Below are 57,671 nucleotides of genomic sequence, written 5' to 3' on the forward strand. Positions count from 1 at the left end.
TAAATGGCTCCAGAAAGAACATCCATTATGTTAGACACTTTCCCTTTATGTCATTTTAAATAAAAATATTTTTCGTAAAAATCAAAAGCATTAAGTGGCTCAAAAGTATTTTCAGACCAAGCTATTGGATTCTTTGATTTTACCATATCACCCTGAATGCACAGCATAGTCAGCAGTACAGATTTGATTTTTAATAAAATCTATTTTATGTAGCCTTCCACCATCACAGATTTATTATTCTTAATAGATAAAGTTGGCTAACTCGTAAATTATCATCAGAGATCCCTTCAAGTTTTTTATGCAAAGTAATATCGAATGAGTTTATGTTATAATGTGTTATTTATAGAAAAATAATTACAAGCACATAAGTAGTAGCATTTGATGGATAGAACATCACATATGAAAAGCATAAAACATTCTTGGATAAACTGAATGATCCTGAAAAAAAACACAGCTTATCCTCAAAATGAACGAGAAAAGCTTCCCTTTCTTTCTCATATTACATGGGATAAAGCCAATCAAGAAAATGTTAAAGAGCAATTCAAAGCTACCAAGCTCATACAAGAGTTTGTCAAACATCTTCCGCATAAGCCGGGGGTTTATCGTATGGTTGATGAAAATGGTGATATTCTCTATGTTGGAAAAGCACGTAATCTTAAAAAACGCGTTGCAAACTATGCTCGTGAACAAGGGCACAACAACCGTATTGCCCGTATGATTCGTGCTACATACCATATGGAATTTGTTGTTACTCGCACAGAAACAGAAGCACTGCTTTTAGAAGCTAATCTCATCAAAAGATTGCATCCACGTTTTAATGTATTACTGCGTGATGATAAAAGCTTCCCTTATATCATTATTACTGATGATCATCGAGCACCTGCACTTTACAAACATCGTGGTGCCCGAACACGAAAAGCCGATTATTTTGGACCTTTCGCTTCTTCAGGTGCAGTTACACAAACAATTAACGTTTTACAACGTGCTTTTTTATTACGCACCTGTACCGATTCAGTTTTTGAAAACCGTACACGCCCCTGTTTACTTTACCAAATTAAACGCTGTTCTGCTCCCTGTACACATGAAATCAATGACAATGACTATAAAGAGCTCGTTAGAGGAGCAAAAGCTTTTCTTTCTGGAAAAAGCCAATACGTTAAAAATTATATGGTTCAAGCTATGCATAAAGCCGCAGAAAACCTCGATTTTGAACAAGCAGCAACCTATCGTGACCGCTTATCGGCTCTCTCTCACATACAAAGCCATCAAGGCATTAATCCTCAAACGATAAAAGAAGCAGATGTATTTGCGATTGCACAACGGGGAGGAGTAACCTGCATTCAAGTGTTCTTTTTTCGCATGGGACAAAATTGGGGAAACAGAGCCTATTTCCCTAAAGCAGATCCATCCTTTTCTAGTGGTGAAATTTTAGCGAGTTTCCTCTCCCAATTTTATGATGATAATCCTCTTCCAAAACTCATTCTTTTATCTGAATCAATTGAAGAAAAGGCGCTTTTTGCGGAGGCGTTTAGTCTAAAAGCAAATCGCAAAATATTTCTCTCTTTGCCCAAACAAGGTGAACGCAAAACCCTTGTTAACCATGCCTATATCAATGCTCATGAAGCACTTGGACACAAGCTTGCCGAAACAGCCACACATAAAAAATTACTTCAAGGGCTTGCTGAAATATTTCAACTACCTCATACTCCATGCCGTGTAGAAGTCTATGATAATTCTCATATTATGGGAACAAATGCAGTAGGTGCGATGATTGTTGCGGGACAAATGGGATTTGTTAAAAATCAATATCGTAAGTTCAACATCCGTTCGACAGATATCACACCTGGTGACGATTTTGCTATGATGAAAGAAGTCATTAAACGAAGATTTTCACGTCTTATCAAGGAACATGATCTTCCTAATAAAAGCAATAACATAAAAAATCAAAACGATGAGCCTTTTCCTCTTTGGCCTGATCTTATATTAATCGATGGCGGAGAAGGACAAATAAACAGTGTGCATACAATATTATCTGAATTAAAATTAGATAATTTTATCACGGTTATTGGGATAGCTAAAGGCGCTGACCGTAATGCGGGGCGTGAACGGTTTTTTATAAAGGGAAAAATGCCCTTTACACTTCCTCCACGTGATCCTATCCTTTATTTTTTGCAACGTCTACGCGATGAAGCGCACCGCTTTGCAATTGGAACGCATAGAGCAAAACGAAAAAAATCAGTGTTTAAAAATCCTCTTGATGAAATAGAAAATATCGGTCCAACTAGAAAGCGCGCATTGCTTCATCATTTTGGAAGTGCAAAAGCTGTCGCCAGTGCTTCACTCGAAGATTTAATAAAAGTCACAGGCATTTCTATTATGATTGCACAAAAAATTCATAATCATTTTAATAAAAAATAAGCTTGTTTCATAATCTTTGCCTTGTTACGTTTATCAAATAAATCATATTTTACAAAGAATTGAAAATGGCTCTATGAAAAATCATACTTTTTCTTTTCCAAATATTCTCACTTATGCACGGATTATCGCGGTGCCAATGGTTGTTGCATGCTTTTTTTTAGAAGGACGACTACAATCAAGCGATATTGCACGTTGGATTGCCGTTTCTATTTTTATTGTTGCATCTATTACTGACTTTCTTGATGGTTACCTTGCTCGTATTTGGGAACAAACCTCTAATATTGGTCGCATGTTGGATCCAATTGCAGATAAGCTTCTCGTATCTGCCTGTTTGCTCTTGCTTGCTGCAGACAGTACCATTGCTGGCTGGACATTATGGGCAGCTATTATCATTCTTTGTCGAGAAATTCTTGTATCAGGATTACGTGAATACTTAGCTGAATTAAAAGTCAGTGTTCCTGTCTCTCGCCTTGCAAAATGGAAAACTTTTGTACAAATGATAGCCATCGTTTTTCTCTTATCGGGACCGGCTGGTAATAAAGTTTTCCCTTACACAGTGGAATTTGGCATCACTATGCTGTGGATTGCTGCTCTCCTTACGTTGTGGACAGGATGGGATTATTTCCGTGCAGGCTTAAAACATGTCATTACATGAAAAATGCTGAACTCCACGAGTGCTTTCAAAGAAAGCCATAATCTCATAGGAAGAATCCCGAAACAAAATGTTTTGGGGTTCTCTTTTTTATACGTGCTTCTATTAACCAACAATTTCCATTTCAGAAAACCAAAAAGAAATTTCTATTTTTGCAGTTTCAGCGCTATCTGAACCATGAACAGAATTTTCGCCAATCGACAAAGCATGGACTTTACGAATTGTCCCTTCCTGTGCATCCATAGGATTTGTAGCCCCCATCACTTCACGGTTTTTAGCTATTGCATTTTCTCCTTCTAAAACCTGTACAACTGTTGGACCAGAAGACATAAAATCAACCAATTCGCTAAAAAATGGGCGTTCCCTATGGACTGCATAAAACCTTTCAGCTTCACGCCGACTCATCCACACACGTTTAGAAGCAACAATACGCAGCCCCGCTTCTTCAAGCATTTTTGTAATTTCCCCTGTCAAATTACGACGCGTTGCATCGGGTTTAATCATCGAAAAAGTACGTTCTACAGCCATTTAAACACCTTTATTGTATTCATAATATTATCTAGCCGTTCTATAGCGATCCAGAAGCCTTTTGCCAAGTGACTATAGAAAAATCCGCACCAATTTTCAAAAATGCGTAATTAATCATAAAACAAACTTCAATAAAAAAATAGAAATACCGATGGTAGCCGATACTTTCAAAACAATACCATTTCACAAAAGCTAGATCTATTTTTATAGACAGAAGCACCGCTTTCATAAAGATTTATCATTAAAGGGAAAGAGAAAAATATAGCAGGCAGCAAAGCATATAAACTCTATAAAAAGCGGTTTTCTCTCAAAGAACGTTGCCTAGATATCCAGTGGATACGTGCAAAACGACTCTACATTTAAAGACGATCCGAGAACAAAGATACGCTCAAAAACTATATCGTACCCCCAAAATACCTTGGAGTAACTGCTTCGTCTTACTTCCTTTAACATAATGTGCTTCCGCATAAAGCTTTAATTTGTTACTGACTAAACTGCTCAAACCAACTCCTAACTTACCCGCATTCCCTGATAAGTCTGTAGTAAATTTATGTAGTTTATTAATCATCGTTTGATTGTTATCCTTATTCTCACGCAACCATGCTGCCGTAATATAGATTAGAGATGAAGTATCTATGCCTAATCCAAATTCATACCCTAAAGATAATCCAACCTCACTGCGCAATGAAGCCGATGGGCTCATATCGCCTATCATGTTGTTGGAAAGCTTGATTCCTTTACCTTCAGCTTGCAGCCAAGTTAAGTTTGCATAGGGCTGCAGCCAACCGCTCTGTGCTGTCTTAATACGATAACCGGCTTCAAATGACGCCCCTACTGCCCATTGAGTATAATTTCCTTCAATATCTAAACCGTTCGTCGAAACAGCCTTCAGACCATTTTGATAATGATTGTATTTCAAGATACTATCTAGATACCATCCACTATGATCAAAATAAGAGGCATAGGCACCAACGCTATAAGTGTTTATGTTACTTATACCACCTCGTGCATGCGCTACACGTGCTTGATCATAACTTCCAAAACCACCAATATAAAGCTCTCCATTCATCAGCTCGCTTAAACCAGTTATCCCTAAAACTATACCCGTCTGCTCAAGCTTAAAATCTGTATGATCTTTTGCAATATTTTCTTTACTCTTAATTGCATATGTCCATAGCGCCGCATTTTTCTTATTTCTGTCTAGAATCCCTCTCCCCACACGTACAGCTTGTAACTCATTGTGAAAGACAAGCTGAGGAGCCACAGACATAGACAACACAGCATCCGTAGAGGGAGTAGTCAAAAAGTTAGAAACTGAAGGTTCCTGCCCTAATTGTGTAAAAGATTGATCCTGATTACTCGAACGCAAAATCATCTGATTGCCTAAAGATGAAGCATCTACAAAAACAACAGACTGCTGCTCGTGATTTTCTGAAGGAACAGAAAGCTGTGCTTCTCTCAAATGCCGTGGAGGTCTTAGTTTTGGTGCTTTGTTGCGCTTTCTTGTAGCATTAGTATTTCTACGAGACTGCGTACTTTTTTCCACATTCGTAGATGAAGAAACTGAAAAAGTAGTAACTTTGGGTTTCCTGCTTATGCGCAGAGAGGGAAACTCCGAAGAACTTGATCTACCATCTGCCATGCCTAAATACCAAGTTGTAGTACCACCACTAGACTCTGCGTCTCTTTCTCTTTTATACAAACCATACACAAAAGTCCCACCATCAACAGCTTCAATTGCCCTGCCAGCACTATTTGCCAGCGTAAAATTAGCTCCTCCGTTGGGACTCCTATCGGTAATTAACGGGATCTCAGTAACCAAACTATTGTTTTGTGAAAGAGGACCTGTAATTTCGTGACCAGAATCAGAAACGCTTATTTTGTGATTACCTGTACCATTCTCAATGAATAAGTAATCGCTACTATCACCCGTAGCACTAATATTAAAATTAAAGTGTAAACTGCCTGAAAGAATCATAACATGAAGTGAAATATGACGCGGTTCATACGTAATAGAAGTAAAATTAACAGTACCTCCCTTCCCACTTAAACTCTCAATATCGATCTGAGATTTTTTTGTGTTATCCCGCTCACCAACCCCAAATAGCCACTCATTAGCCCTTCCACCCACAGAAATTTTTTCTTTTTTGATATGATTTGTCCTATCACCGGCAAATAAATAAAGACATCCGCTATCATTGACCTCTATTTCTCCGATCAATTCCGCACCAACATGTACCCACGAGCTGGCAGAATTATTAATTTTTAGAGTATCGACAATACCACCAGGATACACTACTTGAACGGCATTATCACCTAAGGTAGTACTAGTAGCCATCGCTTCTGCTAAAATGTGCTGCCTACCGTTCTTAGAAACCGTAGTATTTTCTGCAAAACCACCAGCATTTTTTTTGCTCCCCATATAAAGATTTTGTTCTCCCCCTTGCATAACCTTTGTATTCCAAGCCTTTCCTCCATCATATATATTCTGCTGCCCTACTACTTCATCCGTACCAGAAACTGTGGCATCATATGCACTACTTTGCTTCTCTACGCTTTCAAAATTTATAATGCTTTTTTCTTCGAAAACTAACTGCTTGCCACCGAGTATTTTAGTATTCATAGCAGTCCCTGCGCGCGTAACTATTTGCATCCCGCCTTTTTGAACAGTCGCTCCCACTGAAGTCCCACTATTATCAACAATCTCTACACCACCATCGCCAATTATAATATTATTACTGAGCGGAAATGTAATCAGTGCTGAACCTTTTGGTACAGTTGTTCCATTCGTTATATATTCCATACTTGTTAATTCTCTATTTTTTCTCTCAATCGCGCTTGCCATTTGCACAAGACAACTACTGATTATTAATACTGAGAAACCTAATTTGCATTTATGCCGCATATACACACTCCATTCTCAATCATCAGACAAATATCCCTCAACTACATAGACAGTCTATCTTAGATTGTGTCATAATGTGTTTTATTTATGGCTAAATGCACTTTTAGTGTGTAATTTATTTTTCGCAATCATAAATTGCAAAGCTGTAAAGCACTAGGAACTATTCCAGTCTAAAGCTGTATAACTTCACAAAATTCAAATTGTGCCCTTATGTTCAGGGCACAATTTACAAGACTTGCAATAATAAATGAAGAAACGATGGCACCTTTAACAGAGCACAAGATCATTCTCAATGTTTATATGCTCTCAAGAATGCATAGACAACATTCAATGTTTAGTTCACGAAGACAATAAGATTTCTAAGATTAATTAGTGCGCAAAACACATATTTAGAAACTATAACGTAACCCTAAAATACCTTGAAGTGACTGCTTAATCTTATGCCCTTTTAGATAATGCGCTTCCACATAAAGTTTTAATTTTTCATTGACGAAACCGTTCAAACCAATTCCTAATTTACCCGCATTTCCAGACAAGTCTGTGATAAATTTATACTGGTTATTAATTGTCGTATGATTATTATTTACATTCTCACGTAACAAAGCTGCAGTAATGTAAGCCGTTAATGAAGTTTCTACACCAAAAATAAATTCATGCCCTGCTGTTAATCCAACTTCACTACGGAATGAAGTTAATGGACTTATATCACCTACCATTCCATTAGAAAGCTTAATTTTTTTACCTTCAGTTTGCAAACCTGTTAGCTTGACATAAGGCTGCATCCAAGTGCTTTGTGCTGGCTCAAAACGACAGCCAATCTCAAATGCCCCACCTATCGCCCACTGATTATAATTGCCTTGGATGGCTAAACCATTTGTTGAAATAGCTTTTAGATTATCTCGGTAATAGTTATATTTCAAAACCCCGTCCATATACCACCCGCGATTATCAAAGTAAGTCGCATAAGCTCCAACGCTATAACTGCTTATGTCGCTATCACCGCCTCGTACATGAGCAATGCGGACTTGATCATAACTACCAAAACCACCAATATACAAATCTCCATGCGTTAGCTCGTTCAACTGATCAGCACCAAATACTATACCTGTCTGTTCAAGCTTAAAATGTGTATGGTTTGTAGCAACACGTTCTCTGCTCTTAATCGCATAAGCCCATAGATCTGTATCTTTTCTGTGTTGGTCCAGAATTCCTCTTCCAGTACGCACAATTTCTAACTCATTATTAAAAATAAATCCAGAGGACACTGCTGTAGAGAGCATAGCATCAACTGAAGGAGTTGTTGATGCCCCACCACTAGGTGGATCTATCAGATCGGGAGGTACAGGATCATCAATGCGGTCAGCTGACAAAAACCAAATTTTTCCATTTTTGTCCTTTCTCTGTTTCAAACCATACATATAGGTTCCACCATCTATGGCATTAATTTCTTCACCAGAAAGACCTGTCAAAGTAAAATGAGCTCCACCGCTTTGATCCGTAATTAAATCACGCTTATTTGAAGAAGGATCGGTGATTTCAACACCAGAATCAGCAACGCTTATTGTGTGATTACCTTTACTCTTCTCAATGAAGAGATAATCACCACGGTTATGTGCAATAGTGGTATTGAACTCGAAGTGTAAACTTCCTGAAAGATCATTAACATAAAGCTGAGAGTAATACGGATCAGAGCCAGTAAAAGCAAAAATAACACTCCCCTGCCCACTTAATTTCTGAATGAGAGAGCTTTTTCCATCAAACTCATCAGTGATAGAGTATAGTCTTGTATCTTGTCCATTTAAAATAACATTTTCTGCTGTAGTACGATGTTGATCATTTCCAGCATAGAGATGAAGTTGTCCAGAATGGTTTACCAGTGTCTTACCTTCTAATGCTGCACCAGCATGCACAAATGATTTTGCTTTATCATTCATTGTTAGATTTTTTACTAACCCATCAGCATATATTTCCTGAATAGCAGTTTCGTTTAAAGAGACACCAATAGCCTTCCCTCCTTTTAAGATACGCTGTTTACCGCCATCAAAAATTTCTGTATCAAACGCAGATCCACCATTTTTTGCGCTTTGAGACTTTTTAGCAATCTCTTGTATCCCCCCTTGCATAACTTTCGTATTCCAAGTTATTCCTCCATCGTATATCTTTTGTTGCCCCAGTGTTTCATTTTGTCCATAAATTACAGTATTAGAAGCACTACTTCCTTTAATCTGCTCTCTAACCTCACCTTCCCCGAAAACAAGCTGTTCACCACCATAAATTTTAGTTCCTTCTACTTTTCCTCCATTCTCAATCCTTTGCTGTCCCCCTTCCTTAACGACAGCATTTTTTGAAAAGCCTTGTTTTTTCTCCGAAGCCCGAACAATTTCAGTTCCACCATATTCAATTTTGCTATTTTCACTACGGCCTCCCGCATAAATATGGATTTCTCCACCATTTTTAACCGTGTTATTGATAGACAACCCTGGCTCATCCATATCACCATCGTTTAAAAAGTGTCCTTGTCCATCATTATCGAATAAATGATTTTCCAATTTAGTTCCACTATTAATGAAAATGAGCTCTGAACTTTTAAGTATCGTAATATTCTTTTCTTGCGTATATGGTTCGACATTGCCAGCATTATTGCTTCCAAGCCCTTGCACTTTGCTGACCAATATTCCAGAGCTCTTATTCATGGAAACATCACTCAGATTTTCAAAAAAAACGGTTTCACCGCGCGTTTTTAAAATAACATCACGTTTAGACGCTCTAATCTTTCTGTATTTCTCTGTTATCAAGCCCTCCTTATACTGACTATAGAATGTTTTCTCATTTATACCATAGTCTGAAGGCTGATAAAAAAGTTGTACTCCTCTCTCACCTGCAGCTGCGGCTTGCACAAAACAGCTGCTGATCATGAGTGTACAACAGCTTAATTTCCATTTATATTGCATAACTATATCCTCCCCCCCTTCACGTCTGGGTAGACATTAAAGGTAATTAGATCTGCCTAATTTATTTTCAATCTAAAATTTTAAAAACTATCCTTAACAGTTTATTAATATTATAAAAAATCACCATTCTAGTTCCCTTGAACTTTTTGTTTCGTCTAGAGTATAAAGCAGTGCCTAAATTACTTTTCTAACAGTCGCCAAAAAATTTTTTATCTAAGAAAAAAGTAAGATATGAAAAAAGCACGCACTATAAAAATGTGCTTGTTATGAAAAATGCCTTTATATTTTTTCAAAAATTGTGTTCTGATCATCAAATATCTAGTTTACAAAAACGACTCTACATTTAAAGACGATCCGAGAACAAAGATACGCTCAAAAACTATATCGTACCCCCAAAATACCTTGGAGTAACTGCTTCGTCTTACTTCCTTTAACATAATGTGCTTCCGCATAAAGCTTTAATTTGTTACTGACTAAACTGCTCAAACCAACTCCTAACTTACCCGCATTCCCTGATAAGTCTGTAGTAAATTTATGTAGTTTATTAATCATCGTTTGATTGTTATCCTTATTCTCACGCAACCATGCTGCCGTAATATAGATTAGAGATGAAGTATCTATGCCTAATCCAAATTCATACCCTAAAGATAATCCAACCTCACTGCGCAATGAAGCCGATGGGCTCATATCGCCTATCATGTTGTTGGAAAGCTTGATTCCTTTACCTTCAGCTTGCAGCCAAGTTAAGTTTGCATAGGGCTGCAGCCAACCGCTCTGTGCTGTCTTAATACGATAACCGGCTTCAAATGACGCCCCTACTGCCCATTGAGTATAATTTCCTTCAATATCTAAACCGTTCGTCGAAACAGCCTTCAGACCATTTTGATAATGATTGTATTTCAAGATACTATCTAGATACCATCCACTATGATCAAAATAAGAGGCATAGGCACCAACGCTATAAGTGTTTATGTTACTTATACCACCTCGTGCATGCGCTACACGTGCTTGATCATAACTTCCAAAACCACCAATATAAAGCTCTCCATTCATCAGCTCGCTTAAACCAGTTATCCCTAAAACTATACCCGTCTGCTCAAGCTTAAAATCTGTATGATCTTTTGCAATATTTTCTTTACTCTTAATTGCATATGTCCATAGCGCCGCATTTTTCTTATTTCTGTCTAGAATCCCTCTCCCCACACGTACAGCTTGTAACTCATTGTGAAAGACAAGCTGAGGAGCCACAGACATAGACAACACAGCATCCGTAGAGGGAGTAGTCAAAAAGTTAGAAACTGAAGGTTCCTGCCCCAATTGTGTAAAAGATTGATCCTGATTACTCGAACGCAAAATCATCTGATTGCCTAAAGATGAAGCATCTACAAAAACAACAGACTGCTGTTTCTCCTCAAAAAGATGATGGCTTCCACCTAAACGTGACACCCCAATAGCTTGATTGCTTGGAGATGAGACAGTCAAAAGAACAGGAGAGGAACGTCTATGACGGAAACGCAGACAGCTACTATTCGAACATAATGACTTATTAACCGAATCTTCCTGAGTTGGGATAGTTGAAAGAAAAGAAACCTGTTGATTTTGGTCTAAATTTCGGCGATATCTACCCCTACGTGGCAAACTGTCAATGTATACGCAGACAAATACTAATTTTTTTTGCTTCCATCCTCACCTCTTTTTTCAAACCATACACATAAATTCCGCCATCCGCAGTTTTAGCTTTTCACCGAGATGATTCTTTAAAAAAATGAGCTTTTCCACTTTTATCAGTAATTAAATTAAATGGATGGAAAAAATAATTTGAAATTTCAGCACTAGAATCCATAATTCTTACTTATATGCTTGCTCTCCCCCTTCTTAATTCAAAGATAATCACCATAGCGCTCTGCAAAATTAGCATTCAAATTGAAATGTATACTGCCCGAAAGATCACTTAATATAAAGCAGAGTATAATATGGGCTAGACTCTGCTGAATTAGAAAAAACAAAAGTGAAAATAATACTCCCTTCATCAGTTAACTTTTAAATCAGAGAACTTTATCCATCAACTTCAGGGGCAATAGAGTATAATTTTGCTTCTTTTTCCTTTAAAATAATTTCTTCTGCTTTAGTTCGATGCTCGCCACTTCTGGCGTAAAAATGAAGCCGTCCCAAACCATCAATCTTTACTTGTCCTTGCAATACAGTACCGGAGTAAGTAAACGAATTGGCTCCACTATTAATCGTTAAAGTTTCCACGCGTCCACCAGTACAGACTTGTTGTAGAACTCCATTTTCTAAAATAACGGTGTTTGCCTTACCTCCGACGAAAACGCTCTGTAGCCCCTAGCAAAAAACCTCGTATCTACGGACAATCCCCTTGAATCTTTTAACTTTGTACTAAGATTTTGTTCTCCTCCACTCATAACATCTGTGAAAAACGCCGCTCCATCATCATACACATTCTGTTGCCCCGATGTTTCACATTCACCATGAATTTCAGAGTTATAAGCATGGCTTCCCTCTCCTAAAACACTCTGCACACCACCATAAACTTTAGCCTCCTCTGTTTGTCCTCCATACTCAACGCTTTGCAACCCATATTTACCAATAGAGTGCCTTTTGAAACATTTCCGTTCCCAACAGTTTCAACTGTACCGTTCTTAATTGTAAGATTCTCACTTACGAGCTTCTTGCCCATTTTTCCTAACTGCTCACTTACACTTATTGATGCTAATGATTGCTCTCCTAGTGCAGTTACTTCCTTTGCAATCTTTACAAAAAAACTACCAGTCATTAATGCACAAAAACTTATCCTCAATTTGCGGTGCATTCTCAACACTCCATAACTACAAATGAAAAATTTTTTATATTTGGAAAGAGTGCATATATAAAAACAACACATCACACCTGCTCAATCTTATTTTTTCAAAATGATAAATCGTTGTATATAAAGCATCCAGTGCACTGAACCCTGATTCATTAAACACCACCGTGTGTGTTAAAACTTATACACAATCAAATAATGAAAGTAATTATTAATACACTTAAAAAGTGTTATAATTATATTCATAAGAAATTTTCTGAATATTCTTGAGATACTAAATGCTGATCTAAAAAATCAGCTACTTTTTAAATAAACTAAAATAGTATCATGTTTTAAAGGACACAATAATACGAGATTAATGAGATGACATTGTTTATAGAAAATATAAATATGTTTTCATCTTCTATGGCATTTAAAATGGTGTCTTTAATTGTATTCAATTGGGATCATCTTACAGTGCAAACATCGTTTTAAAACATTTGAGGCATACTAATATCGACTCGACACTGATTTGAAATTTCTATAACTATAAATAATTAGTTTCATAATTTGGTTTGTCATATACTGAAAGGGACATTTATGTCTATAAGCTTAGAAAAACAAGGCTTAAACCCAAAAAACTCGCCTCGTCGAATTTTGTTTGCAAGCCTTATTGGTACAACAATTGAATTCTTTGATTTTTATGTTTTTGGAACTGCTGCAGCTCTCATATTTCCTCATTTATTTTTTCCAACACAAAACGATCAACTTGCTATTCTGCAATCTTTCCTCGTTTTTGGTGCTGCCTTTTTTGCGCGACCTTTTGGATCGGTCATTTTTGGACATCTTGGCGATAAAATTGGACGGAAAATAACACTGATCGCTTCTCTCCTCATGATGGGTATTTCAACAGTTGTCATTGGTATCCTTCCCACCTATGAAACAGCCGGTTTATTGGCGCCACTCCTTTTAACCATGTGCCGTATTGGCCAAGGAATTGGATTAGGAGGAGAATGGGGAGGAGCTGTTTTGCTCGCAACAGAAAATGCTCCACCAGAAAAACGTGGTTGGTATGCAATGTTTCCACAATTAGGCGTTCCACTGGGTTTATTTCTATCTATTGCAGCTTATTTAGGAATGTGGGCTGTATTTGATCATGACGAACTTTTTTCATGGGGATGGCGTGTTCCATTCATCGGCTCAGCTTTCCTCACAATTATAGGATTATGGGTGCGTATTTCGATCAGTGAAACCGCCGAATTCAAAAAAACGCTTGAGCGTGAAGAGCGCGTCAAAGTGCCTATCATGGATGTGGTATTCAAACACTCACGAATCTTATTTTTAGGTACCTTTTCCGGCATAGCAACATTTGTCTTATTTTATTTGGTTTCTGCCTATTTGCTAAGTTATGCAACAAACCATATGGGATTGCCATTTAATCAAGCTCTTGAAGTAGAATTGATCGGTGCAGTTTTCTGCGGCATTTTTACTATCCTAACCGGAAAGATCGCTGATCGCATTCGGCGCAGAACTTTGATGATTTGGGTAACGATAATCATTGGTATCTATTCTTTTGCAATTCCTTATCTCCTAAATTTTGGAATTGTAGGGCTCTTTGTCACGTCTATTATTGGTTTATCGATCATGGGAATGATATATAGTCCTCTTGGTGCCGTTCTTGCTTCACCATTTCCGACAGAAGTTCGATATACTGGCGCATCTGTGTCCTTTAATTTAGCCAGTATCATAGGTGCAGCTCTTGCACCGTATACTGCAGAATATTTGGTGCAAAACTTCGGTATTGCTTATGTTGGCTATTATCTTCTTCTTTCCTCTTTTATTTCACTGACTTGCTTCATTGGATTTACGGATGATGAAATATCAAACTAAAACACAATAAAAAATAACAAGACGAGTGCTGGCGGGAAAAATGCCGCCAGTTTCATTTTTAAAGACATTGTTTTAGGTACGCTCCACCATAGTATTCCAGCAAACAGCGCACTCAAAAAAAAGAACAAAATATCTGCTATAGTGCCAATATACGTGACTGAAAACATTCGTGATAAGATATGCGTTGTACCTAGCCATGAAATACAAAAAAAAGCTAACATCACAGCCCATAAAACAAGCAAAATCTGGTCAATGATCATCATCATGCTATTTAATTTTCTCAATTGTAGGACACATCTTTCGTGCTCCCGCAATAAAAATCACAATAAAAACCCAACGACCTTCTCCTGATCCTTGTGCAATAAAGAATGCTGGATTTATCAATTCTATACCAATCAAAATAGCAAACGCTACACGCATCAAACCTGTTTTTCCCAACAGCGATCCTCAGTTTGCTGCCAATAAGATAAATCATGATTTTCCATTTTATATTTTTTCCACTGTGCACGAACAAGATTCAACTGTTCATCATTTCGACCATCAAATATCACCACAAGCCGTTGATAAACATTAATATCAAAGCACACTGCTCCCTCTATGAGAAATCGTATTTTTGAATCATTCGGATTTTCCTGCCCTGTAGTAAGAAATACAGGCTGTAAATTTGGATGCTGATCATACTCAGTTCCATGTCCAATAAATGCTTCATCGGCATAAACCCATAAACGCGTATCTATAGCATCACATTGTTCTTTACTCACACATTGTATTGTTACCCTACCAAAACGATCCAGCGCGCGCTCCACAAGGGTTGGCAAAATATCTTCTAGCGTTGACTGCGTCAAATGATAAAAAAGAATATCCATCTCCTTAACCCTCATCACTTTATTATAAAAAAGCCAATACCCTTTTGGAGAAAGTTCTATATCTTAAGCACAAAAGGAAATAGTTGAGAATATAACGATTCCTCTTTTTCAATTGAGTGTATTATCTTTTTTTTATGGGTATTAAAGATAGAAAAAGAAAAAAGCAAATCATCATTTTAAAGCCTCGTAAAAAGGTCTATTTTAGTTTGTGTTCTGGCTTCTCTATAGACTACAATTGAAAATGGAATATAATGTATGGCAGAATGAGCTGAAGTTTCCTAATTACCTTATTGTTCCTTATTTTGTAAATAATGTGCAATATATATAATATATAAAGGTAATTTTTAAATTTTGGTTATATTTTCTAACCCAAGATGGTGTAGAATATCTGCTCTCTTCATTAAAGACTGAGGATGTTATCCAATCTATGCGTATTATTGAGCTATACATCCTGAAGCGTGTTCTTATTTTGTTTAGTGCTGTCATGATTGCGGCAATCAGTATCAGTTGGACGGTGCAAATCCTTGCTCGGATAAACTTTCTCACAACAAGTAAACAAACGCTCTTCACGGTCTTGCACTTTTCACTTTCATTGGTTCCTTCTGTAATTTTTCTTGTCATTCCATTTGCATTAGTAATTGCAATTACAAGCACTCTTTCCTCAATGAATCAAGATTCCGAGCTTGCAATCATCAGTGCCTCTGGGTTTCCCAAAAGTACTGTTTGGAAACCCATTCTTCTTCTCTCTATTATTGCATCATGTATCTCCTTTTCTATAGCCAATTTTGTTGTTCCTCAAGCACGCCTTAATATGCGACAAATGTTAGCAAGTGCCCATTTTGATCTTATTAATCTTTTCATCAGTGAAGGCAGCTTCCAAAAACTCACCAATAATCTTTACATAGAAATTGGTGAACGGAATCCAAATGGAACACTTGGGCGTCTTTTCATTGCTGACCAACGCGATCCTAAGACTGATCTTTTTTATTATGCAACAGACGCCTCAATTGTAAGCAATAACAGCGGCGACTTTTTAGTCCTTCATAACGGTGAAATAGAAAGAATTAATCATCAAAATGACAGTGTTTCGATCGTTCAATTTAGCTCATACACTTTTAACCTAGGAGAATTCATCCCCAACGATAAAACGCCTTCCCTTTATCCAAAAGATCAACCTCTTTCTTATTTACTAAATCCTGATCCGAAGGATTCCTACTATCAGAGAAAACCACTCCAATATAGAGCTGAACTTCACCGTAGGCTTACAGAATGGCTCTATCCAATTGTTTTTTCATTGATTGCATTAGCGGCTGCAGGAGATGCGCGCTCATATCGGCAAATACGTTACTCTGCAAACTTTTCTGCAATTTCCTTTTCTTTGCTGGTATATTGGATAGGATATTTTTTCGCTGAAAAAGCAAAAAGCGATCTTGCGTACGTTCCTCTTCTTTATATTACACCTATAGGAATGAGTGTATTTACTTTTTTCATGCTCTTAACAAATCATAAAATTGGTATCCCCATAAAACTTAACGGGGTTATTCAAATAGTTTTTCAAAAGTTGGTCAACAAATTTGAACATCGGAAATCTCAATATCCCTCGGATGAGGTATCATGATTGGATGGACTCTTGGACGATATTTTTTTATACGTTATTTCAAAACAACCTGTTATTTTTTGGGGGGTATTTTTATTCTTGCTCTTTTAATTGACTTTACAGAAAACTCTGGTCGGCTATCCCACCTTCCCCGTTATACGGCAAAAGATGCATTTCTCGTCTCTGTTTTACGCATCCCTTTTATCATGCAACAACTCATCCCCTTTATTGCACTCTTTTCTGCAATGGTAATGCTGATCTCGCTTAATCGAAAACTTGAACTTGTTGTGACTCGTTCAATCGGTGTTTCTGCATGGCAATTTCTCATGCCTGCCTGTTGTGGAGCTTTTCTTTTTGGATTATTTTCAATTCTTCTCATTAATCCGCTTGCCGCATGGAGCTTTTCTCAAGCAGAAAAAATAATGACTGAATGGCGTAGTAATAATGTACTAACACCTCTTCATCACACACGTATCCCATGGTTCACACAACGTACAAATTCAGGTAGAACGACTATTGGTGCTAAATCTATCACGGACAAAGGACTTTCTCTTGTCGATGCAACCTTTGTACAATATAATGATAACGCAACAGTTAAAAATTGGATTAATACCAGAAAAGCAACATTAACAAACGGCGCTTGGCTGTTAACAAATGGAACAATCTATAAAATAGGGCATCCTCCTGAAAAATTTACTGTGTTTCAAATAAAAACCGATCTAAAACCTGAATTTTTAACTGAACGTTTAGTAAATCCAGCGACTATCCCGTTTTACCAATTGCCAAAAAAAATTATGATTGCACGTTCATTTGGCTATTCTGCCAATAATTTTGATATGTATTTACAATCTTTGATTGCATTACCTGCACTACTTGTGGCAATGACTCTCATTGCAGCAACTGTATCCTTAAACTTTACACGCTTCGGACAATCTGGAATGTTGATTCTTGGTGGTGTAATCGCCGGATTCATGCTTTATGTTATTTCCATACTCGTTCAAGCTTTTGGTAATGCCGGATATATTCCACCAATTATTGCCGCTTGGACACCCGTTGTTATTGCATTATTTTTGGGAATCTCCTTTTTACTTCATAAAGAGGATGGCTAAGTGAAAGCATTAACAAATAAAAAAACAATTTTAACAAAATTAACTACACTCTCTTTAGGAAGTATTATTGGCTTTATCCTAAGTGTATCTTTATGCTGTTATGCGTTCGCGCAAAACCATACCCCAAATTCCGTCCATCCTCTCTTACTCTCTGCTGATGAACTTATCTATAATCGTGATACAAATACTGTTTCTGCACAAGGGAACGTTCAAATCGAATATGATGGAAATAAAGTTGTCGCTAAAAAAGTGACTTATAATCAAAAAACAGGCAGAATCATAGCACAAGGAAACGTTAAAATTGTTCAAAAAGATGGTAATAAAATTTATTCCGACCAAATTGATATGACTAAAGATTTTGGCGAAGGATTCGTCAATGCCTTGCGTATCGATACAGCAAACAATATCCATTTTGCAGCTGCCAGCGCTACACGCAGCAACAGCCAGACAACCGTTTTCGACCATGCCACCTATACAGCCTGTGAACCTTGCTCTTATAAACCGGATAAAGAAGTTTTATGGAAGATTAGAGCGAGAAAGATTATATGGAATAACACCACCAAAAAAATTCGCTTTGAAAACAGCCGTTTTGAAATTTTTGGTGTACCTATTGTACAGTTTCCAAATTTTGAGCTCCATGATCCAACTGTGAAACGTGTTAGTGGTCTCCTTGCTCCTCGTCTTTTTTATTCTGATTATCTAGGCTTGGGCATAAAAAATTCTTATTTCTGGAATCTCGCTCCCTATTATGATTTTACACTTTCTTCTACGCTCTATACCCAACAAGGACTCTTAACTGAGGGTGAATGGCGTCAACGTTTTAAAACGGGCAATTACAACATTCGCTTCGCTCATATATACCAAATGAAACCTCACAACTTTGACCATGATACGATTGATGCACAGCATAAAAACCGTTATATGCTAGCAACAAAGGGGGATTTTCGTATTAACTCACGTTGGACTTATGGATGGGATATTTTTGCACAGTCTGATCGAAACTTTAGTCGTGCCTATAAACTTGAAAACTATAGTAATCCTACACAGCTTTCTCAAATTTATTTGAATGGTCTTTCAGGGAGGAATCACTTTGATATGCGTTTTTACCATTTCAAAATTCAAGATCTAATATTGAATGACTCCCATTATGAACGCCACTCTCGGCAAGCGTGGGTTCTCCCCCGCATTGATTATTCTTTCACACCAGATGAGCCATTTTATACTGGGATACTTACCTTTCATAGCAATATGCAATCAATTTATCGTCGTCATACTGACTTCAATTCTACCGACTGGAACAATCATCCTCTTAATACAACTAGGCTTTCTGGTATAGCTGGAAATAGTTTTCGTTTAACAAACGAGCTCGAGTGGAAAAAGCGCTTCAACACACGCAAAGGACTCATATTAACCCCTATTTTCTCTCTACGTGCTGATATTATTACAGCAAATACACACAAAAACCATTCTGCTTCTATAACAAACGATTCTTCATCGATATTTCGTGGCTCAGCACTCCGTGGCATAGCAACGGCAGGTTTGGAATTACAGTACCCCTTCCTCATTACATTGAGGAATTCTACACATATTATAGAACCAACAACACAAATTTTTATTCGTAATAATGAACAATATATCGGACAAGTCCCTAATGAAGACGCGCAAAGTTTTGTATTTGACGCAACAACTCTCTTTCAACGTAATAAATTCTCTGGTTATGACCGCGTAGAAGGTGGAACAAGAGCTAATATAGGTCTCAGATATTCCGGAAACTTTAACAATGATTGGTCTCTTTATGGTCTTATTGGGCAATCCTTTCATCTTGCAGGAAAAAATTCTTTTGCAGAAAAGGACTTTGTCAACGTAGGTATTCATTCTAGCCTCGAAGAAAAACGTTCAGACTATGTTGCAATGTTTGGTGCAAACTATAAGAATGGTTTTTCTCTGGAAGCTCGTGGACGTTTTGATAAAAAAACAGGGAAAATTCACCGTAGTGAAATTGAAGCATCACAGAAATGGCAGAATTTTGGAGCAGCTGTACAATATGCCTATATCGCAAGCCAACCAGATTATGAATATCCACAAGAGCGCCAAGAGATTTTTTTCCAAACTGATCTTAAACTAGCCAACTATTGGTCTCTTAGCAGCAATGCTGGTTATGATTTGGTATCCGGTACATTCGTAAAGCGGGGAATCAGCTTAAGTTATACAGATGAATGTTTCGGACTAACATTCGGTTATCAGCAGGTCACTAATCCAGGGAAAAAAACACCTTTGCAAAATTTTAGTTTTTCTCTTTCATTGCGTACAATTGCCGATATTGGAAAAAGATAAACTCAAATTTATAAAGAGAATGTATAATAAGTTTAACTTATCGTTGTTTTTATGACAAAAAACGTATATTTTAAGTAATTAATTAGAATTCATGAACAATGCGAAGGCCTACTTACATGAAAAAATTTAAAAAGGGTATTCTTGCTTTATTTTGTATTACACCTTTGAGTGTAAACAACCTGATGGTAAGTCAGTTTTTAATGCCGCCAGTCTTCGCGCAAACTGTCATTGCTGTCACAGTCAATGGCAATCCTATCACAAATTATGATATACAAAGACGTGCTGCTTTTCTTAGATTACAACAAAAACAAGGTAATCTTGTTGCACAAGCTAAGAATGAGCTTATCAATGAAATACTCAAAAACATCGAAATAAAGCGCCGTAATATTGAAGTAAGCAATAACGAAGTCGAAAGTGCTTTTGAGAATTTTGCAACACAAAATAATATGAGCATTGATCAGCTCAACCAGATTCTAATTCAAAATGATATCACAGTGCAACACTTTAAAGATTATATTCGTGGTCAAATAGGATGGGGACGTCTTGTTAATGCGCGCTATCAATCTGAAGCGGCTATAATCACCGAACAAGAAGCTGTACGCAGAATATTAAAAAATGGTGGTGTGAAACCTTCAACCAATGAATATACACTACAACGAATTGTTTTTGTTATTCCTGCGCATCGTCGTTCAGAAATCTTTGAAAGACGTCAGAGAGAAGCAAACAATTTTCGTGCACATTTCCGAGGATGTGCTAACACCAGAAAACAGGCAAGTGGTATTTTAGATGTTACTGTCCGCAACTTGGGAAAGTTTCTTGAACCCCAGCTTCCTAGTGCGTGGGAGCAAGCTATTCTTGCAACGCCTGTAGGAAAAATGACCCAATTGCAAGAAACATCTGATGGAATTGAAGCGCTTGCTGTCTGCAAAATAAAAAGAGTTTCTGATGATTATGTTGCACGACTCATATTTTCTATTCAAGATAATAAGCAAAAAAGCTCACAAGAACTTGAAAAATTAAGCGAAAAATATTTGGAAGAATTACGGCGGGTAGCGCGTATTCAAAACTCATAATGGCTGCACTTGTTGTTAGTGGTGGTGATCCTGCCGGAATTGGTCCTGAAATAGTACTAAAAGCGTGGAGTTTGCGTGTGACACGTCAAGTTCCACCCTTTGTGCTTCTTGCTGATCCAAACGTTATTCGTTCGCGCGCTCGTTTTTTACATATAGATGTTGAGGTGGAATCTGTTTTAATAAATAATCCTGTAAAAAACTTTCAAACCGCTCTTCCTATAATACCATTAAAAAACCGACAAAGCGATAAACTAGGCTTACCTTCACCAGATAATGCTGCTGGAATAATTGAAGCGATTAAACGCAGCGTTCAGTTGATTCGAGATGGGCATGCATGCGCACTCATCACTTGCCCTATTGCAAAAAAAAAACTTTACGACGCTGGGTTTAAATTTCCAGGTCATACAGAATTTTTAGCTGATTTGGCCTATACAATCTTTAACAAATGCTATCATCCGGTTATGATGTTATCTGGACCTCGATTAAAAACAGTTCCCATTACTGTTCATATTCCATTCACTGAAGTCCCCTCACATCTCACCCGCGATTTAATTATTCAAACGGCATTAATTACTGAAAACGACTTAAGAACGCGATTTAAAATAACTTCGCCTCGTCTCGCTATTGCTGGCCTTAATCCTCATGCTGGAGAAGAAGGTACAATGGGTAAAGAAGATATTGAAATTATCATTCCTGCGGTTGAATACCTTAAAAATAAAGGACTCAATATTGTAGGTCCACTGCCTGCCGATACAATGTTCCATGAAAGAGCAAGACAATCATATGATGTTGCCCTTTGCATGTATCACGACCAAGCCCTTATTCCTGTTAAAACATTAGACTTTGACAGCACTGTCAATATCACTTTAGGACTCCCTTTTATTCGTACTTCACCAGATCATGGAACTGCTTTTGATATTGCTGATAAAGGAATAGCCTCTCCTGAAAGCTTTATTTCTGCTCTTAAACTTGCAAACAAACTTGCAAAAAATAGTTTGATACCATGCCAATAGATAATCTTCCTCCTCTGCGTGAAGTAATTAATAAATATCGATTACAAGCTCATAAATCTTTGGGACAAAATTTTCTTTTTGATCTTAATTTAACATCTAAAATTGCTCATCAAGCAGGAAATATAGAAGGAAAACCTGTTATTGAAGTTGGTCCAGGTCCTGGAGGTCTGACACGTGCCTTACTTGCAAAAGGTGCCATTGTAACAGCGATAGAGCGTGATGAACGCTGTATACCAGCTCTTTTAGAGATAGAACAGCACTATCCACAAAAACTAAAACTTATTTGTAACGACGCACTGAAGCAAGATTTCTCAAAACTCTTTGCAACATATCCAGAAAAACCACGCATTATTGCAAACCTACCCTATAACATTGGAACACAACTGTTGTTAAATTGGCTATTATCTGAACCATGGCCTCCTTTCTATGAATCAATGACATTGATGTTTCAACGTGAAGTTGCCCAACGTATTATTGCAAAACCTCAATCAACCCATTATGGACGTCTTAGCGTCTTAACTGGATGGCGTACCACTGCTAAAATTGCTTTTGATGTGCCACCTCAAGCCTTCATACCAGCACCCAAAATAACTTCTTCCGTTGTTCACATCATTCCGCGAACACAACCTCTTACCTGCTCCGCGCAAAAATTAAGCTTTGTCACAAAAAACGCTTTTGGTCAAAGACGAAAAATGCTTCGTCAAAATCTCAAAATACTTGGAGATGAAATGCTTTTTAAAAAAGCTGGAATCGATGGAACACGCCGTGCTGAAACTCTTTCAATTGCCGAATTTGTGGCTTTAGCTAATTTGGTGATTTAAAAAGCAAGCATTTTTCTCATTATTCCTTTTCAAAACAATAAGAATATCAATCAATCTCTTCAGCAATAAGCTCATCAATGAAAGGTTCAAGAAATGAGCATCGCTCACGTTTTGCTGTTTCAGCTAAATAAATCGATTTAATAAGCGACAAAGACTGATTTAAGTCCTTATTAATAACAACATAATCATAAGAACGCCAATGCTGCATTTCCGTCCGTGCATTCTCCAATCGCAAATTAATGATGTCTTGGCTATCTTCTGCTCGACGATATAAACGTGAAACGAGCTCTTTCATTGATGGTGGAAGAATAAAAACAGATACGGTATCTCCTAGCATCTTTTTTTGAAGCTGCTCTGCACCTTGATAATCAATATCAAATAACATATCTCGTCCAGCACTCAACGCATTTTCAACGCTTTCACGTAAAGTGCCGTAATAATTTCCATGAACTTCTGCCCATTCAATAAACTCTTCACCATCACGCTTACGTTCAAACTCTTTCTTTGAAATAAAATGATAATGAAGACCATTCACTTCACTAGGACGTCTTTGCCGTGTTGTCATGCTTATAGAGAGTTCTAATTGTCCATCTTTCAAAAGTAAGCGAGAAAGGGTTGATTTACCAGCTCCTGAAGGTGAAGAGAGAATAAATAAAAAACCGCGACGTTTATCTCTTTTTTTAGCAGCCAATTCATCCTCAAAGAATGTCATCATATTGTTTTACTTTTTTAACTTTTCTTCAAAACTTCAATAATACGTTTTTTATAGTCCCCAATTAATGTGTTGCTCTTAATGCTCGCCATTTGCGAACATTCATATTATGTTCCTCCAAAGTTCTAGAAAAAACATGCCCTCCTGAACCATCCGCTACAAAATAGAGCACGTCACTGCTCGGCGGATGCGCTACCGCTTTTAAAGAATCGCGGCCTGGATTCGCAATAGCTGTCGGTGGCAAACCATTAATTTTATACGTATTATATGGTGTTTCCTTTTCAAGATCTGAACGGTAAATTGCACGACCGGATGGCATTCCTTTTCCACCAAAGAGACCATAAATTACCGTTGGATCAGATTGAAGACGCATATGTTTTGCAAGACGGTTATAAAATACAGCAGCAACCTTTGGTCTCTCTGCTGCAATTCCTGTTTCTTTCTCCACAATAGATGCCAATATAACAAATTCATCAATGGTTTTGATTGGTAAATCAGGTGAACGCGTAGCCCATATAGCATGAATTAATTTTGTCTGTCCTTCGCGCAGTCTATTTATAATTTCTTCACGCGTTGTTCCCCGAATAAAACGAACAGTATCCGTCATCAAACTGCCTTCTGGTGGCAAAACTTTTGGAAGATCTCCAATTAAAATTTCATTAGCAGCTAACCGATCAAAAACTTGTTGAACCGTTAAACCTTCCGGCACTGTAAACGTATATTCAACAGATTTTCCTTTCACAAGGATATCCATAATATCCCGCATCGAAGCACGAGCTGGAATTAAATATTCACCAGCCTTAAGATGTGTTGTCTTTTGATGGTAACCAACCCCATAAACAAAAATATCCGATGATCGAATAAGACCGCGTTTTTCAAGCAGTGAAGCAATTTCACGAATTCCCGTTCCAGGATAGATAAAAACGACTTTCTCTCCCTCTGCCATCCCCTTTCCTTCAAAAATACTTTTTCCAATATAAAGAGGAACACTTATGGCCAAAATAACAACCACAACCATCATCAGAAAAAAATGACCAAGAACTACCAACGGATTACGTACGATAGATGACTTCTTTCGTTTTTTATGTGCTAACATACCATTATTATCTGCTAAATTATTTAAAGAGAAATCACCTCTGTCCTTTAGTGCTCTTTTATTTTTCACATCGGACACGACTACCAACCTCAATAACTTCTAGGTAGTATATTATAATTTCTCACTCAACCCCTATAACTAAAGAATAAAACTCAGAAGCAAAAGAAACAAATAAAACTCTTTACTACCCCTTAAAACGTCGCATCACCAAAGATGCATTTGTCCCACCAAATCCAAAAGAATTGGAAAGAATTATATCAATCTTTCGTTCTCGCGGTTTATGTGGAACAAGATCAATTTTTGTTTCAATAGATGGATTGTCAAGATTAAGTGTTGCTGGAGCTATATTATCTCGTATGGCTAAAATACAAAAAATAGCCTCAGCAGCACCGGCTGCACCAAGTAAATGACCCACAGATGACTTCGTTGACGACATGGACACATGTGGTGCATAATGTCCTAAAACACGTTCAACAGCAGATAGCTCGATGACATCAGCCATTGTTGACGTTCCGTGAGCATTAATGTAATCAAGTTCACTTACATTTACTTGTGCACGCTTAAGGGCCGCCATCATACTGCGCTGTGCACCTTCACCACTCTCTGAAGGAGCTGTAATGTGGTAAGCGTCACCAGATAAACCATAGCCAATAATCTCAGCATAAATACGAGCATCTCGCTTTTTTGCATGTTCAAGCTCTTCTAAAACAACAATTGCAGCTCCCTCTCCCATCACAAAGCCATCACGATCAGCATCATAAGGACGTGAGGCTCGTTCAGGCTCATCATTACGACAAGTAGAAAGAGCTCTACAAGCAGAAAAACCAGCAAGAGATATTCGATTTATCGGCGATTCAGTTCCACCCGCCACCATTACATCTGCATCACCCAACACAATTAAACGCGCTGCATCACCAATTGCATGCGCTCCTGTCGAACAAGCTGTTACAACCGAATGATTAGGACCGCGCAAACCATATTTTATAGACACATAACCAGAAGCAAGATTAATCAAACGTCCTGGAATAAAGAAGGGAGAAACACGCCGTGGACCTTTATCACGAAGCGTATAACCAGCCTCAACAATGCCTTCAATGCCACCAATCCCCGAACCAATTAATACGCCTGTGCAAATCTGATCTTCATCACTTTGAGGAAACCACCCAGCATCTGAAAGTGCTTGCTCAGCAGCAGCCATTGCATAAACAATAAATGCATCCACTTTACGCTGCTCCTTGGGGTCCATATGCAAATCTGCATTATATGTACCATCTGTTCCATCTCCCAAGGGGATACGAGCAGCAATCTGGCATGGCAAATCGGACACATCAAATTCAGTAATACGTCGAACTCCACTTTTCCCTTCAAGAAGTCGTCTCCAACTATACTCGACATCACCAGCTAATGGAGACACCAATCCTAAACCAGTAATAACAACACGTCTCATAACTTCTAACCTTGAATTGAGATTGCTCCCTCAAAGCTCACTTCTCAAAACAGCCCCAAAGAATATAGGCAAAAGTATTTTACGCTTTTGCCTTTCAGTTATCACGCAGAAGCTTTATCGATAAACTTTACTGCATCACCAACCGTGAAAATCGTTTCAGCGGCTTCATCTGGGATTTCTACACCAAACTCTTCTTCAAAAGCCATAACGAGCTCAACCGTATCAAGGCTATCTGCTCCTAGATCATCGATAAAGCTTGCATTTTCTACGACTTTATCTGCATTAACACCAAGATGCTCCACGATAATTTTCTTAACGCGCTCTACTGTATCACTCATGTTGAAATCCTCAAATTTATATTATTTCCTATAATTTGGTTAGCTATATCTGATCATCTAATCAAGCAATAGATGCATTACTCTAAAGATTTTAGCAGCGATTTAAAACATCCTGTGGATATCCCCTACAAAATAAACCAATCTGACACCCTGACATAAATTGATTAACTCACCATGTTAAAGAAATATATGTGTCTTTTCATTTCATTACTATCTAAAATAATAAAACTTATAAATCAATGTGGAATAAAGCAAATACTTAGATCATTGCCATCCCACCATTGATGTGTAGTGTTTGTCCTGTCATATATGCTGCCTCATCACTCGCTAAATAAACAGCAGCGAAAGCTATTTCTTGTCCCGTCCCCATACGCTTCATTGGAATCGCAGCCATAATGGTCTCTTTTTGTTTTTCGTTAAGTTTGTCGGTCATTGCAGACTTAATAAATCCCGGAGCAATACAATTAACAGTAATATTTCGTGAGGCAATTTCTTGCGCCAATGCTTTAGAAAAGCCTATTAAACCAGCTTTTGCAGCACAATAGTTGGTTTGCCCAGGGTTTCCAACAACTCCAACAATAGATGTTATGTTAATAACCCTCCCATAGCGACGTCGCATCATAGAATGTATCAATTCACGTGTTAAAGTAGAAGCAGCTGTTAGATTAACCGCTAAGACATCATCCCAGTCTTGATCTGGCATACGTACAAAAAGACCATCACGGGTGATTCCAGCATTGTTAACTAAAATATCAACACCACCCATCTCCTTTTCTGCTGCTTCAGCTAACTGCTTAATAGATTTACGCTCAGAAAGATTAGCTGGAAATACAAAAACATCTTGTCCTAGATCTGCGGCCACTTTTTTAAGCTTGTCTTCACGTGTTCCATGGAGCCCAACAATTGCTCCTTGCGCATGGAAACACCGCGCAATCGCCTCACCAATTCCTCCAGATGCTCCCGTCACAAGGGCTTTACGACCTGTTAATTTAAACATTTTTTAGACTCCTTACGATTAAACACCAAGCACCTGTAGTGCTGCTTCTATTTCTTCAGCTGTCCCAATTGTTAATCCCTTTATGTCTTTGTTAATACGACGCGCTAAACCTGTTAATACTTTTCCAGAACCAACTTCAAAAAGCGTATCAACCCCATTAGCACCAATCCACTGTATTGTTTCACGCCACCGCACTCTCCCTGTGACTTGTTGAACAAGAAGCATAACAATGCGCTCTGGATCGCTTTCTGGTGCAACAGAAACATTAGCAACAAGAGGAACAACAGGAATCGTTCTACTAACAGTCAAAAGTGCATTCTTCATGGCATCCGCAGCAGGCTGCATTAAAGTCGAATGGAAAGGTGCAGAAACTGGAAGAAGAAGTGCACGCTTAGCACCTTTTTGGGACGCAATCTCTACCGCTATCTTAACTGCTTTTGTTTCACCTGAAATAACAATTTGCCCACCACCATTATCATTAGCGATTTGGCATCGTCCTTCTTCAGAAACAGTTTTGCAAATTTCTTCCACATCTTGCTCATCCAAACCAATAAGTGCTGCCATAGAGCCTTCACCAACAGCAACAGCAGCTTGCATAGCATTTCCACGAATACGCAAGAGTCTTGCCGTATCAGTAAGACTAAACATACCAGCAGCGCAAAGAGCCGAATATTCTCCTAAAGAATGACCCGCAACAAATTTTATCTTTTCTTTTATATTAAGCCCCAATTGTTCCATCACACGAATAACAGCCATGGATACAGCCATTAATGCTGGTTGTGCATTTGCTGTTAACGTCAAAATATCTTCTGGCCCTTCAAAAATGATATCTGATAATTTCTCTCCTAGGGCATCATCGACTTCTTCAAAAACCATCCGCGCTGCAACAAATTGCTCTGTAAGTACTTTGCCTATACCAACACGCTGACTCCCCTGCCCTGGAAAAGTAAAAGCTGCCACCATCAAACGACTCCTAAATTGTGCAATTAAATTATCTTCTTTTGATCTTATTCATAAGCACAAATCAAGATAAAGCGCCTTATTTTGAATAAATATCTTTCTTAAAGTTATATTTTAATGGCGGTATTTGATATAAAAACTTAGGGAAATACGGTACTATAAACTGAATAACACCCCAACTTATGAAACTTCCTAAAATTACACCAGCTAAAATATCAAAAGGATAATGTACACCAACAAAGATACGCCCCCAACAGACCAAACATAAAAACACCGCTGCAAACTTAGAAGCAATTTTGTATCGATAAAAATAAAGATTCGCTATATAAGATGCAATAGTTATGGCGTGATTGCTAGGAAAAGAAGCTGTTGCACGGTGCTTAATCAGGGGTGTAGTCAAACCCGCAGCAAATGGGCGTGGATGAAAATAAATAAGAGAAATAAGATAACCTATAAAAAGAGACACACAAATGCTTACGCAGATGCTTAATGCTATGCGCCGCGGTTCTATAGTTCCACCGGAAAACCACAACACACAAAGATGTAGAGGGATAACATAAATCAAAAACTTTGCACAAAAAATACTAAATGCAACTAAAACCGACCATGATTGATGATTGCCGGCGAGCATTTGAAAAAGTGCAACATCAATTCGGTTTAAAAAATTCATTCTTCTCTCCTTCATGTTTGTAGCTTTACAGCTTTGTATCTATTGTAAATAGTATGAAACGTACAAAAATATATCGAGATTTGATAAATTAATTTTTTATACGCATAAACTTGCTATTTTTAAAGATAAGCTGTAAATGTCAAACGTTCGTTATCGGCACTTTAGCTGGAGGTTGGACGGAGGGCTGGGAAATAACCAGTAGGAGATGCAATGTTTCCGACCTCCTGTGTCTCCGCTCTCGGATGTCTCAAATTGTAAACGCGTCCTTTCTTCTTTGGATTTCCAGAAAAGACAAGTCGCAGAGGCTTTGCGCTAAAACCGATAAAGTTTAATTGAAGAAAGGCAAAACAATGGCTCTTTATGAACATATGTTCCTTGCCCGACAAGATATTGCACCGCAGCAAATTGATGAACTTTTGAATGTCTACAAAGGTGTCATCGAAGCGCACGGTGGAAAAGTTGGGCGTGTAGAAAATTGGGGACTTCGCTCCCTTGCATATCGTATTCGCAAAAACCGTAAAGCTTATTATATACTGGTTAATATCGATGCACCAGCCGCAGCGATTGCTGAAGTTGAACGTCAAATGCGCATTAATGAAGATATTTTGCGTTACATGACCATTCGCGTAGAAAAGCACGAACAAGAGAAGTCTGCTATGTTCTCACGCTTTGATCGTAATGACCACATTGGTCAAGATGAACAACGCCCTCGCTTCTCGCGCCGTCAACGTGAAGATGTCATAGAAGGAGTAGAATGATGAATGATACTAATCAAAGTGCAACACGTCGTCCCTTTCATCGTCGTCGCAAAACATGTCCGTTTTCAAATGCTAATGCTCCCAAAATTGATTATAAAGATGTTAAATTATTACAGCGTTATATTTCAGAACGTGGAAAAATTGTTCCTTCACGGATTACGGCTGTCAGCCAGAAAAAACAGCGTGAATTGGCTAATGCTATTAAACGTGCTCGTTTTTTAGGCTTGCTTCCCTACGTTATAAGGTGAGCTATTAGACGCTATGCAGCCGTGGAATCTCTAGCTGCTTTTCTTGTGTAGTTCAAAAAACATAGCTGATTACAGGCTATCCGAAGATATGTAAAATACCAAAAGTTGGGGCATCGTGGTGCCCCTAACTGCAGAAGGCAGGACAGCAATCAATGAAAGACTTTCGTGTTTATAAAATAACGTCCGGTATTTTGGCGGGACTGTTTGCTGTTGTGATAGGAATGGCAATCATCAGCGTCGCGAATATCGCTCCCTATTTTTCTCTTCTTCTTGGGTGTTTTCTTTCATTCCCAATTTTCATTGTTGCGTTCGGTCAAGGGACATTAGCTAGTCTTGTTGCCTTAATAAGCGCCACCGCTGTTCTGGTCATAACTACTAATGTCTACGTTGCTCTTAGCTTTATGCTATTATTTTTCCTTCCCGCTGTTTATGCTTCTTGGCTCCTTGGGCTTGCACGACCAGCGCAAAAGGAAAATGCACTGATATGGTATCCATTATCATCGGTTATTCTCCATTTAACTAACTTTATCGCTCTTATAGCAACCTTCATTGGGCTTTATGTCCAAAGCCGCCCATCCCTACCCCTCATTACAAAAAAAATTACTGCAAACATAGCACAAGCTATGCAAAAGTCCCAGTCTCTAAAAGAAACCGATATACTCACTTTTAATGAGTTTCTAATGACGCATGCAGCAACTTTGACAGCTATTGCTTTGACGATTTATAGTTTAATTTTTCTCATTGGTAATCTTTATTTTTCGATGATAACAGCACAACATATGAAGTGGTTAAAAAGACCTCGTGATGATTGGAGCAAAACTCTTCGCCTTCCAATTTCTGGAATTGTTATTTTCATTGTTGTTTGTATAGCATCAATGACTGAATTTAGTGCGACTGTTAATCTAAGTACCCGTGTCTTTAGCACTGCATATACTGTCATCATATCAATCAGTGGTTTAGCATATCTCCATGATATTACAAAAGGAATCAACGGCAGGATTATTATCCTCTCTCTTGTTTATATTGCCATTTTAACTGTTGTTTTTGCTCCACCCATTTCTTTCATGATGCTTTTAATGGGCATTTGGGCTGCTATTCAATACAATTTTCAATTACGAAAAAAACTTCACTAAATTTATTTATTCGAAAGGAAAAACTATGGATATTATTCTACTCGAGCGTATTCCTCGTCTTGGTCAAATGGGTGATATTGTCTCAGTTAAGGATGGTTATGCACGTAACTTTCTCTTGCCTCAAGGTAAAGCTTTACGCGCGAATGAAGCTAATAAAAAACATTTTGAAATACAACGCTCTCAACTTGAAGCACGTAACCTTGAACGCAAAAGTGAAGCACAAAAAATTGCTGAAAAACTTGATAATAAATCATTTATTGCCATTCGTTCAGCTGGTGAAACAGGGCAACTTTACGGTTCTGTCTCAACACGTGATATTTCTGAAATTATAACTGTTGAAGGGTTTTCTATTGGAAGGAATCAGGTTGAACTTAACCATCCAATAAAAACTATCGGTCTTCATACTATTACTCTTACCCTACACCCTGAAGTTCAAGTTTCCGTAATCATTAACGTTGCACGTTCAGTCAATGAAGCACAACGCCAAGCAGAAGGTGAAACTCTAATTTCTGCTGAAAAAATGTATGATATTCCGGAGGAACCCTTAACAGGCAGTCAGGAAGAGCCGTCGACAGAAGAAATGAATGACAACGATGTAAATAATGTGAAAGAAGAAGTTTAATTTCTCTTCCCCCTGTCTTTATTGTATTTTTTATTTTTCTACTGTTTAACATATTAGCATGTTATAAAACCCTTAGCTTTAAAAGCTAAGGGTTTTATAATTCATCCTAAACAATGAATTTGTATGGAAGAGGCAGTCCTTAGTATATTATATAATAGCGTAAAAAACAAAAAGCTATCAATGAGGCACTAGAAAACTCTTTCATACGTTATTTGTCCAAAAAAGAAGTAAAAAACTTAAGATTCGGCATTAAGGAAATAAGCTTAGTATGGATGATATTTTTTTACATCCTTACATTATCTAAAATAATTCCAACCAAAAGAAAAGTAATCTTCCATGCTCCAATCGTGATAAGTCCATGAAATGTTAAAATATTAGAAATACAGTCTCACACTTTGAGAACGCTGAAAACGTAATTTTGAAAATTTACTCAACACTCTCTAAACTTTTTAAGTTACAAAATATAAAGGAATATTTACATACAAGTGGTACATATATTGTTAGTAAGTGATTGAAGCTCAGAATTTTAAAAAAATGAACGTGTGATTTTAATTTAAAACGAAGATGTGTAATCCTATTCTTTAATGTACAACACTCAATTTATTATTTAGATAGCCAAACGCAAAATCTTAGTGGAAAAAACGTTATGGAAAAAAAAAGCGTTGTCAATTTCAGCTCTTCACAAAAGGAAGATCCTCCTTCATTCCAACAACTCCCGCATAATATTGAGGCTGAACAAGCATTGCTTGGAGCAATCCTCATTAACAATGACGCACTTGATCGCGTTTCAGATTTCTTAAAACCAGAACATTTTTTTGAACCTTTACATCAAAAAATCTACGACGTTTTGTCTTATATTATCAAAAACGGGAGGCTAGCAGAACCTCGTACTATTAAGTCCTTCATTCCAGCTGAAGAAAAGGTTGGAGATATCACCGTGTACAATTATGTTGTGCGTTTAGCCACAGAAGCGGTGACAATCATTAATTCTGAAGACTACGGACGGGTCATCTATGATCTTTTTATCCGACGCTCTTTGATTAATCTTGGAACTCAAGTTGTCAATATAGCCTTTAATGCTCCTATAGAGCTTACGCCATCCCAACAAATTGAAACTATTGAACAGAATTTGTTTGAATTAGCAGAAAAGGGGAAGTATGGGGGGGGGTTTGAAAATTTCAATGAGGCTATCAAAAAAGCCGTTGACATGGCAAGTGCTGCCCAAAAGCGTTCTTCGCGGTTATCAGGGATAGCCACCCATATTAAGATGCTTGATGAAAAAATGGGAGGGCTACAACCATCTGACTTAATTATTCTTGCTGGACGCCCTGGTATGGGAAAAACTTCACTTGCTACTAATATTGCCTTTAATATTGCTAATGCTTGCAATCGTGATGCTAAAATACAAGAAAATGAGGGAGGAATTGTGGGATTTTTCTCGCTGGAAATGTCAACAGAACAGCTTGCAACCCGTATTATTTCAGAACAAACAGAAGTCTCTTCCTCTGATATCAGGCGTGGTAATATTTCAGAAGAACAATTTTCAAAAATAATCCGTGCAATGAATCGCTTACAAAAAGCACAGCTCTATATAGACCAAACAGGTGGTATATCAATTACACAATTAGCTGCTCGTGCACGTCGTCTCAAGCGGCAACATGGTTTGGATGTCTTAATTATTGACTATATCCAGTTAATGACAAGCCATTCAAAGCGTTCATCAGAAAATCGTGTTCAAGAGATTACAGAAATTACTACAGGGTTAAAAGCATTAGCTAAAGAACTAAATATTCCTATTATTGCGCTTTCACAGCTTTCGCGCCAAGTTGAAAATCGAACAGATAAACGACCACAGCTCTCAGATTTGCGAGAATCTGGTTCAATTGAGCAAGATGCCGACATCGTTCTTTTTGTCTATCGTGAAGAATATTACCTCAAAAATGAAGAACCTAAAGAGGGTAGCCCTGAACATATGAAATGGCAAGACGCAATGGACAAAGCTTTTGGAAAAGCTGATGTTATTGTAGCAAAACAACGCCATGGACCAACAGGAACTGTGCATCTTGCTTTTCAGTCTGATTTCACGCGTTTCAGCGATTTGGCAGAAAGTAATTATCTTCCAGAACAAATTGGGTAAGTCACTATGGCACGCAACCGTATTCAATTTATCTGCCAAAATTGTGGAACCATTTATTCACGTTGGGCTGGAAAATGTAATTCTTGTGGCGAATGGAATTCCCTTATTGAAGAAAATACGAATACTGGCATAGGCACTGGTCCTATGCAAAATGTCCGTAAGGGACGCATAGTTGCCCTTACGTCTCTTTCTGTAGATCTTGAAGATGCTCCCCGTATCCATTCTGGCATTGCTGAACTTGATCGTGTCACCGGAGGAGGCTTTGTGCGTGGATCTGCATTACTTGTTGGTGGCGACCCAGGTATTGGAAAGTCAACATTACTGACACAAACAGCAGCCGCCTTATCGCGAAAAGGACATCACGTCATCTATGTTTCAGGTGAAGAAGCTATCGCGCAAATCTGCCTTCGTGCACAAAGGCTTGGAGCAGCCAATACAGAAGTTAAACTCGCGGCTGAAACGAATGTTGAAGATATCCTTGCAACTTTAAGCGAACATAAAAAACTTGATATGGTTATTATAGATTCCATTCAGACTCTATGGTCAGATGCAGCTGATTCAGCACCAGGTACCGTCACACAAGTACGCATTGGCGCTCAAGCAATGATCCGCTTTGCTAAAAAAACAGGAGCAGCTGTTGTTCTTGTCGGACACGTTACCAAAGATGGACAAATTGCTGGTCCTCGTGTTGTCGAGCATATGGTCGATGGTGTTCTCTATTTTGAGGGTGAAGGTGGACATCATTATCGAATCCTTAGAACTGTAAAAAATCGTTTCGGACCAACAGATGAAATTGGTGTTTTTGAAATGTCCGATAAAGGATTACGGGAGGTAACCAATCCATCTGAATTGTTTTTGGGTGAACGAAATGAAAAAGCACCAGGCGCTGCTGTTTTTGCAGGAATGGAAGGGACACGCCCAATACTAGTAGAAATTCAAGCACTTGTTGCTCCCTCTTCACTCGGAACACCACGACGTGCTGTTGTGGGATGGGATGGGAATCGCCTTTCAATGATTCTTGCTGTTCTAGAAGCCCATTGCAGTGTTCCCTTTGGACAACATGATGTTTATCTTAACGTTGCAGGTGGATATCGCATATCAGAGCCAGCAGCTGATTTAGCCGTTGCAGCAGCCTTGGTATCCTCTCTCGCAAATATTCCTCTCCCAACAGATTATGTCTATTTTGGTGAAATCAGCCTTTCAGGAGCTATCCGCGCTGTTGCTCACTCAACACAGCGCATCAATGAAGCAAAAAAACTTGGCTTTCAGGGGGCTGTTCATCCTACTACAACGACTAAAATAGTGAAATCACTAAATTTTCAACGAAAAACAATCTCCAATCTCCCTGAGCTTGTTGCCGCTATTAGCGCAGGTAAAAAATAATCTACACCACACACATGATAATATAGAAAAAATTTTACAAAATACAAAAGATCTTTGCTATAAGAATAGAAAACAGCATAACAAGAAATGCATTTATATATAACTTAAAAGAACACAACTTTATGTATAAGGAACAAACAAATGGTCATAACAATCCTTGATGGAATTGTCGTAGCTGTCATCCTGTTGTCCGCGTTTCTCGCTATGCTCCGAGGATTTTCGCGCGAAGTGCTCTCTTTGGTTTCTTGGGCAATCGCAGCTGTTGCTACACTGTTTTTATTCAAGCCTGTCTTGCCCTTCTTTGAGCAATATCTCTCTAATAAAATGATTGCGTTGATCACAACACTGGTCACAATTTTTATTATTATTCTCATTATTACTTCAATCATCACAATGAAGATCTCTGATTTTATTATTGATAGTCGAATTGGCATCCTAGACCGTACTATCGGTTTTGTTTTTGGAGCACTCCGCGGTTTATTTATCATGGTCATCGGCATGTTACTTATTAATGCGCTTATTAAACCTGAGAACCAAACTCATTGGTTAAAAAGTGCAACAACAAAACCTATCTTAGATTCATTAGGACAAAAAGTTTGGAAAATGCTTCCCAAAGATCTCGATATTGTTCTCGAAAAGGCAGATTTTTTTTTTAAAAGAGACGATACGAATATGCACAAATAAACACTCTCATTAAGGGGTGATTTGGCAAAATGGGGAGTAGTTCGTTATAGACAAAAAGTTTCAAATAATATGGGAAGTATGATATAACTATCCTGTATATCACAACTGAAAGAATATGATGACAAAGAGCGACGTTTCCTGTCAGGATTTTTCATTGGATGACGATACTCTACATGAAGAATGTGGAGTTTTTGGTATTCTTGGCCATGAAGATGCGGCAACATTAACAGCTCTCGGGCTTCACGCACTGCAGCATCGTGGGCAGGAAGCAGCTGGTATTGTTTCTTACTACAACAAAATGTTTCATCAAGAAAAACATCTAGGTCTTGTTGGTGATCACTATACAAACCCTGCAACACTTTCCCGTTTACCGGGGAATCGTGCTATCGGACATACCCGTTATTCAACAACTGGAGAAATAGCATTACGCAACGTTCAACCTCTTTTTGCTGAATTAAAAGTTGGAGGTATTGCTATTGCCCATAATGGCAATCTTACCAATGGCCTTACATTACGCCGCCAACTCATTGCTTCGGGTGCCATCTGTCAATCAACATCAGATTCAGAAGTTTTTCTCCATCTTATTGCACGTTCACGTTATGAATCATCATCTGATCGTTTTGTTGATGCTATTCGGCAAGTAGAGGGTGGATATGCCATGTTAGCGCTCACGCGCACTAAGCTCATTGCAGCGCGCGATCCAACAGGAATTCGCCCTCTCGTAATGGGTGAGCTTGATGGCAAACCAATTTTTTGTTCTGAAACCTGTGCACTTGATATTATTGGAGCAAAATATGTCCGCGATGTTAAAAATGGAGAAATTATCATATGTGAAATAGAGAAAAATGGCGAAATTACTAAAAAAATTATAAAATCAGAAAATGAGAAACCAGAAAAACTTTGCCTTTTTGAATATGTCTATTTTGCACGTCCTGATTCAATCGTTGGAGGACGGAGTGTTTACACGGTCCGTAAAAACATGGGAATTTATTTAGCCCAAGAAGCTCCTTGTGAAGGTGATGTCGTAGTTCCCGTTCCTGATGGCGGAACACCTGCTGCAATTGGCTATGCACAAGAAATTGGAATTCCCTTTGAACTTGGTATCATTCGCAATCACTATGTTGGCCGCACTTTTATTGAACCAACACAACAAATTCGTGCTTTTGGGGTCAAATTAAAGCATTCTGCAAATCGTTCTGTCATCAAAGGAAAACGTGTTATTCTCGTTGATGACTCCATTGTCCGTGGAACAACATCCCTCAAAATTGTGCGAATGCTCCGTGATGCAGGAGCAAAAGAAGTTCATATGCGCATTTCTAGCCCTATGATTTTCTATCCCGATTTTTATGGCATTGATACACCTAAAGTTGAAAGCTTATTGGCTAATCAATACCCAGATTTAAAATCCATGTGCAATTTTGTCGGCGCTGATTCATTAGAATTTCTTTCAACGGATGGTCTGTATCTTGCTGTAGCAGGAGAAAAACGGAATAACGCCGATCCACAATTTACTGACCATTATTTCACTGGGCAGTACCCTACACATCTTGTTGATCAAGAAAGCATCCCCAAAATTCATCAATCATCTGTCCTTAAAACAAGAGATTAATGATGACAAAACTTGATTTTAGTCTCTTTGGTCGTGTTGCACTTGTTACTGGTGCTTCAAAAGGTATTGGCTACCATTTAGCATTGGAGCTTGCAGCACGCGGTGCTCACATCATAGCACTTGCACGAACAGTGAGTGGACTCACTGAACTTGATAATCAAATCCGAGAAAAAGGTGCTTGTGCAACGCTCGTCCCACTCGACTTACATCATATGGAACACATTGATACTCTTAGTGTTTCAATTGCTAATCGCTGGAAAAAACTCGATATTATGGTTGCAAATGCAGGAATTCTTGGAACGCTCTCACCAATAGCTCATATCGAGAACACGGTATTTGAAGATGTTTTTCAAATAAATCTTATAAGCCAATGGCGCTTAATGAAAGCCATGGAACCTTTATTGCGTAAATCTGATGCTGGACGAGTGATTCTGCTATCTTCAAGTGTCGCTCATATTGCACGCGCTTTCTGGGGACCTTATGCAGCCTCTAAAGCTGCTTTAGAAATTATTGCTCGTTGTTGGGCGGAAGAGTTAAAGCAAACCCTTATCAAAATTAATTGTGTTGACCCCGGTGCAACACGTACTGCCATGCGTGCACAAGCCATGCCTAGTGAGGATCCTCAGACTCTCCCTTCACCACAAGAAGTTGCAACAAAAATAGTTCATTTATCATCGCCTAATTTAAAAGAGACAGGAAGACTATTTAATGTCCGTAAAAATCGGTTTATGGATTACCATATACCTTATTAAGTCAACGCTTTGATTTATAAGAATAATTTATTATTTTGCGACTTGAATGAAAATTCTGAATACAGTAAACTTTTTCATATCGAATTCTTTTATGATGCATGAGAGAGAATCTCTTGTCCATCATAAGAAGAATCAATGTGTGGATAAAGGACATTTAAAAGGAAGGTAGATACGCCTCTCATGGAGAGTCTAAATGCAAGGAGTAGTTGTGTACATTGGGAGCTTATAAAATTATAATGATGGTGCAAAGCTTATATCCTCATAAGCCGTAAAGATAGCAGAACGCTATGGACTTCTCGTTATATCCTTTACAAGTTTCCGTTGTAAAATAAGCTTTAGAGAAACAAATATATTTTTTAAAGAAAATCCATGAACTGCAGATAAATGGTATAGTATTCTTAGTAAGAGATGTGCCTCCATTAATCCATAGCCATAGATATGAAATGATCAAACTGAATTAAACTTCTCTCTACTTCTATTATTCTTTTTCAAAAATAAAATATAAAGTTTTATGATTCTTGAGGAGTTTTAGCGCTGCTCTTTTTTTCTTCCAAAGCAGCCCGTTTATTATACGCTATGAAACTACAGGGGAGAAAAATCATATAGCCAACAGCTGTAATCAATAAAGTGTGCCATGTGTAAGTTGCAAGAAAACCTACATAAATAACAACGCCCAATATGCACGGTACGACAATATCACGCCTCAAACTTTGATCAATTGTTTTTGCATTCCATACCGGTAAACGACTAACCAATAGAAAAGCAATAATCACAGTATAAAGACTAAAAAATAACGCCCAGCCCCAACTCGGCATCAAACCAAGAACTCCTAGATACATAGGCAATAAAAGTAACAACGCCCCTGCCGGTGCAGGAACGCCAATAAAATAATTTTCCTGCCATTTTGGTATATCCATGTTATCTAACATCACATTAAAACGCGCTAACCGCAAACAACAAGCAACACAATAGACAAGGGCTGCTACCCAACCTACTTGATGAGCTTGAGTCAAAATAAAGGAGTAAACAATAAGCGCTGGTGCAACACCAAAATTAACCACATCAGCAAGAGAATCCATCTGCGCTCCAAAAGATGAACTCCCATCCATCAGACGAGCAACACGACCATCAGCACCATCTAGGATTGCTGCCAAAAGAACCATTAAAATAGCAGCCTCATAGCGATGCTCAAAAGCCAAACGAATGCTACTCATTCCTGCACAAATCGCCAAAACAGTGATAATATTAGGAATGATATATCGCATGGGTATAGGTGAACGCCACCGATTTGCAGCATCATCATGCTGCCCCTCAGGATTAAATGAAGAAAATAGTGAAAAATTTTTCATTGTTTGTCCTAATCAAATCTGAAGTCAGTTGTAGCACTCTTATCATCAAAAGAGCCTAGCACTGTTTCTCCAGCAATTGCTGTCTGTCCAACCGCAACACGCAATTTCATTTCAGTGGGTACATAAATATCAAGGCGAGAACCAAATCGAATCAATCCAAACCGTTCTCCAGTAATGACGGAATCCTTTTCTTTTGACCAACAAACAATCCTGCGAGCAACCATCCCAGCTATCTGTACCATACCAATTTTACCGTGCATGCTGTCAATCACCAGCCCATTACGCTCATTAAACTGGCTAGCTTTATCAAGCTCGGCATTTCTAAACTGACCTGGGTGATAAACTATAGATTCTACTGTACCACTTATGGGAATACGGTTAATATGGCACGAAAAAATATCCATAAATACGGAAACACGGATCATTTCTTTACTACCCAATCCTAATTCTTCAGGCGGGACACATGGCTCAACAAACGAGATCCGCCCATCAGCAGGAGACATAACCCAATTGGGATTCAAAGGGATCACACGCTCCGGATCGCGGAAGAAGTATATACACCACACCGTGAGAACAAGACCACACCAAAACAACGGACTCCATACCCAACCAAAAATGAGCGAAATAATAAAAAACACTACAATAAAAGGATAACCCTCTTTATGAATTGGCACAAAGCTATTATGGATCGATTGTAGAACACTCATGTAATTTCCTATTCATAGTATAACTTAAACAAGTAATAAATCTCTTTGTTCCTCCTTACCTTATTTGTACTTAATCAATCGCTCCATATAAAGTTATAAGTTACATTTTGCGCAGCTTATTTTTTACGATTAACAACGCCTGCCTCATCTTCTTCACGCATTTTACGTAATTTTTCTTCAGCTTGCGATGCTTCAAGCTGCTTATTCCACATTGAAGCATATAAACCTTTCTTACGTAAAAGCTCTGCATGAGTCCCATTTTCAATAATACGGCCATTTTTGAGAACTAAAATTTCATCCGCATTTATAACAGTAGAAAGACGATGCGCAATTATCAATGTTGTCCGTCCACGGCTTACGATATCCAATGCTTGTTGAATTTCCTGTTCCGTTGTCGTATCAAGAGCCGCAGTTGCTTCATCTAGAATAAGAAGTGGAGGAGCTTTTAACAGTGTCCGTGCAATAGCCACACGTTGTTTTTCTCCACCTGATAGTTTGAGTCCACGCTCACCTACCATAGATTGAAATCCTTCTGGAAGCATCCCAATAAATTGTGATATCTGTGCCATTTCAGCAGCTTTACACATCTCTTCCTCTGTAGCACTTGGGCGCCCATAGCAGATATTATATGCAATTGTATCATTAAATAACACCGTATCCTGCGGTACCATTCCGATAGCTTCACGCAAACTTTTCTGTGTTACATCACGAATATCTTGCCCGTCAATTGTAATGGAACCCGCATCCACATCGTAAAAACGAAAAAGTAATCGAGAAATTGTCGATTTACCAGCACCTGATGGACCAACAATTGCAACTGTTTTGCCTCCAGGGATTTCAAAATCAATATCTTTGAGAATCTGGCGAGTCGGATCATAGGAAAACTTTACCTGACTAAACCGGATACTACCATCACGCACTATCAATGGTTTGGCATCTGATTTATCAATGATTTCCTGCTGAACATCTAAAAGATCAAACATGGCTTCTATATCAGTTAATCCTTGTCGAACGTCACGATAAATTGAACCAATAAAATTCAGCGGAATAGAAAGCTGTATTAAAAGCGCATTAATAAAAACGAAATCCCCTAAAGTCTGGGTCTTATGAAAAATTTCATAAGCTGACATCAACATCAGAATAGTCATTCCAATACCAAAAATAAGAGCCTGACCAAAATTAAGCCAGCTTAATGATGTCCAAATTTTTGTTGCCGCTTTTTCATAATTTGCCATAGAAGAATCAAATCGACGCGCTTCCAGAGTTTCATTGCAAAAATATTTGACAGTTTCAAAGTTCAAAAGAGAATCAACAGCGTGCGTATTAGCCTCAGTATCTGCAATATTCATTTTTTGCCGAATTCGAATGCGCCAATCACTTGCCTTGATTGTAAACCAAATATACAAACCAACCATTGTTACAACTATGAATAAATAATGCCATCCATAGCTTATGTAAAATACAAATGCTGTCAAAACAAATTCTAAAACTGTTGGCACTGTGTTCAGAATTGAAAATCTGACGATAGCTTCAATTCCCTTCGTACCACGCTCAATCACACGAGAAAGTCCGCCCGTTCGCCTTTCTAGATGAAATCGCAAAGACAATTCATGAATATGTACAAAAGTCTTATAGGCTAATTGGCGAATAGCGTGTTGACCAACGGTTGCAAAAATGGAATCACGTAACTGGTTTAATCCAGCCTGAATAATACGCGTAACATTGTATGCTAAAACCAAGATGATGGGAATAGCCCAATTGGATGGAAACCATACAGGGAGCTTAATGCTTGCATCAAGTGCATCCGTAGCATATTTAAAAAAATATGGCACACATATGAGAACGAGCTTGGCTAAAATAAGATAAAATATCGCCCATAGTACACGGATTTTCAGATCGCGCCGATCTACCGGCCACATATAAGGCCATAAATTATAAAGCGTACGTAGAGTTTGCCCCGTACCTGATGACACGGTTTTTGTCATTTCACTCTGTTCCATAACGTCCTTACTATTTTATATTCACTCAACAGACGATAACTATCCTGTTGCTGTTTACAGATCATATCATCTCTTTGTATATGCCTCCGGCAAACTATACGCCTTAACCTTGAGGTTAGACTGTTTCTGAAAAAGGAACAAGAAATAATCCGCCATAAGATTTATTATTTTGGTCTGTACGCTCATACCATTCTGCTGCAAATAAATTCTCAATTTTTACACGCTTTTTTTTCAATTCTGCTTGAAGCCACGTCTTTGATTTACCAATCTCTTTAAGTCCATCATCGATAATTTCGCCATTTTCTACTAAAATGATAGACTTCTTTCCCTCGTCCTTTTTAACGACAGAACACTCACCACTGGTTTCTAAATGAACAAAAGCGGCTTCATGTAAACTACAACCTTTAATTCGCAACATTGTAATCAAATCATTTACGCTGATACCCAAATTCTTAATCTTATCTATTTGAAATATACCATCTAAAACTAATGTGATATTTCGCCCTGCAATAAGACGACGAAAAAAAACTGAGTAGCGTGCAAAAAAATTAAGAGATGTCACCAAAGCTTGCCAAATACATAAAACAATCAGCAATTGAACACTACTAATATTCGGATTATAAACAACTCCTCCAATGATACTCCCCATCACAAAATTACTTACCAAATCAACTGGTGTCATTTGACTGAGGCTTCCGCGTCCCGTTGTTCTTAAAATCAGGAGGAAGGCTATAAGACCTACAACCAATTTAAATGTGACATACCCGTAATGATATAAAAAATCCATCAAACTTTCTCCCTTGTTATGAAAGCTGCTAGAATACGGAAATTATAAGCGTTTTATTTCCCACACGGTTATACGTTCACCAGTTTGTGAATCCTTGCTATCTTTGAGTAAAACCCCCTCGGCTGCAAGCTCATCACGAATTGTATCCGCAGCTGCCCACTCTTTATTATGGATAAGCTGTAACCTTTCGGCAATGCGTTGATCGATAATTTTTTTATCAAGGGAAATTTTTCTTACAAACAATGGGCATTCTACATCTCTAATCCACTCTTGCCGCAAGAGCCCAAATAAATTCATCCCATTTGCGAGAGCTGTAGCATTTCCTGCTTTATAAAATTTTCGCAAAAGAGTAAATGCACTCGGAGTGTTAAGATCATCACTGAGTGCGTTTAGCAAAGATTCATCAATCGATTCGTTGTTTCTTACTCTTTCTTTTTCACAGCGAAGCAATTGATACCAACGATAGAGTTCGCTACTAGACTGTGCCAAACGTTGAGCTGTCCAATTTAACGGTTCACGATAATGCGTTTGTAACATCGAAAAACGTGCAGACAAACCAACCCAATTTTTCTTCATTTCTTCTGTTAAAATACTACTAATCTCAACCAAATCACTCTCTAAAATAGAACGAATAGTTATAAAATTTCCAAGGCTTTTAGACATCTTTTTGCCTTCAACTTGCAAAAAACCATTATGCATCCAAAGATTAGCCATCCGCTCAGTTCCAAAAGCTGAACAACTTTGTGCAATCTCATTTTCATGGTGAGGAAAAATCAAATCGATACCACCACCATGGATATCAAAAATATTCGCTGTCGGATCATCACAGAACAAACCACCACCATAGGGTGCTAACAGCTTTGCCATCGACATCGCAGAACATTCGATATGCCATCCCGGACGACCTAAGACAGGAATTCCTGCTGGCGATATCCAACCTGGTTCCCCCTCCACAGAGGGCTTCCATAAAACAAAATCCATCTCTTCCCTTTTATAAGCAGCTACATCAACACGTGCACCAGCTCTCATTTCACCTAAAGAGCGTCTTGCAAATGCCCCATAATGGGGATGTTTTTTTATGCTGCTCACAGAAAATAATATATGATTTTCCGCTTTATAAGCATGCCCCTTTTCAAGTAACCTTTCAATCAAAGAGCGCATTTCTCCTAAATGATCAGTTGCACGCGGTTGACTCGTGGGCAGTAAACAACCAAGTGCTAGTGTGTCTTGTTGAAATTGAAAATATGTATGTTCCGTCAATTGGCGAATAGCTTCGTTAAGTGCTAGCTCTGGATATTCATAAACTGCTCGTGCATTAATTTTATCATCCACATCTGTAATATTACGTGCATATATAACATGATCATTGCCATAAACATGACGCAATAAGCGAAATAAAATATCAAAAACGATCACAGGACGTGCATTTCCTATATGCGCATAATCATAAACCGTTGGGCCACAAACATAAAGGCGTACCTTAGTTACATCTATCGGTGTAAAATTTTCTTTTTTACGTGTAAGCGTATTATAAAATCGCAACTCTCTCATAAATTATACTCCGTTAGCGATATTACTCACCATTCTGCATGATGAATCTTACCCAAGATTATTGCATTATGTAGTTAGGTTAAAACTTTCATGTCTCTTATGTAAAATCCTCATAACTTCCCCCCTTCATCTAAGATGTATCCATCATCTGTCACAAAAACAATCCAATTTATTTGATTGGATAAGAGCATTTTATCGATAAAAAGCGTGCCTTTCCTTGATGAGAAAACTGTCTTAAGAGAAAATTTGCAACGCGCTATATAACGTAAATTCATACAAAAAACGAATTACATATAAAAAATCTAAAATCTTTAATCACATAAAGATTTGTCGGAACTTTTTATAACCTCATGATGGTTTCCTTATTCTCTTTCATGCCCTAAATTCTATAACACACTCACTATTGGTAATAATACACAAAGCATTTTCGCCCTATTTTTTTAACATATTCTCTACAACAAAACCATTTTATCCGCGATTGGAATCTACAAAGTCTTACTAAAAAGGAAAAGTAAAACAATGCGTAATATACTGATAAATATTACTTTTTTAACATTTTTTCTAGCTTTAACACCAACTTTTGCGCAACAATCTCCTCCCTATGAAACAAAATTGCTACGACTAGCAGAAATTTTGGGATCTCTGCACTATTTGCATAATCTTTGTAAGACTCCAACAAACCAATGGTATGACTACATGACCGCATTGATCGAAGCAGAACAACCAATGCCACAAAGACGCGCTTATTTTTACGAAGCATTTAATGAAGCGTATCGTGCCTTTTCAGAAAATTATCATCGTTGTACACGATCAGCAATTGAAGCAAATAAAAGATACGTTAAAGAGGGTAGAGCCTTGTCCGAAAGCCTTCTTACGCGTCTTAACAATTAACCCATAGAAAAATTCTCAAGCTTTCAAGATAGCTTGTCTTCACAAAATCGTTATGAGAACTTTCTACACGCACAAAATTATTCTACAAAGCCTCCTAAATCTTAATCTTGTCACGCCAAAGCTTCTATAAATTTAACAGGCTCACCTTGCGAAGGTGTGACAATTTCGCCTTCCCACATGACACGCATACCACGAATAATGGTCCCAACAGGCCAACCTTTAACTTTTTGACCATCATAAGGTGTCCAACCGGCACGCGAACCAATTAATGCATTCGTAATAATTTCTTCCCGCTTAAGATCAACAATGGTTAAATCGGCATCATATCCAACAGCAAGGCGCCCTTTACAGCTTATACCAAAAATCCGGCTAGGACCATGTGAAGTGAGATCAACAAAACGTTCAAGAGAGATCTTTCCTGCATTTACATGTGTTAGCATAATTGCCGTTGTTGTCTGTACACCAGTCATCCCTGAAGGTGAAGTTGGATAAGTTTTAAGCTTTTCCTCAAGCGTATGAGGAGCATGATCAGAACCTAACACATCAATAATACCCTGCTGAACGCCGTACCAAAGAGACTCACGATGGCGGCTTTCACGAATAGGTGGATTCATCTGAATTAATGTGCCAAACTGCAAATAATCATCAGCAGTTAACGTCAAATGATGCTGCGTAACTTCAATGGTTGCCACATCTTTATGTTTTTTTAGAAAATCAATTTCTTCCGCAGTAGAGAGGTGAAGCACATGAATGCGCGCCCTCGTTTCATGCGCGATTTTCACCAAGCGCTGTGTACATTTTAGTGCTGCGACTTCGTCACGCCAAACTGGGTGTGATGATGCATCCCCTTCGATACACAACATTTTACGCTCTCTGAGCCTTGCCTCATCTTCAGAATGGAAAGCTGCACGACGGTGAATATTCTTCAAAATAAGACGCACACTCTCATCATCATCCACTAAAAGATCACCCGTAGAAGACCCCATAAAAACTTTAATTCCAGCAGCTCCAGGAAGTCTTTCTAACTCGGCTAATTCATATACATTTTCACGTGTTCCTCCAACCCAAAAAGCAAAATCACAATGCATCCGATGAAACCCGCGTTTTACTTTATCAGACAAAGCTTCCTCCGATGTGGTTAATGGATTGGTATTAGGCATTTCAAATACTGCTGTAACCCCCCCTAAAACCGCGGAATAGGAACCACTTTCTAAATCTTCCTTATGTTCATTGCCTGGCTCACGAAAATGAACTTGACTATCGATAATCCCTGGTAAAATGTGAAGCCCTGTACAATCAATTACTTCACTAGCAGATACACATGTAAGATCCCCAATTTCAGCAATGCGGCCATTTGTAATACCAATATCACGCTTACTCCTTCCATCATGATTTACCACTGTTGCGCCTTTAAAAATTGTATCAAATGTTTTAAACATAGCCGTGCTCCTCATATATCCTTTCTTTATCGATTATGTAACTTTAGGCAAAAAGGCAAGAACCATGATTGAAAAACAAAATGCCATTCTCTTTAAAAACCGTAGAATTATTAAAGTTACTGGTGAAGAAGCAACACATTTTCTTCAAGTCCTTATCACGACAGATGTGACACAAATCGGCCCACAAGAAATTTTCCCTGGAGCTCTCTTATCTCCACAAGGAAAGGTTATTGCTGATTTTCTTATCGGTAAAAGAGATGATGGTTATCTGATTGATATCATTGCATCTTTAGCTGATACCCTCTACAAGCGTCTGCTTCTTTATAAGCTGCATACGAAAGTAGAAATTACACAACCATTACAAAAACTTGTTACAGTTTTTTGGAATAATGAATCAAATACTTTAAATTTTGATTCAAGTTTTATTGATAAGCGATTTACACAAAAAGAAAAAATAATACGATCCTATGGAAAAATACCTTTTTTTGCTCCAGAATATAATGATAAGTGGGATCGATTACGTATTCGTTATGCAATTGCAGAAAGCGGTCAAGATTACGAAATAGGTAAAGTCTTTCCTCATGATATTAATTACGATCAAATCAGTGGGCTAGCATTTAATAAAGGTTGCTATATCGGGCAAGAAGTTGTTTCAAGAATACATCATCGTCGCGCGGCACGTCGCCGTGTTTTAGTCGTAAAAAGCCAGCACGAATTAACCCAAGGCTCCAGCGTTAAAGCAGGAACAAAAATACTTGGTTCCCTAGGGACATGTGCTGCAAACGAAGCCCTAGTTTTAATACGCATAGATCATGTCAGAGATGCTATGAATAACAATATCCCATTTACAGTAGAAAATTCTCCCGTCACAATAAGCATTGCTGAGAATATGAATTTTACCTTCCCTGAAAGCACTGTGGAAACGCACTAATGGCTAAAACTGAATTATCAAAAAATGGAGAAGTACGTGCTTGGCAAAGAATGCTTTCTGGCCGGCGTCTCGATTTGTTAAACCCTTCTCCTTTTGATATTGAAATCGAAGATATTGCCCACGGACTTGCCCGTGTTGCACGTTGGAACGGTCAAACACGAGGAGAACATGCCTATTCTGTTGCACAACATTCACTTTTGGTAGAACAAATATTTCAAAAGCTTTTTCCCCAATCATGTAGCAATGAGTGCTTGTGTGCCCTTCTTCACGATGCACCGGAATATGTCATCGGTGATATGATTTCGCCCTTTAAAGCTGTCATAGGAAAACAATATGAGCGCATCGAAAGACGTCTACAAGATGCTATCCACATGCGCTTTTCCCTCCCCGTTAATCCTTCTCAAAAGCTCTTAAGAAAAATCAAACAAGCTGATCGCATTGCAGCATTCTACGAAGCTATCACGCTTGCTGGATTTAATACAGAAGAAGCTCTTCGTTATTTTGGCTCTCCAAATAATATTTTACCCGATGATCTCAATTTGCAACCACACTCTACACAACAAATTGAAAATACCTTTTTAATCCGTTTTAGTAACCTTGATGCCCAGAGAGTGTACTAATATTCTTCTTGTATCATTCATCCTTTATTATTTTAGTTGAGAAGAATGCATGTATTAAGTTTTTGCCTTTTCTCTTTAACGCTTACTTGAATGAAATTATAAAAAGAATAATTCTCCCTCTTTCGTACATTATCCTATAGACATTGTTATACTCTACAACTTCTACCTCTATAATAACTTACAGCTTAAAACTAACGAAAAGCACATATTATTAATTTTAAGTTTTTGTGATATATTATCAATAAAAACTTCGAAACCTTTATGAGTTCACGAGTCAATAATATATAAATGAAATGATATATTAAAAATTACAGCTCAACTTGAATACAAACAAGAAATATATGAAAGAGTATACATTCATTATCAAAGCCCGATAACAAATGTACCCTTGGCAAACTTTTCATATTAAAGTGGATTTTATTTCAGTTTATAAACTTCCTTATCAGCTGGAAAAGCACGCGATACGACATCTTCTGCATAATTCTTGATCGCGGTCTCCATTGCTTGTTCAAGAGCACCATAACGACGCACAAATTTTGGTACATAAGTACCATAGCCCAACATATCTTCCATAACCAATACCTGTCCATCGCACTGATTAGACGCACCAATACCAATGGTCGGAATAGAAAGTTTTTTTGTAATCTCCACCGCTAAAGGTTCGACAACTCCTTCCACAACCACAGCAAAAGCACCAGCTTCTTCAATCGCTGTCCCGTCGGCTTCAATCCTTTGCCAATCACTCTCCTTGCGTCCTTGTGTTTTGAAACCGCCAAAACGATTTACCGCCTGTGGTGTCAATCCGATATGCCCCATAACTGGAATACCACGTTTACACAAAAAATCAATTGTTTCTGCTATATAAACACCGCCCTCAAGCTTAACTGCCCCACACCCTGTTTCTACAAGAATACGCGACGCATTAGAAAAAGCTTGTTCTGGACTTTCTTCATAAGAACCAAAAGGCATATCAACAACTACAAGAGCTTTCTTGGACCCACGCACAACCGCCTGTCCGTGCAAAATCATCATGTCTAAATTAACAGGAAGTGTTGTCTCAAACCCATACACAACCATACCAACACTATCACCAACCAAAAGTAAATCACAATATGGGTCAGCAATTCGTGCAGTATAAGCCTGATAAGCCGTCAAAGAAACAATCGGTTGTTGCCCTTTTCTTGATCGTATTTCAGAAGAAGTTATACGTTTCGTAGTTTTATTATGTACACTCATTTTCAGGCTTCTCTTGCAATATGTATTGATCAATAAGCCTCACTGTACCAAAGCGGACGGTGAGAAGCAAAACTGCAGGTTTTTTTAATCTCCCCTTAACCTCGCATAAGGTTTCCATATCTCGCAAATCCACCGATTCAATGATTGCGCGCGATTCTTGCTGTAAAATATCACGCACGATTTTGCATAATTTATCAACCGAGCGTTCACCTTGGTGATAAAACTTTTCAGCAGTCTTACCACTTTGAGGAATAATTTTTGCAGCTTTACGATCTTCTAATGTTAAAAGCTGATTACGTGAAGAACAGGCGAGTCCATCTTCTTCACGTAAAACAGGCACTCCAACAATTTCAATAGGAAAAGCCAAGTCTTCAACCATACGACGAATAATCAAAATTTGTTGAAAATCCTTTTCTCCAAAAAAAGCCTTATCTGGCTGAACAATGTTAAAAAGCTTAGCAACAACGCTAGTCACACCACAAAAATGCCCTGGACGTAATCTCCCTATCAAAATACGTGATAACTTTCCCACCTTCACAACTGTGTCATTTCCTAGTGGCCACATTTCTTCTAGAGAAGGTGCAAAAACATACTCAACTCCTGCTTTTTTCAACAAAGCATAATCACCCATCAAATCTTTTGGATATTTATCAAAATCCTCGTTGGGAGCAAATTGTTTTGGATTGACAAAAATAGAAACAAATACTCTATCACACGTTTCCTTGGCTTGCTGCACTAATGCCAAGTGACCTTCATGCAATGCCCCCATCGTTGGAACAAAACCAATCGAAAGTCCTAAACACCGTTCTTCTGCAATATATCGACGTACTTCAGAAATTGTTTTCAAGATTCGCATTTTCATATTTTATTGACTATTTATCAATTTATCAAATCAACAAATTAATGCTTGCATATGAAATTGGCGTTCAAATAATTGTATCAAATTCATGCGTACTGATGGCTGCTTTATATCCCGTGGTTCCCAGACATGACGCATTAAAAAGAAACCTGTTAGAATGAAACCGTTTATTATATCATTAAAATTTACAGGACGTGTCGTTCTTTGCACAAGAAACTGTGGTAAAATGAGAAGTTTCTCTTTCCAAGGGCGTCCCGCCTCCTCACATACAGCTCGTCCTGATTTTGGTGATACATAACAAAGTCTTTCTGTACTGCCCGTTGCAGCACAATGAGACAAATCAAGGCCAAAGCCAAGTTCTTCAAGAAGCCGCATTTCAAAACGTACAAGCAATTCTGCATTTATAAACCGCTCGTCAAAATTTTGCATAAAGAGATATAAAATATCGTATAAAATGGGATGCGGATCACGCTCAGGAAGAAGGCGTAAATGAAAAGCTATCAACTGCAGAGTATAGAGTGCCTCTGGGAAAAGAATTAATCGTGCAGCATGTAAGTTAAGCGCTTCAAGCCGAAAAAGCCCCAAATGTTCGTCTAAACGTGCCCACCATTCAGCCTCAACAAAATTCCCAGGTTGAAGAAGAGCTGCCAGACGACGCGAACGTCCCCCTTTTACTACTCCCATATAACGCCCACGCTGACGCGTCATAATTTCAAGAATAACACTTGTTTCACCATATTGGCGTGTCCCAAGGATAATGGCTTGTTCTTTCCATTTCATTTTGTTTTCAAAAATCCAATCGCATTTCGCGATAACGCTCTGGATCGGTATCCCAATTATCACGCACTTTCACAAAGAGAAAAAGATGGACTTTCTGTTCCATAATTTCCATTAATTCTTTACGTGCAGCTTGTCCAATCGCTTTAATTGTATCGCCTTTTGCTCCTAAAACAATTTTTTTTTGACTCTCACGCTCTACATAAATGACTTGATTAATTTTAACTGAACCATCCGAATACTCTTCCCAGCTTTCTGTTTCGACTGTTGAAGTATAAGGAAGTTCATCATGGAGACGGAGAAAAAGCTTTTCACGCGTGATTTCAGCAGCAAGATGACGCATGGGTATATCTGAAATTTGATCTTCCGGATAATACCAAGGCCCCTCCTGCATCATTGTACTTAATACATGAAGCAAATCCTTACAACCAGAACCATTTAAAGCCGAAATCATAAATGTCTGCACAAACGTCACTCGCTCATTAATTTGAGAGGTTAACGCTAAAAGGGATGATTTAACGACTGTGTCAATCTTATTAAGAACGAGAATCTTATCTTGTTTAATATTGTTCACAATATCTAACATTTTACAAACTTCATCCGAAAGACCACTTTGAACATCAATCAAAACTAAAAGGACATCAGCACTCTTAGCACCTCCCCAAGCAGCAGACACCATAGCACGTTCTAAACGCTTGTGGGGACGAAAAACACCTGGAGTATCAACCAACACAATTTGCGCATTATCATGAACAACAATACCACGAATTAAAGTTCGCGTTGTTTGTACCTTATGCGTTACAATTGAAATCTTCGTCCCAACTAACTGATTAACCAACGTAGATTTACCGGCATTAGGCATTCCAATAAGCACAACAAAACCAGAACGCGTTTTGGGAAGGTCATTCATGATTACTTTTTCCTATTGTTTCCCATATTCCCTCTCGCCGTAAAATTTTTTCAGCCGCCATTCTTTCAGCACATCTCTTAGAATTTCCCTGCCCAATCTCCGGTGCAAAACCTAAAATGCTCACCTCTACCATAAAAACAGGATTATGATCTGGACCAGAACGCTTTATAACTCGATAATGTGGTTGTACACCGCCTTGTATATGCGCCCATTCTTGCAACTCTGTCTTGGCATCACGTCGACCAGCGTCCATCTGCTTTGCCCGACTTTGCCAATATCTTCGAATAAAGGGACGAACACTCTCCAATCCTCCATCAAGATACATCACAGCAATCAAAGCTTCAACCACATCAGCGTACATATTTGTAAGTCGACGCCCCTCGAAGTTTCTCATCTCAAAACCAACATGGATCATATCAGGTAAGCCCATTTCTTGCGCAATATCAGCACATGTCTGTGCATTAACTAAACCATTTAAACGTACTGATAATTCCCCTTCACTTGCCTGTGGAAAAAATTGATACAGCATTTCTGCAATCAAAAGCCCTAGAACCCGATCACCTAAAAATTCCAACCGCTCATAATTTCCCTGCCCAGAATCTTGTACACTAGAATGTGTTAATGCTTTTTTTAATCTCTCTTCATCTTTAAAATGATGCCCCGTCAGTTTTTCAAGCTGATCAATCATTGGACGCTTCATCGTTGATCCCTTGCTTGACAAGCGGTAAATCATGAACGGTATTGATAAAAGAAAACAAACGATTCCAACGTATATCAAATGGCCAGCGCCAAATCTGCCAAGCACTTGAACCATTACTTATAGAGAAAAAAATTATACTTGCTCGACCAATAAGATTCTCCTCTGGAACATAGCCCACATCCAAACGACTATCATCTGAATTATCACGGTTATCACCCATCATAAAATAATGCCCTAATGGAACTTCGAAAACTTTCGTGTCATCCACTTGCGGGATAAAAGCTAAATCAAGTGTATTGTAGCTAACACCATTCGGCATTGTCTCACGATAAACGTCAACAGGGTAATTAACCTCTGTTATATCAGAATTATCAACCTTTCCCATAAAGTGGCGTGAAACAGCCTCGTCATTAATATAAAGAACACTTTGACGAACTTGTACACGATCGCCTGGTAGTCCAACAACACGTTTTATATAATCAATTTCTGGATTACTGGGTAAACGAAAAACCACAACATCTCCACGCCGAGGCTGAGATGCCCAAATACGTCCTGAAAAAATAGGGAGAGAAAAGGGTATGGAGAAACGAGAATACCCATATGCATATTTAGAAACAAAAAGATAATCCCCCACGAGCAAAGTAGGACGCATTGAGCCAGAAGGAATACTGAAAGGTTGAAAAAAAAGTGTACGAATAACCCCAGCTAAAAACAGAGCTTGTATTAAAACTAAAATAAATTCAAGAATTCCACCTTTTTCTTCCTTTTTACGCATTTTCTCTTTCTGGATCATTACAGACTACCTTCCCATAACAGATATAACTTATTTTTTATCATAATGTTTAAATAACAAAAGTACAATCTCCTGCAATATCTATCCACGTGGAAGCGCTTCGATAATAATAAATGCCTGCGCCCAAGGAAAATCATCCGTTATACTAAGATGAATGGCAGCCTCATGATGAGGAGGTAATAACTTTTGTAATTGTATTTGCGCACGATCTGTTAATTTCATAATTGGTTTTCCGGATGATAAATTGACTACCCCCATGTTTTTCCAACTCACACCACAAGCGATTCCTGTCCCCAGAGCCTTAGCACATGCTTCTTTGGCAGCAAATCTTTTGGCGTAAGAAGAAGATCTTTTTCGGAGATTTTCAGATTTTGTCTGCTCAACATCAGTAAAGATATGTTGAACAAAACGGTCACCATAACGAACCAACATTCTTTCAATGCGTCTTATATCAATCAAATCATTTCCAAGACCAACGATCATAAAATATCACCCAAATTTCCTTGTCACAAATGCTTTTTTTTTATTATTTTTTGATATCGCTTTTGTTGAAAACGGACGATTGCTCTATAAACACCTATATAAGATAAGCTACCCAGAGTAAAACCCAAAAGGGTACCACCTAAAATCATAGGTCTCATGATTGAATTCCATGCGTCCTTAAAAAGCATAGATACATTCGACAGTGTCAAACCATTAAACAGAAAGCGAATTTGAGAAAGAGAAATCTCATTTACATTGCTAAAAAGCGATAAACAAAAATAGCCTACCTTATAATCAGCCATAACGATTAGCAAAAATGTGAGCGGATTAGAAAAAACCGTCCCGATAATCGCTGCTGCAAAGTTTCCACGAAAAATCCAAGAAAAAAATATTGCCAAAATGATATGCATTCCGAAAAGAGGTGAACAAGCTAAAAAAACGCCGATAGCAAACCCCAACGCAACTTTATGAGGCGTCGCTGATATACGTAAAATACGCTTACGTATGTAGCAAAATGAGCGAGAAAATGAACGACGTGGCCATAACCAAAGTCGAACACGTTCTATAAAATCTACTGGTTCTCGACGACGAAAAAGCATATGATTCTCAATATATATCTTATGACAATGAAATAACCCGTATAATCCAAATTAATTTCTTCAAGCTTTTGCATAAAAAAAAGTAGAAAGACAATTAAATATTTCGACTTCCTGGCTTGATCGCTGGAAGCATAGCAAGTTCAACAGGGAGTGCGTCACTAGCATAAGATGCTATCTCATATTCAGCAAGTGCAACCAACGGAACTCCGACATCAGCCTTGCCACCAGAACGATCAAGAATACATGCACTCGCCAAAACATCTGCTCCTGCTGCCACCAGAGCCTCAACCGTCTCATTAATTGAAAGACCTGTTGTCACAATATCTTCAACAATCACAACTCGTGCACCCTTCTTGATTTCAAAACGACGCAATTCAAATACGCCATTTACACGCTCTACCCAAAGAGAAGGCACACCAAGATGACGTGAAGTTTCGTACGAAGGAATAAGTCCTCCAATCGCGGGACCAACTACATAATCAATTTCTCCCTCAACAGATTTTTTTATTTTTTCAGCTAATCCACGACATAATTTTTCCGTCAAGTCAGCATGCATGAATACTTTCGCCTTCTGCATATAAGTCGCACTATGACGTCCCGATGTTAAAATAAAATGCCCTTCCAGAATAGCATCTGCCTGTTTAAAAATATCAATCACATCTTTTGTATTCATCGCAAAATCTCTCTTTTTCATCCATGAACCCGCCGTACTACACTAACCGAACCTGCCTCTTTTAACTGAGAAAAAATACGATTTAAATGTTTTAAATCCCAAACTTCCAGATCAATCATAATTTCTGTGAAATCTGGTGCTGTACGGATAAAAGATAAATTTTGGATATTGGCATCATTAGCAGAAATCACTTGCGTAATTTCAGCCAAAGAGCCAGGACTATTAACAACCAGAATATTAATCCGGGCAGGAAAACGCTCACTCATTTGGGCATCTATATCCCAGCGGACATCAATCCATCGTTCTGGCTGATCATCATACGCCATCAAAGCCGAAGACTGTATCGGATAAATAACAATCCCTGCCCCCGGTTGCATAATACCAACAATTCGATCTCCCGGCACTGCCCCTTCAGGAGAAAACCGTACAGGAATATCTCCATGAGTTCCTCGAATAGGTAAAGCTTTGGATTGAAACCTTTCTACCGTTGCATCCTTTTCGTTTTCTGGAACTTTAAAAATCATACCTTGAGCATTTTCAATGTTAAACCAACCTTCTTTCCCAGGCTTAAAAGACGACTTTTGTACTACACGGTGATCTTGATAATCAGGATAAACCGCTTTAATCACATCAGCGGATAGTAATTCACCACGGCCAACAGCAGCCAATACATCTTCCACATCTTTGCGTGCCAAGCGCGGCAAAACTTGCTTAAGAACATCTTCAGAAAATTGTTTTCCCATATATTCAAACGAACGCTCTAGTATACGATATCCCAAGCCTGAATATTGCTTACGTACCGCTGCACGGGTTGCTCGACGAATAGCTGAACGTGCTTTCCCTGTTACAACAAGGAATTCCCATGCCGCTGGGGGAATTTGAGCTTGTGAACGTATAATATCAACTTCGTCACCATTTTTTAATTTAGTCATTAAAGGCATAATACGACCATTGATTTTTACCCCCACACAAGAATCACCAATATCAGTATGAACGGCATAAGCAAAATCGATAGGGGTGGCGCCTTTTGGAAATGCAATCAAGCGGCCTTTCGGAGTAAAACAAAACACTTGATCTTGAAAAAGCTCAAGCTTTGTATGTTCTAAAAACTCCTCTGGATTATCCCCATCAGACAAAGATTGAATCGTTTGACGTAACCATGCATAAGCATTGGTTTCATTTGATAACTTCAAAGTCGAATAATGAGAACCGTGGTCTTTGTAAATAGAATGTGCAGCAACACCATATTCAGCAATTTCATCCATAGCGGCAGTTCTAATCTGCAGTTCAACACGTTGCCTCGAAGGCCCTACAATTGTTGTATGGATGGAACGATAATCGTTCTGCTTCGGTATAGAAATATAATCTTTAAAACGACCTGGTACCATTGGCCACGTCGTATGGATGATACCAAGAGCACGATAACAATCATTCACTGTTCCAACAATAACGCGAAATCCAAAAATGTCGGATAATTGTTCAAAGGATAATGCCTTGCTTTCCATTTTGCGAAAGACTGAATAAGCCTTTTTCTGACGACTTTTAACGTCCGCTTTAATGCCATGCTCGAAAAAAAGTTTTGTCAGTTCATTTTCAATCCTAGAAAGTAAATCACGATTGCGCTTCGATAGTTCAGAAAGCCGGTTGGTAATCGTACGATAACCCTCTGGATTTAAATAAAAAAAAGAGAGATCTTCTAATTCCTCGCGCATATCCTGCATACCCATACGGCCTGCAAGTGGCGCATAAATATCCATTGTTTCCTCAGCAATTCGCCGACGCTTATCACCACGCATAGCACCAAGAGTGCGCATGTTATGAAGACGATCAGCAAGTTTAACTAAAAGAACACGAACATCA

General features: G+C 38.3%; 54 protein-coding genes (2 of these 54 cut by a window edge). 22 read left to right on the plus strand and 32 right to left on the minus strand.

Features of this window, described 5'->3' with window-relative positions; translation table 11 throughout:
• From MCO_RS01035 to pgsA, 3 genes are all read left to right on the plus strand, one after another.
• Positions 1–34 carry the end of a 23S rRNA (adenine(2030)-N(6))-methyltransferase RlmJ gene (locus MCO_RS01035; protein WP_007552044.1) on the plus strand. The gene continues 830 nt to the left of window position 1, outside the view, so the window shows 34 of its 864 coding nt (coding positions 831–864); its start codon lies off the left edge, out of view; it ends in the stop codon at positions 32–34.
• 398 nt (positions 35–432) lie between these two features.
• Positions 433–2,418 carry an excinuclease ABC subunit UvrC gene (gene uvrC / locus MCO_RS01040; protein ID WP_007552045.1) on the plus strand — a complete coding sequence of 662 codons (1,986 nt, stop codon included), beginning with the start codon at positions 433–435 and terminating at the stop codon, positions 2,416–2,418.
• Positions 2,419–2,491: 73 nt separating this feature from the next.
• Positions 2,492–3,073 (plus strand): CDP-diacylglycerol--glycerol-3-phosphate 3-phosphatidyltransferase, encoded by a 582-nt coding sequence (gene pgsA, locus MCO_RS01045; protein WP_007552046.1) that lies wholly within the window; start codon positions 2,492–2,494, stop codon positions 3,071–3,073.
• A gap of 102 nt (positions 3,074–3,175) precedes the next feature.
• Here pgsA and ndk read toward each other — a convergent pair whose 3' ends face one another.
• From ndk to MCO_RS11005, 6 genes are all read right to left on the minus strand, one after another.
• Positions 3,176–3,598, minus strand: coding sequence for a nucleoside-diphosphate kinase (gene ndk, locus MCO_RS01050; protein ID WP_007552047.1), 423 nt, complete (start codon positions 3,596–3,598; stop codon positions 3,176–3,178).
• Between the two features lie 388 nt (positions 3,599–3,986).
• A complete protein-coding gene (gene bafA, locus MCO_RS01055; RefSeq protein WP_007552048.1) occupies positions 3,987–6,503 on the minus strand; it encodes a BafA family autotransporter in 2,517 nt (838 codons plus the stop codon).
• Positions 6,504–6,892: 389 nt separating this feature from the next.
• A complete protein-coding gene (gene bafA / locus MCO_RS01060) occupies positions 6,893–9,454 on the minus strand; it encodes a BafA family autotransporter (protein WP_007552049.1) in 2,562 nt (853 codons plus the stop codon).
• Between the two features lie 372 nt (positions 9,455–9,826).
• Positions 9,827–10,900, minus strand: coding sequence for an autotransporter outer membrane beta-barrel domain-containing protein (locus MCO_RS10995; protein ID WP_371137032.1), 1,074 nt, complete (start codon positions 10,898–10,900; stop codon positions 9,827–9,829).
• A gap of 609 nt (positions 10,901–11,509) precedes the next feature.
• Positions 11,510–11,710 carry a hypothetical protein gene (locus MCO_RS11000; protein ID WP_007552051.1) on the minus strand — a complete coding sequence of 67 codons (201 nt, stop codon included), beginning with the start codon at positions 11,708–11,710 and terminating at the stop codon, positions 11,510–11,512.
• 268 nt (positions 11,711–11,978) lie between these two features.
• Positions 11,979–12,284: a hypothetical protein gene (locus MCO_RS11005; protein ID WP_007552052.1), complete on the minus strand. Its 306-nt coding sequence runs from the start codon at positions 12,282–12,284 to the stop codon at positions 11,979–11,981.
• A 573-nt stretch (positions 12,285–12,857) separates the two neighbouring features.
• Here MCO_RS11005 and MCO_RS01075 point away from each other — a divergent pair.
• A complete protein-coding gene (locus tag MCO_RS01075; RefSeq protein WP_007552054.1) occupies positions 12,858–14,147 on the plus strand; it encodes an MFS transporter in 1,290 nt (429 codons plus the stop codon).
• On the opposite strand, the gene MCO_RS11010 is transcribed toward MCO_RS01075, so the two are convergent.
• Genes MCO_RS11010 through MCO_RS01085 form a run of 3 tightly spaced genes read right to left on the minus strand, consistent with a single transcriptional unit; the run spans position 14,144 to position 15,013 of the window.
• Positions 14,144–14,407, minus strand: coding sequence for a hypothetical protein (locus MCO_RS11010; protein ID WP_040298576.1), 264 nt, complete (start codon positions 14,405–14,407; stop codon positions 14,144–14,146). The genes MCO_RS01075 and MCO_RS11010 overlap by 4 nt on opposite strands.
• A 7-nt stretch (positions 14,408–14,414) precedes the next feature.
• The gene (locus MCO_RS10750) at positions 14,415–14,567 is read right to left on the minus strand and encodes a hypothetical protein (RefSeq protein WP_196794014.1); all 153 of its coding nucleotides are present in this window, start codon (positions 14,565–14,567) and stop codon (positions 14,415–14,417) included.
• Positions 14,567–15,013, minus strand: coding sequence for a DNA polymerase III subunit chi (locus tag MCO_RS01085; protein WP_007552057.1), 447 nt, complete (start codon positions 15,011–15,013; stop codon positions 14,567–14,569). Before MCO_RS01085 ends, MCO_RS10750 begins: the two co-directional genes overlap by 1 nt.
• A 427-nt stretch (positions 15,014–15,440) precedes the next feature.
• Between MCO_RS01085 and lptF the strand changes: the two genes are divergently transcribed.
• From lptF to rsmA, 6 genes are all read left to right on the plus strand, one after another.
• Entirely contained in the window at positions 15,441–16,631 is a 1,191-nt protein-coding gene (gene lptF / locus MCO_RS01090; protein WP_007552058.1) for an LPS export ABC transporter permease LptF, read from the plus strand.
• A complete protein-coding gene (gene lptG / locus MCO_RS01095; RefSeq protein ID WP_007552059.1) occupies positions 16,628–17,719 on the plus strand; it encodes an LPS export ABC transporter permease LptG in 1,092 nt (363 codons plus the stop codon). The genes lptF and lptG overlap by 4 nt, the downstream gene beginning before the upstream one ends.
• Positions 17,720–20,053 (plus strand): LPS-assembly protein LptD, encoded by a 2,334-nt coding sequence (locus tag MCO_RS01100; RefSeq protein ID WP_007552060.1) that lies wholly within the window; start codon positions 17,720–17,722, stop codon positions 20,051–20,053.
• A 116-nt stretch (positions 20,054–20,169) separates the two neighbouring features.
• Entirely contained in the window at positions 20,170–21,126 is a 957-nt protein-coding gene (locus MCO_RS01105; protein WP_007552061.1) for a peptidylprolyl isomerase, read from the plus strand.
• Positions 21,126–22,139, plus strand: a complete 1,014-nt coding sequence (gene pdxA, locus MCO_RS01110; protein ID WP_007552062.1) for a 4-hydroxythreonine-4-phosphate dehydrogenase PdxA — start codon at positions 21,126–21,128, stop codon at positions 22,137–22,139. Before MCO_RS01105 ends, pdxA begins: the two co-directional genes overlap by 1 nt.
• Positions 22,130–22,960 carry a 16S rRNA (adenine(1518)-N(6)/adenine(1519)-N(6))-dimethyltransferase RsmA gene (gene rsmA / locus MCO_RS01115; RefSeq protein WP_007552063.1) on the plus strand — a complete coding sequence of 277 codons (831 nt, stop codon included), beginning with the start codon at positions 22,130–22,132 and terminating at the stop codon, positions 22,958–22,960. The genes pdxA and rsmA overlap by 10 nt, the downstream gene beginning before the upstream one ends.
• Positions 22,961–23,006: 46 nt before the next feature.
• On the opposite strand, the gene gmk is transcribed toward rsmA, so the two are convergent.
• The 7 genes from gmk to MCO_RS01150 all read right to left on the minus strand — a co-directional run bounded on the left by gmk (position 23,007) and on the right by MCO_RS01150 (position 29,180).
• The gene (gene gmk, locus MCO_RS01120; RefSeq protein WP_040298577.1) at positions 23,007–23,672 is read right to left on the minus strand and encodes a guanylate kinase; all 666 of its coding nucleotides are present in this window, start codon (positions 23,670–23,672) and stop codon (positions 23,007–23,009) included.
• A gap of 64 nt (positions 23,673–23,736) precedes the next feature.
• Positions 23,737–24,846 (minus strand): endolytic transglycosylase MltG, encoded by a 1,110-nt coding sequence (gene mltG / locus MCO_RS01125; RefSeq protein ID WP_007552065.1) that lies wholly within the window; start codon positions 24,844–24,846, stop codon positions 23,737–23,739.
• A 106-nt stretch (positions 24,847–24,952) separates the two neighbouring features.
• Complete coding sequence (gene fabF, locus MCO_RS01130) at positions 24,953–26,215, minus strand: beta-ketoacyl-ACP synthase II (RefSeq protein ID WP_007552066.1); 1,263 nt, start codon at positions 26,213–26,215, stop codon at positions 24,953–24,955.
• Positions 26,216–26,316: 101 nt separating this feature from the next.
• Positions 26,317–26,553 (minus strand): acyl carrier protein, encoded by a 237-nt coding sequence (locus MCO_RS01135; protein ID WP_004860281.1) that lies wholly within the window; start codon positions 26,551–26,553, stop codon positions 26,317–26,319.
• A 259-nt stretch (positions 26,554–26,812) separates the two neighbouring features.
• Positions 26,813–27,550, minus strand: a complete 738-nt coding sequence (gene fabG / locus MCO_RS01140) for a 3-oxoacyl-[acyl-carrier-protein] reductase (RefSeq protein WP_007552067.1) — start codon at positions 27,548–27,550, stop codon at positions 26,813–26,815.
• Between the two features lie 18 nt (positions 27,551–27,568).
• Positions 27,569–28,513 (minus strand): ACP S-malonyltransferase, encoded by a 945-nt coding sequence (gene fabD, locus MCO_RS01145; RefSeq protein ID WP_007552068.1) that lies wholly within the window; start codon positions 28,511–28,513, stop codon positions 27,569–27,571.
• Positions 28,514–28,589: 76 nt separating this feature from the next.
• On the minus strand, positions 28,590–29,180 hold the full coding sequence (locus MCO_RS01150; RefSeq protein WP_007552069.1) for an undecaprenyl-diphosphatase: 591 nt from the start codon (positions 29,178–29,180) through the stop codon (positions 28,590–28,592).
• A 350-nt stretch (positions 29,181–29,530) separates the two neighbouring features.
• Between MCO_RS01150 and rpsF the strand changes: the two genes are divergently transcribed.
• From rpsF to MCO_RS01195, 9 genes are all read left to right on the plus strand, one after another.
• Entirely contained in the window at positions 29,531–29,938 is a 408-nt protein-coding gene (rpsF, locus tag MCO_RS01155; protein WP_007552070.1) for a 30S ribosomal protein S6, read from the plus strand.
• Positions 29,938–30,186, plus strand: coding sequence for a 30S ribosomal protein S18 (gene rpsR / locus MCO_RS01160; RefSeq protein ID WP_007552071.1), 249 nt, complete (start codon positions 29,938–29,940; stop codon positions 30,184–30,186). The genes rpsF and rpsR overlap by 1 nt, the downstream gene beginning before the upstream one ends.
• A gap of 152 nt (positions 30,187–30,338) precedes the next feature.
• Positions 30,339–31,319 carry a hypothetical protein gene (locus MCO_RS01165; protein WP_007552072.1) on the plus strand — a complete coding sequence of 327 codons (981 nt, stop codon included), beginning with the start codon at positions 30,339–30,341 and terminating at the stop codon, positions 31,317–31,319.
• A 25-nt stretch (positions 31,320–31,344) separates the two neighbouring features.
• Positions 31,345–31,941 carry a 50S ribosomal protein L9 gene (gene rplI / locus MCO_RS01170; RefSeq protein WP_007552073.1) on the plus strand — a complete coding sequence of 199 codons (597 nt, stop codon included), beginning with the start codon at positions 31,345–31,347 and terminating at the stop codon, positions 31,939–31,941.
• A 646-nt stretch (positions 31,942–32,587) separates the two neighbouring features.
• Entirely contained in the window at positions 32,588–34,078 is a 1,491-nt protein-coding gene (locus tag MCO_RS01175; protein WP_007552074.1) for a replicative DNA helicase, read from the plus strand.
• A 6-nt stretch (positions 34,079–34,084) separates the two neighbouring features.
• On the plus strand, positions 34,085–35,461 hold the full coding sequence (gene radA / locus MCO_RS01180; protein ID WP_007552075.1) for a DNA repair protein RadA: 1,377 nt from the start codon (positions 34,085–34,087) through the stop codon (positions 35,459–35,461).
• Between the two features lie 141 nt (positions 35,462–35,602).
• A complete protein-coding gene (locus MCO_RS01185; protein WP_007552076.1) occupies positions 35,603–36,145 on the plus strand; it encodes a CvpA family protein in 543 nt (180 codons plus the stop codon).
• 115 nt (positions 36,146–36,260) lie between these two features.
• On the plus strand, positions 36,261–37,754 hold the full coding sequence (gene purF / locus MCO_RS01190) for an amidophosphoribosyltransferase (protein WP_007552077.1): 1,494 nt from the start codon (positions 36,261–36,263) through the stop codon (positions 37,752–37,754).
• Positions 37,755–37,756: 2 nt separating this feature from the next.
• Positions 37,757–38,506, plus strand: a complete 750-nt coding sequence (locus MCO_RS01195) for an SDR family NAD(P)-dependent oxidoreductase (protein WP_007552078.1) — start codon at positions 37,757–37,759, stop codon at positions 38,504–38,506.
• Positions 38,507–39,015: 509 nt separating this feature from the next.
• On the opposite strand, the gene pssA is transcribed toward MCO_RS01195, so the two are convergent.
• The 5 genes from pssA to cysS form a co-directional block, all read right to left on the minus strand.
• Positions 39,016–39,855: a CDP-diacylglycerol--serine O-phosphatidyltransferase gene (gene pssA, locus MCO_RS01200; RefSeq protein ID WP_007552079.1), complete on the minus strand. Its 840-nt coding sequence runs from the start codon at positions 39,853–39,855 to the stop codon at positions 39,016–39,018.
• Between the two features lie 8 nt (positions 39,856–39,863).
• Positions 39,864–40,562 carry a phosphatidylserine decarboxylase gene (locus tag MCO_RS01205; protein ID WP_007552080.1) on the minus strand — a complete coding sequence of 233 codons (699 nt, stop codon included), beginning with the start codon at positions 40,560–40,562 and terminating at the stop codon, positions 39,864–39,866.
• A 116-nt stretch (positions 40,563–40,678) separates the two neighbouring features.
• Positions 40,679–42,562 carry an ABC transporter ATP-binding protein/permease gene (locus tag MCO_RS01210; RefSeq protein ID WP_007552082.1) on the minus strand — a complete coding sequence of 628 codons (1,884 nt, stop codon included), beginning with the start codon at positions 42,560–42,562 and terminating at the stop codon, positions 40,679–40,681.
• Between the two features lie 115 nt (positions 42,563–42,677).
• Entirely contained in the window at positions 42,678–43,349 is a 672-nt protein-coding gene (locus MCO_RS01215; protein WP_007552084.1) for a DUF421 domain-containing protein, read from the minus strand.
• 42 nt (positions 43,350–43,391) lie between these two features.
• Positions 43,392–44,900: a cysteine--tRNA ligase gene (gene cysS, locus MCO_RS01220; RefSeq protein ID WP_007552085.1), complete on the minus strand. Its 1,509-nt coding sequence runs from the start codon at positions 44,898–44,900 to the stop codon at positions 43,392–43,394.
• A 519-nt stretch (positions 44,901–45,419) separates the two neighbouring features.
• Here cysS and MCO_RS01225 point away from each other — a divergent pair.
• Positions 45,420–45,791: a TIGR02301 family protein gene (locus MCO_RS01225; protein ID WP_007552086.1), complete on the plus strand. Its 372-nt coding sequence runs from the start codon at positions 45,420–45,422 to the stop codon at positions 45,789–45,791.
• Positions 45,792–45,901: 110 nt separating this feature from the next.
• Here the strand turns inward: MCO_RS01225 and MCO_RS01230 are convergent, their stop codons facing one another.
• Complete coding sequence (locus MCO_RS01230) at positions 45,902–47,230, minus strand: dihydroorotase (RefSeq protein ID WP_007552087.1); 1,329 nt, start codon at positions 47,228–47,230, stop codon at positions 45,902–45,904.
• 64 nt (positions 47,231–47,294) lie between these two features.
• On the opposite strand from MCO_RS01230, the gene MCO_RS01235 reads away from it, so the two are divergent.
• Positions 47,295–48,161, plus strand: a complete 867-nt coding sequence (locus tag MCO_RS01235) for a folate-binding protein YgfZ (RefSeq protein ID WP_007552088.1) — start codon at positions 47,295–47,297, stop codon at positions 48,159–48,161.
• Positions 48,161–48,781 (plus strand): YfbR-like 5'-deoxynucleotidase, encoded by a 621-nt coding sequence (locus MCO_RS01240; protein ID WP_007552089.1) that lies wholly within the window; start codon positions 48,161–48,163, stop codon positions 48,779–48,781. Before MCO_RS01235 ends, MCO_RS01240 begins: the two co-directional genes overlap by 1 nt.
• A gap of 417 nt (positions 48,782–49,198) precedes the next feature.
• On the opposite strand, the gene panB is transcribed toward MCO_RS01240, so the two are convergent.
• The 10 genes from panB to MCO_RS01290 all read right to left on the minus strand — a co-directional run.
• Complete coding sequence (gene panB / locus MCO_RS01245; protein WP_007552090.1) at positions 49,199–50,017, minus strand: 3-methyl-2-oxobutanoate hydroxymethyltransferase; 819 nt, start codon at positions 50,015–50,017, stop codon at positions 49,199–49,201.
• The gene (gene panC, locus MCO_RS01250; RefSeq protein WP_007552092.1) at positions 50,004–50,879 is read right to left on the minus strand and encodes a pantoate--beta-alanine ligase; all 876 of its coding nucleotides are present in this window, start codon (positions 50,877–50,879) and stop codon (positions 50,004–50,006) included. Before panC ends, panB begins: the two co-directional genes overlap by 14 nt.
• Before the next feature lie 30 nt (positions 50,880–50,909).
• Entirely contained in the window at positions 50,910–51,656 is a 747-nt protein-coding gene (gene recO / locus MCO_RS01255; RefSeq protein WP_007552093.1) for a DNA repair protein RecO, read from the minus strand.
• 7 nt (positions 51,657–51,663) lie between these two features.
• Positions 51,664–52,563 (minus strand): GTPase Era, encoded by a 900-nt coding sequence (era, locus tag MCO_RS01260; protein ID WP_007552094.1) that lies wholly within the window; start codon positions 52,561–52,563, stop codon positions 51,664–51,666.
• Positions 52,556–53,263: a ribonuclease III gene (gene rnc / locus MCO_RS01265; protein WP_007552095.1), complete on the minus strand. Its 708-nt coding sequence runs from the start codon at positions 53,261–53,263 to the stop codon at positions 52,556–52,558. The genes era and rnc overlap by 8 nt, the downstream gene beginning before the upstream one ends.
• Entirely contained in the window at positions 53,244–54,056 is an 813-nt protein-coding gene (gene lepB / locus MCO_RS01270) for a signal peptidase I (protein ID WP_007552096.1), read from the minus strand. Before lepB ends, rnc begins: the two co-directional genes overlap by 20 nt.
• A gap of 81 nt (positions 54,057–54,137) precedes the next feature.
• Positions 54,138–54,539 carry a holo-ACP synthase gene (gene acpS, locus MCO_RS01275; protein WP_007552097.1) on the minus strand — a complete coding sequence of 134 codons (402 nt, stop codon included), beginning with the start codon at positions 54,537–54,539 and terminating at the stop codon, positions 54,138–54,140.
• Positions 54,540–54,562: 23 nt separating this feature from the next.
• Positions 54,563–55,138 carry a DUF2062 domain-containing protein gene (locus MCO_RS01280; protein ID WP_007552098.1) on the minus strand — a complete coding sequence of 192 codons (576 nt, stop codon included), beginning with the start codon at positions 55,136–55,138 and terminating at the stop codon, positions 54,563–54,565.
• A 94-nt stretch (positions 55,139–55,232) separates the two neighbouring features.
• Positions 55,233–55,811 carry an orotate phosphoribosyltransferase gene (gene pyrE / locus MCO_RS01285; protein WP_040298578.1) on the minus strand — a complete coding sequence of 193 codons (579 nt, stop codon included), beginning with the start codon at positions 55,809–55,811 and terminating at the stop codon, positions 55,233–55,235.
• Between the two features lie 17 nt (positions 55,812–55,828).
• On the minus strand, positions 55,829–57,671 hold the 3' portion of the coding sequence (locus MCO_RS01290) for a bifunctional (p)ppGpp synthetase/guanosine-3',5'-bis(diphosphate) 3'-pyrophosphohydrolase (RefSeq protein WP_007552102.1). It continues 383 nt past the right edge of the window; only the last 1,843 of its 2,226 coding nucleotides appear in the window; its start codon lies beyond the right edge, outside the window; its stop codon occupies positions 55,829–55,831.

The sequence above is a fragment of the Bartonella sp. DB5-6 genome, from assembly GCF_000278115.1.
GTDB classification, from domain to species: Bacteria; Pseudomonadota; Alphaproteobacteria; order Rhizobiales; family Rhizobiaceae; genus Bartonella; species Bartonella refiksaydamii.

Bases quoted from the DNA above. Each gene is read 5' to 3' on its own strand.
- uvrC (WP_007552045.1), top strand. From the start codon at position 433: ATGATCCTGAAAAAAAACACAGCTTATCCTCAAAATGAACGAGAAAAG.
- pgsA (WP_007552046.1), top strand. From the start codon at position 2,492: ATGAAAAATCATACTTTTTCTTTTCCAAATATTCTCACTTATGCACGG.
- ndk (WP_007552047.1), bottom strand. From the start codon at position 3,598: ATGGCTGTAGAACGTACTTTTTCGATGATTAAACCCGATGCAACGCGT.
- bafA (WP_007552048.1), bottom strand. From the start codon at position 6,503: ATGCGGCATAAATGCAAATTAGGTTTCTCAGTATTAATAATCAGTAGT.
- bafA (WP_007552049.1), bottom strand. From the start codon at position 9,454: ATGCAATATAAATGGAAATTAAGCTGTTGTACACTCATGATCAGCAGC.
- MCO_RS11005 (WP_007552052.1), bottom strand. From the start codon at position 12,284: ATGCACCGCAAATTGAGGATAAGTTTTTGTGCATTAATGACTGGTAGT.
- MCO_RS01075 (WP_007552054.1), top strand. From the start codon at position 12,858: ATGTCTATAAGCTTAGAAAAACAAGGCTTAAACCCAAAAAACTCGCCT.
- MCO_RS11010 (WP_040298576.1), bottom strand. From the start codon at position 14,407: ATGATCATTGACCAGATTTTGCTTGTTTTATGGGCTGTGATGTTAGCT.
- MCO_RS10750 (WP_196794014.1), bottom strand. From the start codon at position 14,567: ATGCGTGTAGCGTTTGCTATTTTGATTGGTATAGAATTGATAAATCCA.
- MCO_RS01085 (WP_007552057.1), bottom strand. From the start codon at position 15,013: ATGGATATTCTTTTTTATCATTTGACGCAGTCAACGCTAGAAGATATT.
- lptF (WP_007552058.1), top strand. From the start codon at position 15,441: ATGCGTATTATTGAGCTATACATCCTGAAGCGTGTTCTTATTTTGTTT.
- lptG (WP_007552059.1), top strand. From the start codon at position 16,628: ATGATTGGATGGACTCTTGGACGATATTTTTTTATACGTTATTTCAAA.
- MCO_RS01105 (WP_007552061.1), top strand. From the start codon at position 20,170: ATGAAAAAATTTAAAAAGGGTATTCTTGCTTTATTTTGTATTACACCT.
- pdxA (WP_007552062.1), top strand. From the start codon at position 21,126: ATGGCTGCACTTGTTGTTAGTGGTGGTGATCCTGCCGGAATTGGTCCT.
- rsmA (WP_007552063.1), top strand. From the start codon at position 22,130: ATGCCAATAGATAATCTTCCTCCTCTGCGTGAAGTAATTAATAAATAT.
- gmk (WP_040298577.1), bottom strand. From the start codon at position 23,672: ATGACATTCTTTGAGGATGAATTGGCTGCTAAAAAAAGAGATAAACGT.
- fabF (WP_007552066.1), bottom strand. From the start codon at position 26,215: ATGAGACGTGTTGTTATTACTGGTTTAGGATTGGTGTCTCCATTAGCT.
- MCO_RS01135 (WP_004860281.1), bottom strand. From the start codon at position 26,553: ATGAGTGATACAGTAGAGCGCGTTAAGAAAATTATCGTGGAGCATCTT.
- fabG (WP_007552067.1), bottom strand. From the start codon at position 27,550: ATGTTTAAATTAACAGGTCGTAAAGCCCTTGTGACGGGAGCATCTGGA.
- fabD (WP_007552068.1), bottom strand. From the start codon at position 28,513: ATGGTGGCAGCTTTTACTTTTCCAGGGCAGGGGAGTCAGCGTGTTGGT.
- MCO_RS01150 (WP_007552069.1), bottom strand. From the start codon at position 29,180: ATGAATTTTTTAAACCGAATTGATGTTGCACTTTTTCAAATGCTCGCC.
- rpsF (WP_007552070.1), top strand. From the start codon at position 29,531: ATGGCTCTTTATGAACATATGTTCCTTGCCCGACAAGATATTGCACCG.
- rpsR (WP_007552071.1), top strand. From the start codon at position 29,938: ATGAATGATACTAATCAAAGTGCAACACGTCGTCCCTTTCATCGTCGT.
- MCO_RS01165 (WP_007552072.1), top strand. From the start codon at position 30,339: ATGAAAGACTTTCGTGTTTATAAAATAACGTCCGGTATTTTGGCGGGA.
- rplI (WP_007552073.1), top strand. From the start codon at position 31,345: ATGGATATTATTCTACTCGAGCGTATTCCTCGTCTTGGTCAAATGGGT.
- MCO_RS01175 (WP_007552074.1), top strand. From the start codon at position 32,588: ATGGAAAAAAAAAGCGTTGTCAATTTCAGCTCTTCACAAAAGGAAGAT.
- radA (WP_007552075.1), top strand. From the start codon at position 34,085: ATGGCACGCAACCGTATTCAATTTATCTGCCAAAATTGTGGAACCATT.
- MCO_RS01185 (WP_007552076.1), top strand. From the start codon at position 35,603: ATGGTCATAACAATCCTTGATGGAATTGTCGTAGCTGTCATCCTGTTG.
- purF (WP_007552077.1), top strand. From the start codon at position 36,261: ATGATGACAAAGAGCGACGTTTCCTGTCAGGATTTTTCATTGGATGAC.
- MCO_RS01195 (WP_007552078.1), top strand. From the start codon at position 37,757: ATGACAAAACTTGATTTTAGTCTCTTTGGTCGTGTTGCACTTGTTACT.
- pssA (WP_007552079.1), bottom strand. From the start codon at position 39,855: ATGAAAAATTTTTCACTATTTTCTTCATTTAATCCTGAGGGGCAGCAT.
- MCO_RS01205 (WP_007552080.1), bottom strand. From the start codon at position 40,562: ATGAGTGTTCTACAATCGATCCATAATAGCTTTGTGCCAATTCATAAA.
- MCO_RS01210 (WP_007552082.1), bottom strand. From the start codon at position 42,562: ATGGAACAGAGTGAAATGACAAAAACCGTGTCATCAGGTACGGGGCAA.
- MCO_RS01215 (WP_007552084.1), bottom strand. From the start codon at position 43,349: ATGGATTTTTTATATCATTACGGGTATGTCACATTTAAATTGGTTGTA.
- cysS (WP_007552085.1), bottom strand. From the start codon at position 44,900: ATGAGAGAGTTGCGATTTTATAATACGCTTACACGTAAAAAAGAAAAT.
- MCO_RS01225 (WP_007552086.1), top strand. From the start codon at position 45,420: ATGCGTAATATACTGATAAATATTACTTTTTTAACATTTTTTCTAGCT.
- MCO_RS01230 (WP_007552087.1), bottom strand. From the start codon at position 47,230: ATGTTTAAAACATTTGATACAATTTTTAAAGGCGCAACAGTGGTAAAT.
- MCO_RS01235 (WP_007552088.1), top strand. From the start codon at position 47,295: ATGATTGAAAAACAAAATGCCATTCTCTTTAAAAACCGTAGAATTATT.
- MCO_RS01240 (WP_007552089.1), top strand. From the start codon at position 48,161: ATGGCTAAAACTGAATTATCAAAAAATGGAGAAGTACGTGCTTGGCAA.
- panB (WP_007552090.1), bottom strand. From the start codon at position 50,017: ATGAGTGTACATAATAAAACTACGAAACGTATAACTTCTTCTGAAATA.
- panC (WP_007552092.1), bottom strand. From the start codon at position 50,879: ATGAAAATGCGAATCTTGAAAACAATTTCTGAAGTACGTCGATATATT.
- recO (WP_007552093.1), bottom strand. From the start codon at position 51,656: ATGAAATGGAAAGAACAAGCCATTATCCTTGGGACACGCCAATATGGT.
- era (WP_007552094.1), bottom strand. From the start codon at position 52,563: ATGAATGACCTTCCCAAAACGCGTTCTGGTTTTGTTGTGCTTATTGGA.
- rnc (WP_007552095.1), bottom strand. From the start codon at position 53,263: ATGAAGCGTCCAATGATTGATCAGCTTGAAAAACTGACGGGGCATCAT.
- lepB (WP_007552096.1), bottom strand. From the start codon at position 54,056: ATGATCCAGAAAGAGAAAATGCGTAAAAAGGAAGAAAAAGGTGGAATT.
- acpS (WP_007552097.1), bottom strand. From the start codon at position 54,539: ATGATCGTTGGTCTTGGAAATGATTTGATTGATATAAGACGCATTGAA.
- MCO_RS01280 (WP_007552098.1), bottom strand. From the start codon at position 55,138: ATGCTTTTTCGTCGTCGAGAACCAGTAGATTTTATAGAACGTGTTCGA.
- pyrE (WP_040298578.1), bottom strand. From the start codon at position 55,811: ATGAATACAAAAGATGTGATTGATATTTTTAAACAGGCAGATGCTATT.